The following is a 56,559-nucleotide window of genomic DNA, read 5'->3' as shown; positions in this document are numbered from 1 at the left end:
CGGCTGTTCTGGCGGCAGGGCTTCGAGGCCACGTCCTTGAACGATCTGACCGCGGCGATGGGCATCGCCCCGCCCAGCCTGTACGCCGCCTTCGGCAGCAAGGAGCAGTTGTTCCGCGAGGCGATCGGGCGCTATCTGCAGCAGTTCCGCTGCAATCACGCCGCCACGCTGCAGGCGCAGGGAGTAACCGCGCGCGAGGCGTTCGAGCGCTTGTTCGCCGCCATCGCGAACGGATTCAGCGGCTGCGGACAACCCGCGGGTTGCATGCTGATCGCCGCCGATGTGGGCGGCGGCGGCGCGGCCGCGCATCTGCGCGAGGAACTGAGCGCGCACCGTCTGTCGATCGAAGCCGGCTTTCGCGCCCGCATCGAACGCGGCCAGCGCGAAGGCGATGTCGACGCCGGCGCCGACGCGGCCGCGCTGGCGAAATTCCTCGCCACGGTGGTGCAAGGCCTGTCGATCCAGGCGCGCGACGGCGCCAGCGCGGCGCAACTGCACGAGGTGTTGCGCACGGCCTTGCAGGTCTGGCGCTGACACTGGCGCGTGCGGCGCAGCGCCAGCGCCATGATGGCGAGGTCAGCGCTGCAGATAACGCGGCGCCGCCGCTCCCGCGCCGCGCGCGACGGCCTTGTCGCGCGGCGCCACCGCCACGCAGACGATGTCGGGACGGGTCGCTACGGTTCGCGCGCGCGCGGGCGGCTCGTTGCGCGACGCGGCTATCGCCATCAGATGCGGCAGCGCCAGCAGGGCCGCGGCTACCGGCAGAGTTCTCGACATGGCATTGCTCCTGATCGATGTCGGGCGGCGCAAATTCCGCTTGCGCATCGCGCGGATTCGGCCGCCCTTGTCTGAGACGACGAATCGGGCCGGCGCGAATCGACAAGACGGCGACGGCCGCGGCGAAGATCGCCGCTGAGCGTCGCGAAGACCGGCGGCGGGCCGGCTTGAGATCAGGCTACGAGGTGTTGCGGACAGAATCGGTCCTAATTGGGCCGCGGCTCGGAGTCGATGGATGCGTTGAGGGAAGAGGCGGTCGCCCGCCCCTTCCCCACTGCCGGCTCAGCAGTCCGGCGAGCAGATGGCCCAGCAACGCGAATCCGGATCGTTCGGATCGCAATTGCTGCAGCACGGCCGCGCGAACGCGGTAAGACTGACGCCCAGGCCGATCGCGAACGCGCAGCACGCCATCAGCAGCTTGATACGGGGCTTCCTATTCATCGTCCTCTCCATTGATGAGGGACAACCGGGAGCGTCCTTTCCCGGCCGTCTCGGGCGCCGGCGGCGGACGCCGTCCAGCGCGGTTCGCCGCGACTCCGTCCGCGGCCATTGCTGTTTGCGCGATGCCGCCGATGCGGCGCGACCGGCGATTGCCGGCGTTCGCATGGAGGCGAACCTCGCCGCAGGGGTTCGTGGTTGCGAGGGGCACGATGCGCGCGGTTGGCGCCGGGCTGGAAACGATCGCGGCACGGGCGCGGCGCAACGGCCGGCGGGCCGACGACAGGAACAGGCTGACGATGACGAACTCGTCCATCCCTTTCGAACATCCTTGTACCGGTGGCGGCGGTTTTCGGTGCGCGGGGGTAAACGAACCCTAGTCGCCGGATGCGGGCGAAAACGCGTTAGCTATCACATATCCGGCGTCCGTCGCGCCGGTGCGAATCCGATTGCCTGCTCGACGCTGCGGCAGCGCGGGCCATCGCGGCGGCGATCGGATTGCGATGCGCTCGCCCGCCAGCGGCCACGTGTCTTCGGGCCGCGATACGCGGACAGATTTCGTTTCACGCCTCCACAAACGCAAACCGCCTGCGCACGGAATGCGCAGGCGGTCGATATCGCTTCGCTCAGCGCGCCGCGCGCGCTTGCCTCATTCCCACTCGATCGTAGCCGGCGGCTTGCCGCTGATGTCGTAGACCACGCGCGAAACCCCGCGCAACTCGTTGATGATGCGGTTGGACACCGTGCCGAGGAATTCGTACGGCAGATGCGCCCAATGCGCGGTCATGAAGTCGATGGTTTCCACCGCGCGCAACGCGATCACCCACTCGTAGGCGCGCGCGTCGCCGACCACGCCGACCGACTTGACCGGCAGGAACACCGCGAAGGCCTGGCTGGTCTTGTCGTACAGACCGGCCTTGCGCAGTTCGTCGATGTAGATGTGATCGGCCTGGGCCAGCAGCTGCGCGTATTCGCGCTTGACCTCGCCGAGGATGCGCACGCCCAGGCCCGGGCCCGGGAACGGATGGCGGTAGACCATCTCGCGCGGCAGGCCGAGCTCGACGCCCAGGCGCCGCACTTCATCCTTGAACAACTCGCGCAAAGGTTCGACCAGGCCGAGCTTCATGTGCTCGGGCAGGCCGCCGACGTTGTGGTGGCTCTTGATGACGTGCGCCTTGCCGGTCTTGCTGCCGGCCGACTCGATCACGTCCGGGTAGATCGTGCCCTGCGCCAGCCACCTGGCGTTGGCGAGCTTCTGCGATTCCTCGTCGAAGATCTCGACGAACAGGTTGCCGATGATCTTGCGCTTGGCTTCCGGATCGCTGACGCCAGCGAGCTTTTCGAAGTAGCGGTCGGCGGCGTTGACGCGCACGACCTTGACGCCCATGTGCTCGGCGAACATCGCCATCACCTGGTCGCCTTCGTTGTAGCGCAGCAGGCCGGTGTCGACGAACACGCAGGTCAGCTGGTCGCCGATCGCCTTGTGCAGGAGCGCGGCGACCACCGAGGAATCGACGCCGCCGGACAGGCCGAGGATCACTTCGTCGCTGCCGACCTGCTCGCGCACGCGCGCGATCTGGTCGTCGATGATATGCGCGGCGGTCCACAGCGTCTGGCAGCCGCAGATATCGACCACGAAGCGGCGCAGCAGGGTCTGGCCCTGCTTGGTATGGGTGACTTCCGGATGGAACTGCACGCCGTACCAGCCGCGCGCGTCGTTGGCGAAGGCGGCGACCGGGATGCGGTCGGTCTTGGCGGTGACGACGAAACCCTCCGGCGCCTTCGACACGTGGTCGCCGTGGCTCATCCACACGTCCAGGCGCGGCGGCGAGCCGGGATGATCCTTCAAGCCGTCGAACAGGCGATCGTGCGCGACCAGCGACACTTCGGCGTGGCCGAACTCGCGCTGATCCGCCGCTTCGGTTTCGCCGCCGAGCTGCTTGGCCATGGTCTGCATGCCGTAGCAGATGCCCAGGATCGGCAGGCCGGCGTCGAACACCTGCTGCGGCGCGCGCGGCGAGCCGTGTTCGGTGGTCGATTCCGGACCGCCCGACAGGATGATGCCCTTGGCACCGTAGGCGGCGATTTCCGCCGGATCGTGGTCCCAGGCCCAGATTTCGCAATACACGCCGAGTTCGCGGATACGCCGCGCGATCAACTGCGTGTACTGCGCACCGAAGTCGAGGATCAGGATCTTGTCGCTATGGATGTCGGTCATGGGGGCCGGGATTGGGGATTCGTGATTCGGGATTCGGTGAAGGCGGAACGCCGGGATTCGGAAACGGGTCGGCTTTACCGAATCCCTGATCCCGAATCACGAATCCCGCGCGCCGGCGTCAGCCGGCGCGATAGTTCGGCGGTTCCTTGGTGATCTGCACATCGTGCACGTGGCTTTCGCGCGAGCCGGCGTTGGTGATGCGCACGAAGCTGGGCTTCTTGCGCATGTCCTCGATGGTCGCGCAGCCCACGTAGCCCATGGTGGCGCGCAGGCCGCCGGCGAGCTGATGGACCACGCCGCTGAGCGAGCCGCGATAAGGCACGCGGCCTTCGATGCCTTCCGGCACCAGCTTGTCGGCGTCGGAAGCGTCCTGGAAATAGCGGTCCTTGGAGCCCTGCTCCATCGCGCCGATGCTGCCCATGCCGCGATAACTCTTGTAGCTGCGGCCCTGGAACAGTTCGATTTCGCCCGGCGCTTCCTCGGTGCCGGCGAACAGGCCGCCGACCATGACCGTGGACGCGCCGGCGACCAGCGCCTTGCCGATATCGCCGGAATAGCGGATACCGCCGTCGGCGATCAGCGGGATGCGATCCTGCAGCGCCTCGGCCACCATCGCCACCGCCGTCACCTGCGGTACGCCGACGCCGGCGACCACGCGGGTGGTGCAGATCGAACCGGGGCCGACGCCGACCTTGACCGCATCGGCGCCGTGATCCATCAGCGCCAGCGCCGCTTCGCCGGTGACGATGTTGCCGCCGATCACCTGCAATTGCGGGAAGCGCGTCTTGACCCACTTCACCCGGTCGAGCACACCCTGCGAATGGCCGTGCGCGGTATCGACCACGATCACGTCCACGCCGGCCGCGGCCAGCGCTTCCACACGCGCCTCGGTGTCGCCGCCGACGCCGACCGCCGCGCCGACCAGCAAGCGCTCGGCGCTGTCCTTGGCGGCGTTGGGGTTGTCGGATTTCTTCTGGATGTCCTTGACCGTGATCAGGCCGCGCAGCTCGAAGCCGTCGTTGACCACGAGGATCTTTTCGATGCGGTGCTTGTGCAGCAGCTGCACGACTTCATCGTCGCTGGCGCCTTCGCCAACGGTGACCAGGCGATCGCGCTTGGTCATGATGTGGCGGACGGGATCGTCGAGCTTGGTCTCGAAGCGCATGTCGCGGCTGGTGACGATGCCGACCAGCTGGCCGCCATCGACCACCGGCACGCCGGAGATGTTGCGCGCGCGGGTCAGCTTGAGCACTTCGCCGATGGTCGTTTCCGGCCCCACCGTGAACGGTTCGCGGATCACCCCGGCCTCGAACTTCTTGACCTTGGCGACCTGCGCGGCCTGGGCTTCCAGGCTCATGTTCTTGTGGAGGATGCTGATGCCGCCGAGCTGGGCCAGCGCGATGGCGAGGCGGGCTTCGCTGACGGTGTCCATCGCGGCCGACAGGATCGGCAGGCGGATCGACAGGTCGCGGGTCAGGCGGGTGGAGAGGTTTACGTCCTTAGGCAGGACGATCGAATGCGCGGGGACGAGAGAGACATCGTCGTAAGTAAGCGCTTCAGCCTGGATGCGCAGCATGGGCGGGCCCGGGAGGATGAAGCGCGCCATTCTAACCCGAACCGGGGGTCCGGCGCTGGGGTTGCGGGCGGAAAGCGGCGTTCTGTTTGCGGCTTTTCGCCGGGGATTAAGCGGGGCTTTGGGTGTTGGGAGCCGAGCGGCGCTTGGGCCGCGGCTTTTTTGCCCGTCATTTCCGCGAACGCGGGAATCCAGGGCCTTTCGTGCGAGAACGCCTGAAGTCCGGCCGAACGCAGGCCGGAAAGTATCTGCTCGTCATTCCCGCGAACGCGGGAATCCAGGGCTTTTCGTGCGAGAACGCGTGAAGTCCGGTCGAACGCAGGCCGGGAAAGTATTTGCTCGTCATTCCCGCGAACGCGGGAATCCAGGGCCTTTCGTGCGAGAACGCTTGAAGTCCGGCCGGACACAGGCCGGGAAAGTATTTGCCCGTCATTCCCGCGAACGCGGGAATCCAGGGCCTTTCGTGCGAGAACGCGTGAAGTCCGGCCGAACGCAGGCCGGAAAGTATTTGCCCGTCATTCCCGCGAACGCGGGAATCCAGGGCCTTTCGTGCGAGAACGCTTGAAGTCCGACCGAGCGCAGGCCGGGAAAGTACCGGCTGAAGTCACTGGATTCCCGCGTCCGCGGGAATGACGAGCAAAAAAAGCGGCGCGCGACCGTGACCACCTGCCCCAGCCGCCTATGCGTCCCGCTCAGCCCCGATCCGCCGCCTCGGCCGCTTCCAGCGTGTTCTGCATCAAGGTCGCGACAGTCATCGGCCCGACCCCGCCTGGCACCGGGGTGATCCAGCTGGCGCGCTGGGCCGCGGCCTCGAAACCGATGTCGCCGACCAGGCGGCCGTCGTCCAGGCGGTTGATGCCGACGTCGATCACCACCGCCCCCGGCTTGACCCATTCGCCCGGGATCAGGCCCGGCCGGCCGGCCGCCACCACCAGGATGTCGGCGCCGCGCACCGAGGCTTCCAGCACCGCCGGCGGGGTGAATTTGTGGCAGCTGGTGACCGTGCAGCCGGCGATCATCAGCTCCAGCGCCATCGGCCGGCCGACGTGGTTGCTGACGCCGACGATGGTCGCGCTCTGCCCGCGCACCGGCCGGTCGGTGTAGCCCAGCAGCATGGTGATGCCGCGCGGCGTGCACGGACGCAGGCCGAACTGGCGCAGCACCAGATGGCCGACGTTTTCCGGATGGAAGCCGTCCACGTCCTTGTTCGGGTCGATGCGGTGGATCAGCGCGGTCGCGTCGCGCCGGTCCGGCAGCGGCAACTGCACCAGGATGCCGTGGACATCGGGATCGGCGTTGAGCCGGTCGATCAGGGCGAGGAGTTCATCGTTGCCGGTGTCGGCCGGCAGGTCGTAGTCGATCGCGCGGATGCCGATCTTCTGCGCGGCGCGGCGCTTGTTGCGCACATACACGGCCGAGGCCGGATCGGCGCCGACCAGCACCACCGCCAGCCCGGGCCGCGACAGGCCGGCGGCGACGCGCGCGTCGATCTGGGCCTTGAGGTTGTCGAGCAGGTCCTCGGCGATGCGCTTGCCGTCGAGGATGCGGGCCGGGTGCGATGCGGGCGTCATGCGGGGTCGAAGGCTCTGCGGTAAAGTCGTGGCCGCGCATTATCCCCCATTCGTTCGCGCGATTTTCGCCGATCCCTCCCCCTAATCGCATCGCGAGCCCCGTCATGAGCCTCCCCGACCCGACTTCGGACCACGCCCCGGCCGATCACGAAACCATCGCCGTGCAGGCCGCCGCGTTCCGCCGCCTGCTCGCGCACATGATGCACGAGCGCAGCGACGTGCAGAACATCGACCTGATGATCCTGGCCGGCTTCTGCCGCAACTGCCTGGCCGACTGGTACCGCGAAGCGGCGCAGGCGCGCGGCATCGGCATGAGCAAGGACGAGGCGCGCGAAGCTGTTTACGGCATGCCGTTCGGGGAATGGAAGGCCAAGTTTCAGAAGGAGGCTACGCCGGAGCAGTTGGCGGCGTTCGAGGCGGCGCAGAGGGAGCATGGTTGAGGGTGGGTTGGCTGTCCTAACCGTCGCGACCCACGAAAGCGCTACAGCCCAAGCCAGGGGGTTCTGAGCGACCGGTGCAAAACCATCCTGAAGAACTTCGCTTCGGTTGGTTCAGTGGTATTAGTCCCCTTCGGTTGGCCTGATCCCCGGCGCATTCGGATTCGGACAACGCGGCACGTTCGACCCCAGCACGCACTGCACGCAGCAGCCCGACGGCTGCGCCGAGGCCGGCGCCTGCTGCGGCGCGAACAACGGCGTCGGCGGCGCCAGCTGGGAAAGCGTGGCCTCGGGCTTGAGCTTGAGCAGCACCGCCCAGTCGAGCTTGTTCATGTCGCAGGCGGCGACGGTGTCGGGCGAGCACTCGACCTGGGTCTCGCTGCGCAGCGGCAGCGGCCAGAACTGGTTGTTGCGGTTGACCGCCATCAGCCGCATCGTCGCGCCCTGCTGGACGTTGCCGCCGATCAGATACGCCTTGCCGTCGTTGTTGGGATTGACCCCGACGACGACATCGCAATGCATGTTGAGCCCGCCGTTGCCGCCATCGAGCGCGGCGATCAGGCCCTGATAGCCGTAGACGCGGTTGCTGGAACGCACCGCGCACAGCAGATCGCCGGGCGCGGCGGTCGAGCTGGCCGGGTCCAGGTACAGGAACGGGCTCTGGTCCTGCGCCCGGTAGGCGTCGCGCACGTAGTCGTAATGGCTGGCCGAAGGGCGGAAGCCGCGCACGCCGGCCTTCATCATCACGTAGGACACGAACGCGGCCGACCACGGGTTGTCGATCAGGAACGCGCGGCAGGCCACGGTCGAATAACCGCTGCCGTAGGGATCGAAGCACTGCTCGGCGCCGGCGAAGCCGCCCATGCGCTGCAGCAGGCCGGTGTCGCGCCAGTAGCTGGCGGTGCGGCGCCAGGTTTCGGTGGCGCCGTCTTCCAGGCGCGAGGTTTCCGCCTCGCTCACGCTGGCGCTGGCCAGCCGGCCCTGAGTGTCGATGAAGGGCCGGAACCACTGCAGGTTTTCCAGGCACGCCGCGGCGGCGATACGGGTCGCGGTATCGGCCGCCCCGCCCTGCGCCCGCAGCGCCGGACACGGGTCGGCGGCGCGGGCGGCGCCGATGGGGGCGCACAGCGCGGCCAGGATCAGCAAAGCGAGGGCGAACTTATGCGACATCGGCGATCTCCGCAGGGCGATGCGTCCGCGACATCGGCGAACGCAGGGTTGCTGGCACGACTGGATGAGCCCGCCTGCGGCCAGCCTAGCCATTGTCCGTGCAAGTCGCGTGATCGTGTCGCGCTGTCATGCAAACGATGCGCTGGCGGGCATCGTCGCGGCGGGTTATCGTCGCGGTAATCGCACACCGCGCCGGCGGCCGTCTGCGGCCGCAGACCGCGCGTCCTCCGCATCGCTAGGAAGGCTTCCGCATCGATGGCACGTAATCCCCGAATGCTTCAATCGTTGGCTGCATTGGCCGGCGTCGCCGCCGCCGGATATCTGAGCATCTGCGGCTGGATGTACGTCAAGCAACGCGAGCTCATGTATTTCCCCCAGGGCACGCGCCTGGGCGTGGACATGACCGACTACACCATCGCGCGCGGCGACATCGTCCTGCGCGGCTGGCGCCTCAACGCCGGGCGCGACAAGGCCCTGATCTATTTCGGCGGCAACGCCGAGCGCGTCGAGAACATGCGCGAGACCCTGGCGCAGTGGTTTCCCGATCGCACCATCTACCTGCTGTCGTACCGCGGCTTCGGCGCCAGCGACGGCGCGCCGGAGGAAGCGGCGCTGGTCGCCGACGGGCTGGCGATTTTCGACCAGGTCGCGCGCGAGCATCCCGGCCAGCCGATCGCGGTGATCGGCCGCAGCCTGGGCAGCGGCGTGGCCAGCGCCGTGGCCGGCAAGCGGCCGGTGCAGCGGCTGGCGCTGGTGACTCCGTTCGACAGCCTCAGCGAAACCGCGCAGGCGCATTATCGTTGGCTGCCCACGCGCTGGCTGGTGCGCGACCGCTACGACTCCGTCGCCAATCTGCGCGGCTATTTCGGCCCGATCCTGGTCGTGCGCGCGACCGCCGACGACGTGGTTCCGCCGGCCAACACCACCCGGCTGATCCATTCGCTGCAGACCCGTCCGCAAGGCGTGGACGTGGTCCAGCTGAAAGGCGCGGACCATCACAACATCGCTCTGTATCCGGAGTACGGTCAGGCATTGAAGGAGTTCATCGACTGAGCGAAACGGCGAGCGCGCGCCCTCGACAGCCATGGCCGGGACAGTGCCCGGCCGCGCTTTCGCCCTCGCCGCTCACTTTCCAACGCGGTACAACCACGAAGGCGCCATCATGGAACGCAACGCGATCCAGCCCAACGAAGTTTCGTATGCCCAAGCGCACGAGATCAGTGGTTTCCAGCGCTTGTTGTTCATCAGCGGCCAGTTGCCGCAATGCGAGAAATGCGTCCTGCCGAAGGACTTCGACGGCCAATGCCGCCGCGCCTGGGCCAACGTCGAGCAGCAGCTCAAGCAGGCCGGCATGGACTTCAGCAATCTGGTCAAGGTCACGACCTACCTCACCGAGCGCCGCCTGCGCCAGCGCAATTACGAAATCCGCCATGAAATCCTCGGCAAGCACACGCCGGCGCTGACGGTGATCATCGCTGAGTTGTATGAGGAAGGCTGGATGGTGGAGATCGAGGCGGTGGCGGCGGCTTGATTCGGGATTCGGGAATCGGGAATCGGGAATCGGGAATCGGGATTCGATGATGATCCGCAAGCTCAGGTCGTGTCACCGGGCGCGACCTGGCAACCTTGAGCGCGGACTTGCGAAGTCTGTTGTGGGAGGGGCTTCAGCCCCGATGCTTTTCGATCAGCTGTCTTGGATCAGCGCAACCTGAGCGAAAAGCATCGGGGCTGAAGCCCCTCCTACAACAGACCTCGCGATTCGATCGCGCTTGTATTGAATCGGCTAAGGCATCGCGCACAAATCGCCGAACGCACGCGTCAACGCGATGCGATGCAGATCATCCAATCGATGCTGCCGCGCCGCGCGCCGCTGCGCTTCATGAGCGCGCACGACGCAACCTTCTTCCTTCGCTTCCGCCAAGGCCGACGCCAGCGCGTCCAGCAATTCCGCGTTGATCCCATCCAGCCGCTGCCGCACCGGCCCCAGATCGATCGCCGCGGCCGCCTTGCGCAACGGCTGCGCCAGCAAACGGTACTGCACCAGCTTGTTCGCCTCGATCTGCGCCTTGAAGAACGCCGTGGCCTGCTCGCGCGCCAAACCTCGCGCGGCGGCCTGCGCACCGAGTTGTTCCAACTGCGACTGTTCGCGCGCCGCGTCCTCGACCGGCTTGCCCGACTGGCGCTTGCTCGCCGCGACCGTGTCGGCCAGCAACACCCGCTGCGCGCTGAGTTCGGCCAGACGCGTCATCGCCGTCGGCGCTTCGGCGGCCTCGCCGCGGATCGCGCACAGACTCAGCGCGAACAACGCGGCGATGGCGAGTGCGGACGACGCTCGCTTCGCCGATCGGCGAAGCGATTCCGGTCAATCGCGCTCGCACCGCTACGGCCCGCGCCGGCAGATCCAATCGAAGGTTTCATCATCGTCCGATCTCTCCCGTAATACGCGACCGCGCAGCCGTCACTGCGCCGCGCAGAACGCTTGATAGTCGATATACCCCGGAAACTCGCGCCCGGCCGCGCACAGCGGGCATTCGGGGTCCGGCCGCAGCCGGGTCTCGCGGAATCGCATGCCCAGCGCGTCGAAATGCAGCAAGCGCCCGGCCAGCGATTCGCCCAGGCCCAGGATCAGCTTGATCACCTCGGTCGCCTGGATCAGCCCGACCACGCCCGGCAGCACCCCGAGCACGCCGGCCTCGGCGCAATTGGGCGCGGCTTCCGGCGGCGGCGGTTCCGGAAACAGGCACCGGTAACACGGACACACGCCGCGATGGCGCCCGGCGTCGAACACGCTGACCTGGCCTTCGAAACGATGGATCGCGCCGTACACCAGCGGCTTGCCGAGCTTCACGCAGGCATCGTTGAGCAGATAGCGCACCGGGAAATTGTCCGCGCCGTCGAAGACCACGTCGGCCGCGCCGATCAGGCGCTCGACATTGTCCGAGCCGATGCGCTCGGCGAAGGTCTCGACCTTCACCCGCGGATTGAGCGCCGCCAGCGCGATCCGCGCCGATTCGACCTTGGACACGCCGATGCGGTCTTCGGTATGCAGGATCTGTCGCTGCAGGTTGCTGCGATCGACCACGTCGTCGTCGGCCAGCACCAGCGTGCCGATGCCGGCCGCGGCCAGATAGAACGCGGCCGGCGAGCCCAGGCCGCCGGCGCCGACCATTGCCACGCGCGCTGCCTGCAGCTTGCGCTGGCCGGCTTCGCCGACCTCGGGCAGGCGCAGATGGCGTGAATAGCGATCATGGAAGTCGCGCTCGTCGTCGGACTGTTGCGGCACCGTCATCGGCAGGCCCTCGGCGAGCCAGCGCGTGGTGCCGCCTTCGACCGAGGCCACGCGGCGGTAGCCGGCGTCGAGCAGGGTCCGCGCGGCGCGCAGCGAACGCGCGCCGGATTGGCAGATCAGGAGAATGTCGGCGTCGCGGTCGGGCAGATTCGCGTGCGGATCGGCTTCCAGGGCGTCCTTGGCGATGCCCCGCGCGTGTTCGGCGTGACCGGCGGCGCGTTCGTGCGCTTCGCGCACATCGATCAGGATCGCGCCGGCCTGTTGCCGCCGGTGCGCCTGCGCCGGGGAAATGGATTCGATGCTCATGCGGGGATTATCGCCTGTGGCGGGAGCGGCGGCGGGCATGGGGCGCGATGCTGTGTTGCGTCGGGGCGCGCGCCCCTCCCCCCCGGCCCGAACGAATAGCGTTCGGGCGTTCGGTGCCGCGCGAGCCAATGGCTCGCAAACGCGGCACCTCACCCAAGCGCATAAGGCAACACATCCATCACCGCCCCCTCGCCCAGCCGCTGCGGCCCTTCCGGCACCACCATCAACGCATCGGAATCGGCCGCCGCGCGCAGCCGGTGCGAGCCGGTCGCGGGATTGGGGTCCACCCGCAGCACGCCGTCGTCGTCGCTGAGCAGGCGCGCGCGGATGAATTCGCGGCGCGGGTGGGTCTTCTCGATCGACCCGACCAGCCGCGCGCGCAATACCGCGCGCGGCTCGGCGCGGCCCTGCAGAGCGTCGATCAACGCGCGGCCGAAACTCAGGTAAGTCGCCATCACCGACACCGGATTGCCCGGCAAGCCGAGCATTCGCGCCTGATCCATGCTGGCGAACACCAGCGGCATGCCCGGACGCATCTTCACCTTCCAGAAATGGATGCGGCCGAACTCGCGCAGCACCGCCGGGATATGGTCTTTTTCGCCGGCCGAGACCGCGCCGCAGGTGAACACCAGATCGAAGGCGCAGGCCGCGTCGCGCAACGCGATCTCGACCTGCTTGGCGTCGTCGGGCAGACGCGGCCACGCGGTCGGCTCCAGGCCGTCGGCGCGCAGCAGGCCCATCAGCAGGTCGCGGTTGCTGTCGTAGATCTGCCCCGGCGCCAGCGGCATGCCCGGCTCGACGAGTTCATCGCCGCTGGTGAACACCGCCACCGTTGGCCGCCGCCGCACGCTCAGCGAGGCCAGCCCCATCGACGCGGCCAGCGACACTCGCGCCGGCGTCAGCACCTGGCCGGCGCGCAGCACGCGCTCGCCCTCGCCCACGTCCTCGCCGGCGTAACGCACGTTCTGGCCGCGCGCCAGCGCCGGCACGATTACCCGGTCGCCGTCGATGCGCACGTTTTCCTTGATCGCGACCGTATCGGCGCCGGCCGGCATCGGCGCGCCGGTGGTGATGCGCACGCATTGGCCGGCGCCCAGGCTCAGGCCCGCGGCAAGGCCGGCGAACTGTTCGCCGATCAGGCTCAACGCGGTGTGCTCGCCGTCCAGGTCGGCCTGACGCAGGGCGAAGCCGTCCATCGCGCTGTTGTCGAACGGCGGCAGCGACAGCGGCGCGTCCACGTCCTGGGCCAGCACGCGGCCGTGACAGCGCGGCAGGGCCAGGGTTTCGGCGTTCAGCCGGTACTCGGCGCCGACTTGCGCGAGGATCGTCATCGCCTCGTCGAACAACAGGCCGGTCGGGAAATCGGTCATGGGCGTATCGCTCTGCGGTCGCGCGGCGCGCAACGGGTGAATGAGGGCGTCACGGATCCGGATCGGCGATGAAGCCGGCCGCGGCCAGATCCTCGGGCGTGTTGAGATTGCCGAAGCGTAGGCCATCCAGGCGCAGCGCGGTCATGCCGAGTGCGGCCTGCAGCGCGCGCACCGCCAGCGCGCGGCGTTGCAGGGCATCCATGAGCGCCGCGCGCAGCGGTTCGACCGGCCACAGCGCGAACAGCGGCTGCACGCCGTCGTCGTCGATCGCGTAGGCGCCCTGCCCGGTCTGCGCGGCGATCAGCGCCGGCAGCAGGTTTTCGTCCAGGTTCACCGCGTCCACCGGCAGAGTGAACAACCAGGGCGTGGCGCAGGCCGAAGCCAGGGCATCGAGCCCGCCGAGCGGGCCGAGATCGGGAATGACGTCGCCGACGGCGCGCAGACCGTTGGCGGCATAACGTTGCTGGTCGCGATTGGCGCTGACCAGCACCTGCGCGACCCGCGGCGCATAGGCGCGCGCCAGGCGCAGCACCTGCGCTTCGCCATCGCGGCGCAGCCAAGCCTTGTCGATGCCGCCCAGCCGCGATGCGCGGCCGCCGGCCAACAGGCCCAGGGTCAGCTCGGAGGCGGCGATGGTCATGGGGAATGCGTTCGGGGCTTGGGGCTTGAACCGTATTGTGCCCGTTGCCCATCGCCGGCGCGTCGCGATGGAAATGCGGCGGCTGAAGGTCGGCGTTGCTTTGGACTTACTTCGCCCGTGAGGCTTCGAGTCGGGGCTGAAGCCCCTCCCACAAAAGACTTCGTTGCTTCGCGATGCCCTGGTGCTGTCTGGGCTTACTTCGCCCCTGAAGTTTCGCGTCGGGGTTGAAGCCTCTCCCACAAAAGACTTCGTTGCTTCGCGATGCCCTGGTGTTGTCTGGACTTACTTCGCCCTGAAGCTTCGCATCGGGGCTGAAGCCCCTCCCACAAAAGACCTCGTTGCTTCGCGATGCCCTGGTGTTGTCTGCGCTTACTTCGCCTGTGAAGCTTCGAGTCGGGGCTGAAGCCCCTCCCACAAAAGACTTCGTTGCTTCGCAATCCTTCGTTCTCCAGCGTGCTGGCCGATTGTCCACGGCGCAGGGCAACGCACTGCAAGCCCCGCCGAAAAACAAAAAAACCTCGCAGGCCGCGAGGTTTTTTGTGGGAGGGGCTTCAGCCCCGACACCAGATGCGATGCGACTGGCCGCAACGAGGAAGCCGCCGAAGCCGAAACGCTTACTTGCCGCGCTTCACATGCCGGATCAAGCGCTTCTTCTTGGCCACCTGACGCTCGGTCAGCACGTTCTTCTTGCCCTCGTACGGATTGGCGCTGTCCTTGAACACGAACCGCACCGGCGTTCCGACCAGCTTGAAGCGCTTGCGGAAGAAGTTCTCCAGATAGCGCTTGTAGCTGTCGGCGAGCGTGCGCAGACGGGTGCCGTGGACGACGAAGGTCGGCGGATTCAAACCGGCCGGATGGGCGAAGCGCAGCTTGGCCACGTGTCCGCGCACCACCGGCGGCGGATTGGTCTCGTACGCGACTTCCATCGCCTTGGTCACTTCGCTGGTGCCGATTTCGGTGGTCGCCGAGGCGTGCGCGCGATGGATCGCGGCGAACAACTCGCGCAAGCCCGAACCATGCTTGGCGCTGATGCGAATCTTCTCGGCCCATTCGACGAAGGCGAGTTTGCGCGTCAGCAGGTTTTCGGTCTGCTGGCGCTGGTACTCGGTCTGCCCGTCCCATTTGTTGACCGCGACCACCAGCGCGCGACCGGAGTCGAGCGCATAGCCGAGCACGCTGGCGTCCTGGTCGGTCACGCCTTCGCCGGCGTCGAGCATCACCACCGCGACCTGGCAGTTCTCGATCGCCTGCAGGGTCTTGATGATCGAGAACTTCTCGACCGCTTCCTCGACCTTGGACTTGCGCCGCACGCCGGCGGTATCGACCAGCCGGTACAGGCGGCCGTCGCGCTCCATATCCACCGCGACCGAATCGCGGGTGGTGCCCGGCACTTCGGAGGCGATCATGCGTTCTTCGCCGAGCAGGCGATTGACCAGGGTCGATTTGCCCACGTTCGGGCGGCCGATGAAGGCCACGCGGATGCGGTTGGGATCGTTGTCGAGCTCGGCGGTGACGCCGGCCTCGGGCAGGCGCGCGAACACTTCCGCGAACAGTTCGTCGATGCCCTGGCGGTGCGCCGAGGACACGCCGATCGCATCGCGGATGCCGTAGCGGGCGAAGTCGTTGATCGCCGCGCGCACGTCGAGGCCGTCGGTCTTGTTGACCACCAGCAAGGTCGGCCGCGCGGTCTTGCGCAGCCAGGCCAGGATTTCGTCGTCCAGGGCCGAGGCGCCTTCGCGGCCATCGACCACGAACAGGACCAGATCGGCTTCCTCCGCCGCGGCGCGGGCTTGGCGCGCGGTGGCGCCGGCGAGGCCTTCATCGACGCCGGCGATACCGCCGGTATCGACGACCGCGAACGGGCGCTGGCCTTCGGGCCGGCACACGCCGTAGTGGCGATCGCGGGTGACCCCGGGCTCGTCGTGGACGAGCGCGTCGCGGGTACGCGTGAGGGCATTGAACAGGGTGGATTTTCCGACGTTGGGACGACCAACGAGGGCGACTAGGGGCAGCATGTGTTTGAAGCCGGGAATGGAGAATGGGGAATCGGGAATGGAAGGTGCGCGGCTGCGGGCAGCGGCGTCGGCCTTCGGCTCCCGACGGAACTAATTCATGTAGAGCGGGTTTGCGGAGCAGACCATCGTCGAATCGCGGTCATGCCGCCGAATCGACGGGCGTCCGGCGGCCATGAAACCGGTTCTGCGAGGCCGGCCGTCATGAAACAGGCCGCCATAGTGCCAGAGCGGGCGCGAAGACGCTTTCGCGCGCCCGGTTGACCGGGCTTCGGGCCCAGGTCGCCGTGAGCGCGGACGGGCCCGCGGCGGGCGGATACCGATAAAACGAACGGCCCGGAACGGCTGTTCGCCGCCCGGGCCGCGCATGCCGGGACGTGCTATCGGGAACCGGAAGGAAGGCCGCGCAGCGGTAAAACCGCGCCGAACCGTCCCTTCCCTATGCCCGACGACCCGCTGCCTGCCTCACTTCACTGCAGCTTGAACGCAGTCAGCTCGCCCTTGATGTTCTGCACGATCAGCACGCCGTCGGCGACCACCGGAGCGGCCTTGAGCGGCTTGCCGCCGGCGCGGGCGCGCGCGGCGAACTCGCCGGTGTCCAGCTTCATCCAGTGCACGTAGCCGTCGAAATCGCCGACCACGGCGTAATCGCCCTGCACCGCCGCGCCGGTCAGGTTGCGGCGCGCCAGCGACGGCTGCGACCACAAGGCGCTGCCGCCGTTCTTGTCCAGGCCGTACACCGTGCCGGACGGATCGCTGACGATCAGCTTGTCGCCGCTCAGGCCCAGACGGCCGACGCCGCCGTGCTCGCTGGACCACATCGGACGGCCGCTCGGCGCGTCGATCGCCACGGTCTGCTTCTTGAAGCTGGTCGCGTACAAGGTGGTGCCTTCCAGCACCGGAGTGCCGTCCACGTCGGCCATGCGGTCGAGCTCGCTGCGGCCTTCGGGCTGGGACACCGACTGGTCCCAGGTGGTGTGGCCGTCGCTGGAGGCCAGCGCACTGACCGTGCCGTCGTCGTTGCCGACGAACACGAAGCCCGGGCCCACCGCCGGCGAGCCGTTGCCGCGCACCGACAGCATCGGCACTTCATGGTTCCAGAACCAGCGGCGCTCGCCGCTGGCGGCGTCGAACGCGGTGACGCGACCGTCGTTGGAGCGCACGAACACCAGACCCAGGCCGATGCTCGGCGCGGCGATGACTTCGTTGGTGACCTTGGCGGTCCACTTCTCGGCGCCGGTGGCCGCGTCGAGCGCGATCACTTCGCCGTCCAGGCCGCCGATCACGACCAGGCCTTCGCCCGCGCCGGGACCGCCGGACAGGCGGATGTCCTTGTCCTTCTTGTCCTTGTCCTTGCGCTTGGGCACGTAGTGCCAGACTTCCTTGCCGGTCTGCAGATCGTAGGCGTGCACGCCGCCCTTGAGCGCGGCGGCATAGACGCGGCCGTCGGCGACGGTCGGGCCCTGGCCCACGCCGATGCGCTCCTCGCCCTTGCCGGCGTTGACCGACCAGATCTTGTCGACCTTGACGCTGGCGGTGAAGTCGGTGAGTTCGGTCGGCTCGTTCGGCTTGCCGTCGTCCTTCTTCTTGCCGCCGAACCAGCCCTTGACGGTGGAGCAGCCGCTCAGTGCGAACGCGCACAACACGACAGCGGCGGTGGCGCGCACGACGGCGCCGCCGGAGGACATCTTCTGGGCTTGGATCATTAAGACTTGGCCTCGGGCTTGACCGGCGTGCCGCCGGCTTCGGTGAGCTTGAGTTCGAGCAGGCGGCGGCGCGGCGAGGCTTCATCGAGCTTGCCGAGCGCGGCGGTGTAGTCGTTGCGGGCCAGATCGGCCTTGCCGAGCGCGAGCTGGGCGTCGCCGCGGACTTCCATCGCCATCGGCGAGGTCGATTTGTCGAGCAGCTTGACCGCATCGGCCGGCTTCTTGGCGTCGATCAGCAAGCGCGCCACACGCTGATTGACGATCTCGGCGATCGCCGCGTCGTCGGTCTTGATGCCCTGCAAAGTGGCGATGGCGGCGTCGCGCTGGTCGGTCTCGACCTGCGACTTGGCCAGGTCCAGCGAGGCCAGCGTGCGGTACATGCCGTCCGGCAGCGCCTTGACCTTGGCCGCGGCGGCCTTGTCCTTGGCATCGACCGCATCGGTCGCGGCCTGGAACTGCGCGGCGGCCTTGCCGTGTTCTTCGAGCTGGTGGTTGCCCCACCACTTCCAGCCGCCGATCGCGGCCAGGCCCAGGGCGATGCCGCCGATCAGGCCGGCGCCGTTGGCGCGCAACCAGGACAGTACGCGTTCGCTTTGTTCGTGTTCGTCGAGCAGGTCGTCAATCGCCATGATGCGCCGTCGGTAAGCTGGCTGAACGGCCCGCCGCCGCGCGGGCGCGGCGGAATGGGCCGTAATGGACCGGCCCGAAGCCGCACTTGATGCAGCGTCGGGCCGATGAAGGTGTTCGCGGACCCGCGGCGCGGGTCAGTCGGAGACCGGCGCGAGGGAACCGTCAGAGGATAGCGTAAAGCGCGCGACGTTCGCGCGGCTGAACGGTGCCAGATCGACCGGTTGGCCGGCGTTGCGGACTTCGACCGCGGAGGTGTTGCCCAGACGCACGCTGGCGACGTCGCCCGGGTTGTAGCTGCGCTCCTGGCCTGCGCCGAGGATGCCTTCTTCCAGCTTGCTGCCGTCGGTGCCGACGATCTGCACCCAGCTGTCGCCGCTGAACTTCAAATTGAGGGTCTTCGCGGCCTGGGCTTGCGCCTGCGGCAGCGGCGGCGTCATCGATGCGATCAGCGGCGTGCGCTGCGGCGGCGCCGAATCCGCCTGCGCGGCGCCGCCCGCTTGCGACGGCGCGGCGCCCGCCGGACCGGCCGGCAGCGCCGCCATGTCCAGTGATTGCACGGTGGAATTGCTGTTGGGATGACGCGTGGCGATCCAGATCGGCACCGCGATGGCCGCGGTCATGACGATATAGACAGCGCGGCGCGTGGTCTGCTCGAACACGCGGCGGTAGCGCGGCGTGTGGGTGTGGCTGACCAGTTCGGACGGGGCGGTCGAAGCCACCGGCGTGCCGCTCAGCTGGCTTTCCAGGTCGATGCCGACCAGGCGCGCGTAGCTGCGCAGCTGGCCGCGCACGAAAACCGGCGCGCCAATGCTGGCGATGTCGTCGCTTTCCAGCGACTTGACGACACGCGACGGCATTTTCAGCCGTGCGGCCACGTCTTCGATGGACAGCCCCGCTGTCTCGCGAGCCTGTTTGAGACGCGCGCCACAGCTTCCGCCGACCTCAGTCGCGAATTCGTTCGACTGCATCATCACTTACCGCCATCCCCCGATTCGGAGCCCTGCGCGTCAGGGAACTCCGCCCTCATTCGCTGAACGTATCTCGCGGCGGCTGCCGTGTCGCCGAGTTTTTGTTCGATTTGTGACGCAGTCATCAGCGCTTCAGCTGAAATAGGCCCAGCGGCTAATCGCCGTTCAGAAAAGGCCCTCGCCTCGAAGGCCTTGCCCAGGCGCAGCTGGCGCTTGGCCATCGCGCCCAGCGCCATCGAGTTGTTCGGATCGATGGACAGCGCCAGACGCAAATCGGCGTCGGCGCGTTCACCCTGCCCCAGCTTGTCGGCGCAGGCGCCGCTGTTGGCCAGTACCACCGCCGGCGTGGAGTACTGCGGATCGGCCAGGGCGCGGTCGAAATACGTCATCGCCTCGCCGGTGCGCTGGTTGGCGCACAGCCACACGCCGTAGTTGTTGAGCGCCGCGCCGCGGGTCGGCGCGTACTCGGCCGCCTTGCGGTAATAACCGCCGGCCTCGGCGTTTTGGTTGTCGCGCTCGGCCAGCACCGCCATCAGGCTGTAGGCCTCGGCCGAGCGGGGATCGTACTTGAGCGCCTGCTTGAGCTCGTCGCGGGCCTTGGCCACGTCGCCGGCCTCCAGGTAGCGCTGCGCCGACAACGCCCGGCCCATCGCCGCGCTCTTGCCGTCGGCGCCCTTGCGCTTGTCCTTGAAATCGTAGGTCGGGCCGGTGTGCTCGAAGTCGTGACGCTGCAAGTTCGGCTTGATGAAGCTCAAGCGGTTGCAGGCGCCCGCGCCCAGCACGACCAAGGCCGACAGCAGCACCCAGCGGGCGGCGCGAACGCCGCGGCCTTGCGAGGCTTGGAGCGGTGAATCAAGCCGCGGCATCGCCCATATCCCTGCTCTGTCCATCCAAGCCCTGGGCTTGCAGTTGTTTGCGGAACTCGGCCTGGCGCCGGGTGCGGTCCATGACCTGGCCCTTGAGCTGGCCGCAGGCCGCGTCGATATCGTCGCCGCGGGTGCGCCGCACCGGCGCGATCATGCCGGCGTCGTTGAGCAGTTTCTGGAAGGCGCGGATCGCCGCTTCGTCCGGGCGCTCGAAGCGCGTACCGGGGAACGGATTGAACGGGATCAGGTTGACCTTGGCCGCGTCCTTCATCTGCACCGCGTTGTCGAACTGGCGCAGCAGGCGCACCAGCTGGCGCGCATGGGTCGGCTGATCGTTGACGCCCTTCATCAGGGTGTATTCGAAGGTGACCGAGGTGCCGCGCTTGCGCAGCGCGTAGCGCACGCAGGCGTCCATCAGTTGTTCGATCGGGTATTTCTTGTTGAGCGGCACCAGCTGGCTGCGCAGCTCGTCGTTGGCCGCGTGCAGCGACACCGCCAGCGACACGTCGCTGACCTCGCCGAGCTTGTCGATCATCGGCACCATGCCGGCGGTGGACAGGGTGACACGCTTGTTGGCCAGGCCGTAGCCCAGGTCGTCGCGCATGATGCTCATGGCGCGCACGACGTTGTCGAAATTCGCCAGCGGCTCGCCCATGCCCATCATCACCACGTTGGTGAGCTTGCGCTGCTGATGCGGGACGTTGCCGAGGTGACGCGCCGCGACCCAGACCTGGCCGATGATCTCGGCGGTCGAAAGATTGCGGTTGAAACCCTGGGTCGCGGTCGAGCAGAACTGGCAGTTCAGCGCGCAACCGACCTGCGAGGACACGCACAGCGTGCCGCGGCCCTTGTCGGGGATGAAGACCGCCTCGATGGCGTTCTTCGGGTCCATGCCGAGCAGCCACTTGTGCGTGCCGTCGGTGGAAGGCTTGTCGAACACGACCATCGGCGCGCGCACTTGCGCATGCGCTTCGAGCTTGGCGCGCAGCACCTTGCCCAGGTCGGTCATGTCGTGGAAATCGGTGACGTAACGGTGATGGATCCACTTCATCACCTGATGCGCGCGATAGCGCTTCTCGCCGAGGGTCTGCTCGAAGAAGTCTTCGAGCTGGATGCGGTCGAGATCGAACAGATTGGTCTTGCCGTTGTCGGGGACCATGGCGCCGAGGGACATCGGCGCCGTGGTCTTGCCGGTAACGTTTACGATCTCGATGTCCGCGCGCACCGCGGATTCCGTCGTGGGCGTGTCGCCGGCGAGCGGAAGATCGTTTGCGGTGTCGCGGATATCGTTCACGTCGTACTCGTTGCGTGGCTTAGCGCGGATACACGTCGGTGGCCGGGAAGAAGTACGCGATTTCGATCGCGGCATTCTCCAGGCTGTCCGAACCGTGCACGGCGTTGGCGTCGATGCTGTCGGCGAAGTCGGCGCGGATCGTGCCCGGCGCGGCGTCCTTCGGATTGGTGGCGCCCATCAGATCGCGGTGCTTGAGCACGGCGTTGTCGCCCTGCAGCGCCTGGATCACCACCGGACCGCTGATCATGAACTCGACCAGGGCGGCGAAGAACGGACGCTCGCGATGCACGGCGTAGAAGCCTTCGGCTTCCTGCTTCGACAGGTGCTTCATCTTGGAAGCCACGACCTTCAGGCCGGCCTTTTCGAAACGGGAATAGATCTCGCCGATGACGTTCTTGGCGACGGCGTCGGGCTTGATGATGGACAGGGTGCGCTCCAGCGCCATGGAAAGTCTCCGGGTAGGCGGGCCGCTTACGGTCGGCCCTGAGAATAACAGAAAACCCGCGACGAAACGCGGGTTTAGCCGATATGGCTCCCGTAATTCTACATGTAACCGCGAGCCCGTCGCCACACCCTGGATGCGATGGCACACCGGTTTCGGGCGACACCGAAGTCGGTTTCGCGATGAGACCGGGATCGCTCCGGCGCGGCCGGCACGCGATTGTGCAAACCACGACACATTGCCGCCGCCCGGCCGCCCCGCAAACCGACCGATCCGGTCAGGCGGGCGGATTGACGCGCCCTCGCCCCGCGGACTAGCATCAAACAAGCGTTTGATTCATGCCGCCGCTTCAAGACCGCCGCCAGCCGTCCCCCACTGTTTCCGGAGTCCGCCCGACCGCATGTCCACCACCGCGCATTTTTCGACCAAGGACCGCATCCTCGGCGCCGCCGAAGAGCTGTTCGCCCAGTTCGGCTTCAGCGGAACCTCGCTGCGCCAGGTCACCAGCCGCGCCGACGTCAATATCGCCGCGGTCAATTACCACTTCGGCAGCAAGGAAAACCTCGTCAACGAGGTGTTCCGCCGTCGCATGGACGAGATGACCGAGCAACGCATGAGCGCGCTCAAGGCCGCCATCGCCCAGCATCCGGGCGAACTGGAGCCGATCCTGGCCGCGTTCGTCCAACCCGCCCTGGCCCTGGCCCAGGACCGCAACGGCGGCGGCGCCTTCGTGCGGGTCATCGCCCGCGCCTACGCCGAGAAGAACGACAGCCTGCGCAAGTTCCTGTCCGACCACTACGGCCACGTGCTGCGCGAATTCGCCAAGGCCATCGCCGTGGCGGTGCCCGGGCTGAGCAAGGAAGAGCTGTACTGGCGCCTGGACTTCCTGGCCGGCTCGCTGACCTACGCCATGGCCGATTTCGGCCTGATCAAGCGTCCCGCCGGTGTCACCGAGTCGGCGCATCGTGAACGCGCTGCCCGCGAACTGATCCGTTTCGCCGCCGCCGGCTTCAAGAGCTGAGCGGCGCAGGCCCGGTCCCGGCGGGGACCGGCGCCGCCGGCGTGCCCAGTGCACCGGTGACTCCCACCCGCCCGCGCTCAGCGAGCCCGCGCTGGATGCAGCCAGTGCCCGCGTGAGTACCTCCCCTCGCCACGTCCCAGATTCTCGAATTCCTTCAAGGAGTTGTAGACGATGTCCAACCAATTGCTAGTCCGTCGCGCCGCGGTCCTCGGGGCCGGCGTCATGGGCGCCCAGATCGCCGCGCACCTCACCAATGCCGGCGTCGATACGGTCCTGTTCGACCTGGCCGCGAAAGAAGGCGATCCCAACGGTGTCGTCAACAAGGCCATCGCCAATCTGGCCAAGCTCAGCCCGGCGCCGCTGGCCAGCAAGGCCCTGGCCGAGCGCCTGACCGCCGCCAACTACGACACCGGCCTGGAACAGCTGCGCGGCTGCGACCTCATCATCGAGGCGATCGCCGAACGCATGGACTGGAAGCAGGACCTGTACAAGAAGATCGCCCCGTTCGTGGCCGATCACACCGTGCTGGCCTCCAACACCTCCGGCCTGGGCATCAACAAGCTTTCCGAAGTGCTGCCCGAGCAGCTGCGCCACCGCTTCCTCGGCGTGCATTTCTTCAACCCGCCGCGCTACATGCACCTGGCCGAGCTGATCCCGGCCAAGAGCACCGACGCCTCGGTGCTGGAAGGCCTGGAAACCTTCCTGACCACGACCCTGGGCAAGGGCGTGGTGATCGCCAAGGACACCCCGAACTTCATCGGCAACCGCGTCGGCGTGTTCTCGATGCTGGCCGCCATGCACCACACGGAACAATTCGGCCTGGGCTTCGACACCGTCGATGCGCTGACCGGCCCGGCCATCGGCCGTCCGAAGTCGGCCACCTACCGCACCGCCGACGTGGTCGGCCTGGACACGATGGCCCACGTCATCAAGACCATGGCCGACACCCTGCCCGACGATCCGTGGCATCCGTACTTCAAGTCGCCGAAGTGGTTGACCGCGCTGGTCGAGAAAGGCGCGCTGGGCCAGAAGGCCGGCGCCGGCTTCTACACCAAGAAGGGCAAGGACATCCTGGTGCTGGACCTGAAAGCGCAGGATTACCGCGTCAGCGCCGGCGAGCTCGATGCCGACGTCGCCGCGCTGCTGAAGGAAAAGGACCCGGCGAAGAAGTTCGCCGCGCTGCGCGCCAGCACCAATGCGCAGGCGCAGTTCCTGTGGGCGACCTTCCGCGACACCTTCCACTACAGCGCCTTCCATCTGGAATCGATCGCCGACACCGCGCGCGATGTCGATTTCGCCATGCGCTGGGGCTACGGCTGGTCGCTGGGCCCGTTCGAAACCTGGCAGGCCGCGGGCTGGAAGCAGGTCGCCGACTGGATCGCGGAAGACATCGTCGCCGGCAAGACCATGGCCAGCGCGGCGCTGCCGAACTGGGTGTTCGACGGCCGCGAAGGCGTGCACGGCAAGGACGGCAGCTACAGCCCGGGCCGCAACGCCCAGGTGCCGCGTTCGTCCAACCCGGTATATGCGCGCCAGCGTTTCCCCGATGCGCTGCTCGGCGAGAAGTTCTCGCAGGGCCAGACCGTGTTCGAGAACGACGGCATCCGCCTGTGGGCCGACGACGGCGACGACATCGCGGTGATCAGCTTCAAGACCAAGATGCACACGGTCAACGACCACGTGCTCAACGGCATCCAGGAAGCCATCGCCATCGCCGAGAAGAAGTTCAAGGGCGTGGTGATCTGGCAGCCGAAGGAGCCGTTCTCGGCCGGCGCCGATCTGTCCGGCGCGCTGGGCCTGCTGCAGGCCGGCGATCTGAAGGGCTTCGAGGCGATGGTGGCCAACTTCCAGGCCACCAGCCAGCGCATCAAGTATTCGCTGGTGCCGGTGGTCGCGGCGGTGCGCGGCCTCGCCCTCGGCGGCGGCTGCGAATTCCAGATGCATTCGGCGCGCAGCGTGTTCGCGCTGGAAAGCTACATCGGCCTGGTCGAGGCCGGCGTCGGCCTGCTGCCGGCCGGCGGCGGCCTGAAGGAATTCGCGGTGCGCGCTTCGGAAGCGGCCGGTCCGGGCGGCGACGTGTTCGCCGAACTCAAGACCGCGTTCGAGAGCGTGGCGATGGGCAAGGTCTCGACCTCGGCCGTCGAAGCGCGCGAACTCAAGCTGGCCCGCGACAGCGACCGCGTCGTGTTCAACGCCTTCGAACTGCTGCACGTGGCCAAGGCGCAGGCGCGCGCGCTGGCCGAAAGCGGCTACCGCCCGCCCCTGCCCGGCCGCCGCATCCAGGTCGCCGGCGACGTCGGCATCGCCACCTTCAAGATGATGCTGGTGAACATGCTGGAAGGCCGTTTCATATCAAAGCACGACTACGAGATCGCCACCCGCATCGCCACCGTGATCTGCGGCGGCGAAGTCGATCGCGGCGCGCTGGTCGATGAGGAATGGCTGCTCAAGCTCGAGCGCGAACACTTCGTGGCCTTGGCGCAGATGCCCAAGACCCAGGAGCGCATCGCGCACATGCTCAAGACCGGCAAGCCGCTTAGGAACTGAGAATCGGGAATGGGGAATCGGGAATCGCAGAAGCACGGCTTCTTCTCCCGTTTCCCCTCTCCTGCCCCCATATAGAAAAAAACCGGGAGCAAGAATCGAATCGGAACATCGCCGGGCCTGTGCTTCGACGATTCCCGATTCCCGATTCCCGATTCCCGGCTTTCGGAGAAAGCCATGAGCAAGCAAGTTCAAGACGCCTACATCGTCGCCGCCACCCGCACCCCGGTCGGCAAGGCCCCGCGCGGCGTGTTCCGCAATACCCGTCCCGACGACATGCTCGCGCATGTGCTCAAGTCGGTCATCGCGCAGGCGCCGGGCATCGACGTCAACCGCATCGACGACGCGATCATCGGCTGCGCCATGCCCGAGGGCGAGCAAGGCATGAACGTGGCGCGCATCGGCGTGCTGCTGGCCGGTCTGCCCAACACCATCGCCGCGCAAACCATCAACCGCTTCTGCTCGTCGGGCCTGCAGGCCGTGGCGCTGGCGGCCAACGAAATCCGCCTGGGCAATTCCGACCTGATGCTGGCCGGCGGCACCGAGTCGATGTCGATGGTGCCGATGATGGGCAACAAGGTCGCGCTGTCGCCGTCGGTGTTCAACGACGACCACGTCGCCATCGCCTACGGCATGGGCATTACCGCCGAGAAGGTCGCCGAGGAATGGAAGATCTCGCGCGAGGATCAGGACGCGTTCGCCCTGGCCTCTCACCAGAAGGCCATCGCCGCGCAGCAGGCCGGCGAGTTCAAGAGCGAAATCAGCCCGTATGAAGTGATCTCGCACCAGCCCGACCTGTCCGGCAATTTGATCAAGCTGCGCAAGAGCTTGGTCGAGCTCGACGAAGGTCCGCGTCCGGACGCGTCGCTGGAAGCGCTGGCCAAACTCAAGCCGGTGTTCCGCAACGGCCAGTTCGGCGGCAGCGTCACCGCCGGCACCAGTTCGCAGATGAGCGACGGCGCCGCGGCGGTGTTGCTGGCCTCGGGCCAGGCGGTGAAGGACTACGGCCTGACTCCGCTCGCGCGTTTCGTCAGCTTCTCGGTCGCCGGCGTGCGTCCGGAAGTGATGGGCATCGGCCCGATCGCGGCGATCCCCAAGGCGCTGAAGCAGGCCGGCCTGAGCAAGGACCAGATCGACTGGATCGAGCTCAACGAAGCCTTCGCCGCGCAGGCGCTGGCGGTGATCCGCGACAGCGGCCTGGACCCGTCCAAGGTCAATCCGCTCGGCGGCGCGATCGCGCTCGGCCATCCGCTCGGCGCGACCGGCGCCATCCGCACCGCCACCATCGTGCACGGCCTGCAGCGCCGTAAGCAGAAGTACGGCCTGGTGACGATGTGCATCGGCACCGGTATGGGCGCGGCGGGCGTGTTCGAGTCGCTGTAAGCCGAACGCGGCATCGCGCTTTGCGCTGAAGAGCTCCGGGCATAACCCGGGGTTCTTTTTTTGCCTGCGCATTTGGCCGCATCCGCCCCTGTATCCGGCGCGGGCGGCATGATGGGATGCAGCGTTGATACGCACGTCCTTCGGAACCGGTCACCCATGAACGAATCAGTCTCGCCGCCCGGCTGGGCCGTCGCGATGCGCCGCCTCACCACTTACCTGTCGCAGGATTTCCTCGGCGGCCCGCGGCCGTGGAAACTTGCCTGGGTGGTGAATTTCCAGAAGGCCGGCACGTTCTTCTTTCTCGGCGCCTTGATCGCCTGTTACCACAACACCTCCACCGCGGCGTGGATCTACCTGGCGATGCACGGCAGTTACGGCCTGGTCTGGATCATCAAGGACCTGACGTTTCCGGACCCGAGCTGGCAGGTCAAGGTGACGATCGGCGGCGGCATCAACTCGTTCCTGAGCGTGCTGGGTTGGTACTGGGTGTTCGGTTGGTTGCTGATCTCCGGCACGGCGCGGCCCGACTATCCGCTGCCGGACGCGGCCTGGTTCTGCCTGTGCATCAGCCTTTGCATCCTGGGCTGCGCGATCATGATAGCCGCCGATGCGCAAAAGTATTTCACCTTGCGCCTGCGCCGCGGCTTGATCGACGACGGCATGTTCCGCTATGTCCGCCACCCGAATTATCTCGGCGAAATCATGATCTACGGCAGCTTCGCGCTGATGGTCTGGCACTGGCTGCCGGCGCTGGTACTGGCCTGGGTATGGCTGGGTCTGTTCGCGGTGAACATGGCGATGAAGGAAGCCAGCATGTCGCGCTACCCGCAATGGGCCGCGTACAAGACGCGCAGCTGGTGGCTGGTGCCGGGCGTGTTCTGAGTCGCGTTGGTCGCGCTTGGATTCGCATCCACTGCTTCGCGGTCGCGATGGTGTTCGCTGGGCGCCAGTGGCATCGGCTTGCATAGCCGATCCGTCAGGCGATTCAGCCGCCTCGGCGACGGCCCCGATCTGAGGAAAAAACTCCGGCGGACGCTGATCGTCCGCCGGAGCGGGTCGTCAGTGCGGCCGCGCTCGCGCGCGACCGGCGATCTGGCGAATAAAACGCGAGCCGATGCGGCGCGGCTTACTTCGGGCAGGCGGTGAACTTGCCCTTGGCGTCGCGGCAGTGCTTGGTTTCGGCTTTCTTGGCGCAGGCGATGAACTTGCCCTTGTCGTCGCGGCAACGTTCGGTCGCGGCCTTGGCCGGTGCCGACTTGGCCGGTGCCGACTTGGCGGGGGCCGCGGCGGCGGGCTTGGCGGCGGTGGCGGCGGCCGGCGCCGACTTGGTCGCGGATGCGGGCTGGGTGGCGGGCGCGGGCTGCGGCGCGGCGACGGCGCCGAGGCTCAAGGACAGAAGGAGGGAAGCGAGCGAAACGGCGAGCGTACGGCGCATGGCGAATCTCCCTGAAACGCGATCGGAATGTGGATCGCAGCCGGATGCTAGCAACCGATCCGCCGCTATTGCGTGTTGGCGGCATTAAATTTACTTAATGAAGCCGGTTAATCTGCGGCCGGCTTTGTATTGGTGTGGTCTGGGAGTCGCTGCCGGGCCTGCAAGTTGTGCCGCCGCCGTGGCCAATCCGCCGCAACGGCGCAAGTTGGAGCGCTTGCGGCGCTCAAGCCCCGCACCGCGCAGCGGCCTCAGGCCAGCCGCGTCCCGTTCGGCACCGGCCGCTCGATGGTGGTGATCACCACGCCCTCCTCGGTCGGAAAACCGGTCAGCAGGAACTCGGACACGAACGGCCCGATCTGCTTGGGCGGGAAATTGACCACCCCGACGATCTGCCGTCCGAGCAGTTCGTCCGCCGAATACAGATGGCGGATCTGCGCGCTGGTCTTGCGCAGCCCGTACGGGCCGAAATCCACCCACAGCTTCCACGCCGGCTTGCGCGCCTGCGGGAATTCCTCGACCTGGGTGACCGTGCCGGCGCAGATCAGCACCTTCTCGAAATCGCTCCACGCGATCAGGCCGTGCGCTTGTTCGCCGCCGCCCTCGCCCGCATTGCCGTGACTCATCGCTTGCTTCCTTCTGTCATGTCCTTCCATCGGTCCTTGAACTGCGCCCAGCTGTAGCTCAGCTGCGCGGCCAGCAGACCGGCGGGTTTCATCGCCGAGACCAGACCGTAGTCGGACAGCTCGCGCCAGCGCTCGTCGCCGTGCGCGATCGCCGCGGCCAGCACTTCGCCGGCAAACGTGGTCGGGGCGACGCCATGGCCGCCGAAGGCCTGCGCCAGCCACAGGCCGTCATCGACCCGGCCGATCTGCGGCATCTGGTGGCGCGCGTAACTCATCAGCCCGGACCAGGCGTAATCGACCCGGGTCCCGGCCAGTTGCGGAAACACCTTGAGCAGATCGCGATAAAGCAGGCGCTGCACCTGCCGCGGCGAGCGTTCGCGTACCGAGATGCGCCCGCCCCACAGCAGCCGCGTGTCCGCCAGCGGCCGGTAATAGTCGAAGGCGAAGCGGCTGTCGTAGACCGCCGCGCGCGTGCGCAACGCGCTGTCGAGGCGATCGCCGAGCGGCTCAGTCACCATCACATAGGTCGCGATCGGCATCACCGCCGCATCGACTTCGCGCCGCAGCCCGGCCAGATAGCCGCCGCAGGCCAGCACCACCTGCTCGGCCTGGATCTCGCCGCGTTCGGTGCGCACGCGCCAGCCCGAGGGGCCGCGTTCGAGCGCGAGCGCCGCGGTGCCCTCGTGCACGCGCACGCCGCGTTCGGTCGCGAGCGCGGCGATGCCCTGCGCGTACTTGAGCGGATGAAAGTGAAAAGCCTGCGGTTCGAACAAGGCGTCGTGATAGCGCTGGCTGCGCACGCGTTCGCGCAGGCGCTCGCGCGGCCACCATTGCCAGTGCGTGTCGTAGTGTTCGGCCAGCAGTCGCTGGCGCGAGCGCAGCACGTGAGGATCGCGGAACCAGTTGGCCCAGACGATGCCGGCCTCGGTCGCGTCGCAGTCGATACCGTGGCGATGGATGCGCGAGCGGATCAGCTCGACCGCGTCCAGGCTGCCGGCGTAGAGGGCGCGCGCGCGTTGCGGCCCCAGCTCGCGCAGCAGCGCGTCCTCGCCGCGCGAGAAGCCGCCGAACACGAAGCCGCCGTTGCGTCCGGAGGCGCCGTGGCCGATCCGTTGCGCCTCGATCAGCAGCACGTCGTCGAGGCCGCGTTCGGCCAGTCCCAACGCGGTGTTGAGCCCGGCGAACCCGCCGCCGATCACGCACACTCTCGCCTGCGCCGGGCCTTCCAGCGGCGACCATCGACGGTCGTGGCCGACACTGGCGCGGTAATAGTTTTCGGCGGGTATGGACATGGTCGGATCGGAACGGTTTGATGGCGGCCTGCGACCGCAGCGCCGTCCATCGCGGACCGTGCCGTCGCTTGCCGGGAGCGAGACGATGGAAATCCACCGCGCCGACTTAGCCTACCGCAGACGCAGCCTGTGGCTGTTGTCGACGATAGTCGGCCTGTGCGCGATCGGGCTGTGGCAATTGCACGAGTGGCTGCAGATCGTGCACAGCCACGTCCAGGCCGGCGACGCCGAACAGGCGCGGCGCTGGCTGCGCCGGGCGATCGCCGGCGTGGTGTTCGCGCCGTCGCTGCCGCTGGCCTTGTGGGGCCACAGCCTGCGTCGCCTGGGCCTGACCGCGCAGGCGGAAAACCGCTTTCCGCCGCGCCAATGGAAAACCTATCGCGACGTGCGCGTGCTGCGCGATCGCGCCGCCCAGGACTGGTCGCGGCGCACTCGATGGCTGGGGCGCATAGCGCAAAACGCCGCCGGGCTGTGCGCCGCGGCGGCGTTGGGGGTGTGGTTCTGGCTGAGCTGAGCGGCCGCGCCGCGTGGGCTTATTCCAGGTCTTCCACGCCCAGTTCGGCCAGCGCGTTCTGCATCAGCTGCCGCGCCGAGTCGCTGAGCTTTTCGTGATCCAGCGCGTAGCGGATGGTCGCCTCGATCAAACCGATATGCGTGCCGCAGTCGAAGCGCGTGCCCTGGAAACGGTAGGCATTGACGGTCTCGCGCTGGAGCAAGGTCGCGATCGCGTCGGTGAGCTGGATCTCGCCGCCGGCGCCCGGGGTGGTGTTTTCCAGCAGTTCGAAGATGCCCGGATTGAGCACGTAGCGGCCGACCACGGCCAAGTTGCTGGGCGCGACTTCGGGCTTGGGCTTCTCGACGATGGCGGTGATGCGGCCCTGGCGCGCGTCGAAGTTCTGCGTCGCCACGATGCCGTAGCTGCCGGTCTGTTCCTTGGGCACGTCCTGCACCGCGATCACGCTGGCGCCGGTGGCCTGGGCCGCGTCGGCCATCTGCTTGAGCGCGCCGGGGCCGCGATTCCAGATCACGTCGTCGGGCAGCAGCACCGCGAAGGGCTCGTTGCCGATCACTTCCTTGGCGCACAACACCGCATGGCCCAGGCCCAGCGCTTCAGCCTGGGTCACGAACACCGCGCGCACGCCCGGCGGCAGCACGTTGCGGACCAGTTCGAGTTGTTCGAGCTTGCCCGAGCGCTCGAGCTTGTGTTCGAGCTCGTAGGCCTTGTCGAAGTAATCCGCGACCGCGTGCTTGTAGCGATTGGTGATGAACACCAGCGTGTCGCAACCGGCTTCGATAGCTTCATCGACAGCGTATTGGATCAGCGGCCGATCGATGATCGGCAGCATTTCCTTGGGAACGGTCTTGGTGGCGGGAAGGAATCGGGTGCCGAGGCCGGCGACGGGAAATACGGCTTTGCGGATGCGTGCAGCCATCAAATCTTCCTGGCGTTACGGGCGGGGAATGCGACCACGGTAGCCGATTCCTTGTAATCCGGGTGTTCACCCACCGGCTGGAACTCCGGAACGGCGATGCGCAGCAAGATGCCGAGCGCTTCGCGGTCGTAACGGATCGAGGCCTCGCGCAGTTGCTGCAGCGAATGCTCCAGCGCGCCGCTTGACACGTCGCGCGGCTCGGCCTGCAGGATCTTGGGATGCACGGTCGGGCGGTAACGCTCGTCGGCGTGGAACAAGGTCTCGTGCAGCTTCTCGCCCGGACGCAGGCCGGTATAGACGATGGCCACGTCGCGGCCCGGCTGCTTGCCGGCCAGGCGGATCATCTGCTCGGCCAACAGGCGGATCGGCACCGGCTCGCCCATGTCGAGGGTGTAGATGGCTTCGTGGGTGCCGATCGCCGAGGCCTGCAGGATCAGCTGGCAGGCTTCCGGGATGGTCATGAAGAAGCGCGTGACTTCCGGATCGGTGACGGTGACCGGGCCGCCGCTGCGGATCTGTTCGCGGAACAGCGGCACCACGCTGCCGGCCGAGTCGAGCACGTTGCCGAAGCGCACGGTGACGAAGCGGGTCTTGCGCTGGTCGGCCAGCGACTGGCAGGTCATCTCGGCCAGGCGCTTGGTCGCGCCGAGCACGTTGACCGGATCGACCGCCTTGTCGGTGGAGATCAGCACGAAGGTGCCCACGCCGGCGGCGCGGCAGGCGCGCGCGACGGTTTCGGTGGCCAGCACGTTGTTGCGCACCGCTTCGCGCAGTTGCGCTTCCAGCAGCGGCACCTGCTTGTAGGCGGCGGCGTGGAAAGCGGCGTCGGGCTCGGCCAGCTTGAGCGCGTACTCGATCACGGCCTTGTCGCCGCAGTCGCCCAGGATCGGAATGAATTCGACGTCGGGGAAATCGCGGCGCAGCGCGGTCTCGGTGGTGACCAGGGCCAGTTCATCGATCTCGATCAGGGCGATGCGGCCGGCGCCGTGGCGCGCGCACTGGCGGCACAGTTCCGAACCGATGGAACCGCCGGCGCCGGTGACCAACACCGAACGCGAGCCCAGCCAGCCCCGGATCGCCTTCCAGTCGGGCAACACCGGCTTGCGCCCGAGCAAATCCTCGATCGCGACTTCCTTGAGCTCGCCCGGCAACGAACGCCCTTCCAGCACGTCCTGCAGGCGCGGCACCATCCGGAACGGCACCGCCGTGCGTTCGCAGGCCATGACGATGCGCTGCATCGCGTCGGCGTCGGCCGACGGCATCGCGATGACCAGCAGCTTGGCCGCGGTCTCGCGGGCGATTTCGGCGACGTCATCGACCTTGCCCAACACCGGCACGCCCTGCACCTTGCTGCCGCGCAGGCGCGCGGCGTCGTCGAGGAAGCCGACCGGGTGATAGGTGCCGAAGCGGCGCAGATCGCGCACCAGCGCTTCGCCGGCGCGGCCGGCGCCGAGGATCAGGATGCGCACCGATACCGAGTTGGCATTGTCGATGCGGCTGTCCTTCCAGGCGCGGTACAGCAGGCGCGGCGCGCCGAGCATGCCCATCAGCACCAGCGGATACAGCACCAGCACCGTGCGCGGCACCTGGTCGACGCGGTTGTACAGGAACAGGCCCAGCACGATCGCGAACAGGCCCAGCATGCAGGCCTTGAAGATGTTCCAAAGATCGGGGACGCCGGCGAAGCGCCACAGGCCGCGGTACAGACCGACCTGCCAGAACACCAGGCCTTGCGCGGCCAGGACCAGAGCGATCTCGGTGGACCACAACGGCAGGGGCGGCGGCGTGGCGACGATGCCGAAGCGCAGCTTGTGCAGGGCTTGCCAGACCAGCCAGACCATCGCGAGATCGTGCGCGACCACCGCCAATCGGGGCAGTCCGCTCTTGAGTCGATCACGCAATGAGCTCATTCCCTGCCTCGCCTGCAATACATATCGGTCGGTTCGCTCAGCTGTCCGCGCCGCCGGAACCGGTTTCGGTCCGTTGGATCAGCCACCAAAAAAAAGCGCCGGATATATACCACCCGGCTCCCATACACAGCATGAAACCGAATCGGACTTCGGTCACAAGGCTTAGGGAGGCTACGGCCAGCCCCGTGAAAACCGCATAGGCAAAGGTGACTCGGGCGTGACCGCTGCGCCTCGCCCATACCTGATAGGCGTGCTGAGTGTGCGGGGTCCACCAGCGTTCGCCGCGCCACACCCGCCGCAGCAAGGTCAGGCTGGAATCGACCATGAACGCGGCCAGCGGGATCAGCAGCAACGCCAGGGTCATCCCTCGCCAGGGTCGGCCGGCGTCGGCCGCCAGCACCATCAACCCCGCCACGGCGTAGCCGATCGCGCCGCTGCCGACATCGCCCATGAAGATCCGCGCGCACGGGAAATTGAACGGCAAGAAGCCCAGGCTGGCCGCCAGCAGGGCCAGCGCCAGCCAGCGCCAGACCTCCCCGCCGCCCATCCAGGCCACCGCCAGCGCGACCAGGACGGTCTGCGTGGCGGCCAGGCCGTTGATCCCGTCCATGAAGTTCCACACGTTGGTCAGGCCCAGCGCCAACACGAACGCGGCCAGCACCAGCCAGTTCGGGCTGCCGCTGTGCCAGAGCGCGAAGGCGAGCAAGGCCGCCGCCAGCGCATGCACGCCCAGGCGCAGCCAGGGCGACAGCGGCCGGTGGTCATCGACCCAGCCGATCGCCGCGACCAGGCTCAGGCCGAGCCCGAACACCAGCGCCTTCGGCGCGTAGGAAGGAAAGCGCAACCCCAGCGCGATCGCCCCGACCAGCAGCGCCGCGACGATGGCGATGCCGCCGCCGCGCGGCGTGGCCACGGCATGGCTGCGGCGCTCGCCGGGTTCGTCGATCATGTTGCGGCGCAGTGCGTAGGCACGCGCCAGCCAAGTGCCCGCCGCGCCCAGCGCCGCGAAGATCGCGATCCATGCCCCCATGACTCAGACCACCGCGTAATTCAGCAGCGGCTTGACCGAACCCCATTCCTTGCAACTGGGACATTGCCAGTGATGGCTGCGCGCGCCGAAGCCGCAGCGGTTGCAGCGATAACTGGGGTTGCGCACCAGCAACTGGTCGGTGATGTGCTTGAGATCGTGCAGGGTCGCCAGCGGGTCGGCGTTTTCGGCCAGGGTCAGGTCGATCAGCGCGGCCTCGCCGCGCACCGACGGGCGGTCCTTGAGCTGGCGCGCCAGGTACGCGCGCGCGGCCGGCACGCCGTCCTCGGCCTCGACCATGCGCGTGAGCGCCAGCACCGGCGCGATGCCGCGGTAGTGCTCGCACATCTCGGCCAGGAACGCGCGCGCGCCGGTCGGATCGCCGTTGCGCTCGTAGCAGCTCAGCAACGCCGGCAGCACTTCGGGCAGATAGTCCGGATCGGCGCGGGCCACGCGTTCGAAGGCGCGGATCGCCGCGGCGTCGTTGCCGGCTTCGACTTCGATCCGGCCTTCCAGCATGCCGGCGCGCACCGAATTGGCGTCGGCCTCGTAGGCGCGCTTGACCGCGGCGCGCGCCGCGTCGCTGTCGCCGGCAGCGCGATGGCGGTCGGCCAGTTCGCATTCGAACTGGGCGATCAGCTTGCCCATCGGCTCGCCGGTCGCGGCTTCGAAACGCTGCGCGTTCTCGATCGCCTTGTCCCAGTCGCGTTCGGACTGGTAGATGCCAATCAGATGGCGCAAGGCCAGCGGCGCCATGTCCAGCGCGACCAGATCGCTGAAGACGGTTTCGGCGCGATCGAGCAGGCCCGAGCGCATGTAGTCCTCGCCCAACGCCAGCAGCGCCTGCACCTTCTGCTGATCGCTCAGCCCGGGCCGTTGCACCAGCGCCTGGTGCAGGCGGATGGCGCGATCGACCTCGCCGCGACGGCGGAACAGATGGCCGAGCGCGACCTGGGTTTCGAAGGTGTCCTTGTCGAGTTCGGCGATGTGCAGGAACAACTCGATCGCTTTGTCGGGCTGCTCGTTGAGCAGGTAGTTCAGGCCGCGGAAATAGGTGGTGGACAGGCGGCTGACCTGGTTGTCGCTATGGCGTTCGCCGCCGCGGCGGCCGATCACCCAGCCGCTGACGGCGGCGATCGGCAACAACAGGAAGAACCAGAACCACTGGCTGATGAATTCCATGCTCAGACCTCGGGGCCGGTGAGCGTCGGCGCGCTGGTCGCCGGGCCGCCGCGCGCGTCGCGTTCGGCGCGGGCCAGACGGCGGCGCAGCGGCAGCACCACGCTGGCGCTGATGGCCAGGCCGCCGATCAAGGCGCCGATCAGCAGCGCCACGATCAGGGCGATGCCGAGCGAGGTCGCCGGAATGAAGCCGATGCCCAGGTCGATGCTGACCAGTTGCCGGTTGAGGGCGCCCAGGATCGCGCCGGTGGCCAGAAAGACCAGGGCGATGAGGAGACGGATCACGCGCATGTGGGGTTCCGATCAGTCGTGCACGATCTCGTGCGTGTCGCGCCTAGCTTAACGGACACGGATGGACGCCGCGTATAGGCGGGGAGCAGTAGAGAGTTCACAGGAGTGAGGAACGAGTAAGAGCAGAAGGCATCGGAACCGAGCCCCCGGGTCGCGGGCGAGCTGCTGTCGAGCATGGGAGGGACAACGAGAGAGCGGCTTTCGCTCACTCCTCACTCCTCTCAACTCATTGCTCGAAACCCCTCAGGCTTCCTCGTCCAACGGCGTGACGCCGCTGACGCGCTCGCGCAATTCCTTGCCGGGCTTGAAGTGCGGCACGTGCTTGCCGGGCAGCGCGACCGATTCGCCGGTCTTGGGGTTGCGCCCCAGGCGCGGCGGACGGTAGTGCAGCGAGAAGCTGCCGAATCCGCGGATCTCGATCCGCTCGCCGGCCGACAGGGCACCGCCCATCATTTCCAGCAAGGCCTTCACCGCCAGATCCACATCGTCGCCCTTGAGGTGGGCCTGACGCTGCGAAAGGATCTCGATGAGCTCGGATTTGGTCATGCGGTGTGGTGCCTGGCCTTATAGAAGGTCGTTGAAGAAGATGCGGCACCGCGCTCATGCGCGATCCCCTGCCGCAGGCCGGAGCGGACCGGCTTGGCCGGGCCGCCCTGGCGGAGGTAGCGCCGTCCGGCGACCGCCGGACCGCACTACCCTACCTCTGACTGCAAAAACCGGCGCCGGCCAGCGGCGCCGTTGTTACAAATTGCCGCCGCCCCGGTACGACCGGGACGGCAGGCGATACCGCGATTACTCGGACTTGCCGCCCAGACGCTCGCGCAGCAGCGCGCCGAGGCTGGTGGTGCCGGTGGCGGCTTCGGAGTGACGGTTGTAGTCCGCCAGCGCCTCTTGCTGCTCGGCTTCGTCCTTGGCCTTGATCGACAGCTGCATGCTGCGGCCCTTGCGGTCGGTGCCGATGATCTTGGCTTCGACTTCCTGGCCGACCTTCAGGTACTGCGAGGCATCCTCGACGCGTTCCTTGGCGATGTCGCGCGCGGCGACGTAGCCTTCGATGCCGTCGGCGAGTTCGATCGTGGCGCCCTTGGCGTCCACTTCCTTCACCACGCCCTTGACGATCGTGCCCTTGGCGTTGGAAGCCACATACTGGCCCATCGGGTCCTGCTCGAGCTGCTTCACGCCGAGCGAGATGCGCTCGCGCTCCGGATCGACGGCCAGAACCACGGCTTCCAGCGTGTCGCCCTTCTTGAAGTTGCGCACGATGTCTTCGCCGGTGGTGTTCCAGCTGATGTCCGACAGGTGCACCAGGCCGTCGATGCCGCCGTCCAGGCCGATGAAGATGCCGAAGTCGGTGATCGACTTGATCTGGCCTTCGACCTTGTCGCCCTTCTTGTGGATGGCCGCGAAGGTCTCCCACGGGTTCGAGGTGACCTGCTTCATGCCCAGCGAGATACGACGACGCTCTTCATCGACGTCCAGCACCATGACCTGAACTTCGTCGCCGACCTGCACGATCTTGGACGGATTGACGTTCTTGTTGGTCCAATCCATTTCGGACACGTGGACCAGGCCTTCGACGCCCGGCTCGATCTCGACGAACGCGCCGTAATCGGTGACGTTGCTGACCTTGCCGAACACGCGGGTGTTGGCCGGGTAGCGACGGGCGATGTTGTCCCACGGATCCTCGCCCAGCTGCTTGAGGCCGAGGCTGACGCGGTTGCGCTCGCGGTCGTACTTGAGCACGCGCACGTCGAGCTCCTGACCGACTTCCACGACTTCCGACGGGTGACGCACGCGCTTCCACGCCATGTCGGTGATGTGCAGCAGGCCGTCGATGCCGCCCAGGTCCACGAACGCGCCGTAATCGGTGAGGTTCTTGACCACGCCCTTGAGGATCGCGCCTTCCTGCAGCTTCTCCATCAGCTGTTCGCGCTCGACGCTGTACTCGCTCTCGACCACCGCGCGGCGGGAGACGACGATGTTATTGCGCTTGCGGTCCAGCTTGATCAGCTTGAACTCGAGTTCCTTGCCTTCCAGGTAGGCGGAGTCGCGCACCGGGCGCACGTCCACCAGCGAACCGGGCAGGAAGCCGCGGACATCCTTGATGTCGACGGTGAAACCACCCTTGACCTTGCCGCTGATGCGGCCGGTGATGGTCTCGTTCTTTTCGAGCGCCTCTTCGAGCTCGTCCCACACCATGGCGCGCTTGGCTTTCTCGCGCGACAGTACGGTTTCGCCGAAGCCGTTCTCGATCGAGTCGAGCGCGACCTTGACTTCGTCGCCCACGGCGACGTCGATCTCGCCGGCGTCGTTACGGAACTGTTCGATCGGCACGATGCCTTCAGACTTCAGGCCCGCGTTGATCACCACCACGTCGCTGCGGACTTCCACAACGGTACCGGTGACGATCGCGCCCGGCTTCAGCTTGGCCAGGTATTGCTGGCTGGCTTCGAACAGTTCGGCAAATGATTCGGTCATTGGATTGAATATCTCAGTTGAACACACGGATCGCACCGTTTGACATCGTTGCCGTCGTGGCAACGCAAGCAGAACGTGGTCGACCCACCCGTTATGTGATGCGATGGAACTGCATCATGTGTTGTGGTTGATCCATCGCGGAATTGCGATGGGATGGTTGAGGTAACGCCTTCCGCTGCGACAGCGCCCCGCTCGCGCCGCGTCGTTCAGCGCGCGGGCAACAACGCCAGCACCTGTTCGACTACCGTGTCGATTCCAAGCCCGGTGGTATCGATGCGGACGGCCTCGATGGCCGGACGTAAAGGAGCCACCGCGCGCTGGGCGTCACGGGCGTCACGGGCAAGAATCTCCCGCAGCAGACCATCTAAAGTAACTGAAACCCCTTTGTCTTTCAACTGCTTATAGCGCCTTTCCGCGCGCTCGTCGGCGCTGGCGGTCAGAAAGACCTTGAACGGGGCGTCCGGGAAGATGACCGTGCCCATGTCGCGGCCATCGGCGACCAGCCCCGGCGGCTGGCGGAAGGCGCGCTGGCGGTCCTTCAGGGCGGCCCGGACCTCCGGGATCGCGGCGATCGCCGAGGCGGCCGCGCCGGCGGTTTCGGTGCGCAACTCGTCGGTGGCGTCCTGGTCGTTGACCAGCACCCGCAGCTCGCCGCTGGGGTCGTCGCGAAAGCCGATGTGGGTGTCGAAGGCGCAGCGGACCAGGGCGGCCGGGTCGGCCAGGTCCAGGTCGGCCCAGCCGGCGGCGACGCCCACGGCCCGGTACAAGGCGCCCGAATCCAGGTAATGCCAGCCCAGGCGCTGCGCGACCAGACGGCTGATGGTGCCCTTGCCCGAGCCCGAGGGCCCGTCGATGGTGAGGACGGGGATGCTGCTGTTGTCGGAAGATGCGCTGTTCATGCGGCCTATTATGCGGCGGCCGGGCGCGGTTTCGATTCGGCGGCGGATGGATCGGCTATCGCGCGCCGCGCTTGCGCCGCCCGGACCGGGCCGCGATCGGCGCCGCGACCGGCCGATCCAGGCGATGCGCCAGCCCGTTTTATCCGGGCAATTCCCGCTTCCGGATGCCCCTTCCCGGCGCCGGCTGGATTTTTTCTACGCAAGCACTTGATCCGGCGAAGATTTGTCCTCTATAATCGCGGGCTAACTTTTCCACCCCGCTTCTTCCACCTATTTTTTGCCGAGGTCTGTCATGAAGGTCCTGTCCTCCCTGAAGTCGGCGAAGGCCCGTCACCGCGACTGCAAAGTCGTCCGCCGCCGCGGCAAGGTCTTCGTGATTTGCAAGTCGAACCCGCGTTTCAAGGCGCGTCAGCGCTAAGACCCGCCGGCGGCCTCCCGCCGCCGCCCGAGGTTCAAGTCGAAAGCCGCCGCAAGGCGGCTTTCTTCGTTATTCCACCCCTTTCGTCCCCAGCTTCGCAAAACCGTGACGGCCGCACGCTGCCGCTAAGCGTCACCTTGTGCCTAGAATCCCGCGTCCTTTGACGAGGTGGATTTGCCATGAAACTGCGCATTGCCGTTGCACCGCTGCTCGCCCTGCTCGCCCTCTCCGGCGCCGCCTCGGCCGAGACTTTGTTGATCCAGCGCGTGCAGCAGGAGGGCAAGTCCGCATTGCCCTCGCGCGGCCAGAGCATGGACCAGGTCAAGGCCCGCTACGGCGAGCCCACTCAGCGCCTGGATGCGCGCGGCGGCCAGAAGAAGCAGTGGCCGCAGATCAACCGCTGGGTCTATCCGGCCTTCACCGTGTATTTCGAGAAGAGCCGGGTGATCGACGTGGTCGCGAACAAGGCCGACACCAACGAAGTCGGGCCGAAACCGCCTATCCTTTGAGGTTATGACTAACAACGCATTGCGCTTCCCTGCGGAGTGGGAACCCCAGTCCGCGGTCCTTATCGCGTGGCCGAACGCCGACACCGACTGGGCGCAACGCCTGGGCGAGGTCGAAGAGACCTACATCGCCCTGGTCGCGGCCATCACCCGCTTCCAACCCGTGCTGATCTGCGTGGCCGACGACGACGTCCAGGCCTACGCGCGCGCGCGCCTGTCCTCGGCGCGCATCGACATGGAGCGGGTGCGCTTCATCGACGCGCCCTACGACGACACCTGGCTGCGCGACTCCGGCCCGATCACGCTCAAGGCCGGCGACGGCTTCCGCCTGCTCGATTTCCGCTTCACCGGCTGGGGCGGCAAGTTCGACGCCAGCCAGGACGATCTGCTGGTCGAGCGCCTGCACGATCAGGGAATCTTCTCGAAGAGTGATCGCCAAAGCATTGATTTCGCTTTGGAAGGCGGCGGTATCGAGACCGATGGCGCGGGCACCTTGCTGAGCACCTGGCAGTGCTTGCACGAGCGCCATCCGGACGCCAGCCGCGAAGAGATCACCGCCAAGCTGTCCGAATGGCTACAGCAGGACCGGGTGCTGTGGCTGGATCACGGCTACCTGGAAGGCGACGACACCGACGCCCATATCGACACCCTCGCCCGCTTCGCCGCTGAGGATGCGATCGTCTATCAGGGCTGCGACGATCCGGCCGACTCGCACTACCCAGAGCTGCAGGCCATGGCCGCCGAGCTGGCCGCCCTGCGCACTCGCGACGGCCGGCCCTACCGCCTGTTCGCGCTGCCGTGGGCGCAGCCGATCATCGACGAAAACCGAAGACTGGCGGCCAGTTACGCCAACTTCCTCATTATCAATGGAGCCGTGTTGATGCCCGCCTACGGCGACCCCCGCGACGGCGAAGCCCAGGCGGTATTGGCGCAAGCCTTCCCGGATCGCGAGATCGTCGCCGTGCCCTGCCGGCCCTTGATCTGGCAGAACGGCAGCCTGCATTGCGTGACCATGCAGTTGCCGCAGGGCGTGGTCTCCGGCTGAGCCCATTGAGCGGGGCCGCTTCGGCGCCCCGCCCGTCGAGCGGCGCGAATCGACCCGAACCCGCCGTGATCCAGAACTGAAGCGGCAGGAGCTTGCCGGCCGGCGTCACCACGTCGATTGACATGCGCGCATCGCCGGTCGCGTGGGCGCGAGTGGGTGGGTCCGCTCATGGCCGCCGAGCTACCATAGCGTCCAGTGAAAACGGACCCGATTCGATGAAGCACACCACCCTCCCCGTCGCCCTGATCCAGGATCGCGACCACGGCTCGCGCGAGGCCAACCTCGCCAACATCGAAAGCCGCGTCGGCGAAGCCGCCAGGCAGGGCGCCAAGCTGGTCCTGCTGCAGGAACTGCACAACGGGCCGTACTTCTGCCAGCACGAGTCGGTGGCCGAGTTCGATCTGGCCGAGCCGATCCCGGGCCCGAGCACCGAACGCCTGGGCGCGCTGGCCAGGCAGCACGGCGTGGTGCTGGTCAGCTCGCTGTTCGAGCGCCGCGCGGCCGGGCTGTATCACAACACCGCGGTGGTCTATGAGGCCGACGGCTCCATCGCCGGCAAGTACCGCAAGATGCATATCCCGGACGATCCGGGCTTCTACGAGAAGTTCTATTTCACCCCGGGGGATATCGGCTTCGAGCCGATCCAGACCTCGGTCGGCCGCCTCGGCGTGCTGGTGTGCTGGGACCAGTGGTATCCGGAAGGCGCGCGGCTGATGGCGCTGGCCGGCGCCGAGTTGCTGCTGTACCCGACCGCGATCGGCTGGGACCCGGACGATCAGCAGGACGAAAAAGACCGCCAGCGCATGGCCTGGATCCTGAGCCACCGCGGCCACGCGGTCGCCAACGGCTTGCCGGTGCTCAGCGTCAACCGGGTCGGGCACGAGCCCTCGCCGATCGGCGCCTCGGGCATCCAGTTCTGGGGCTCCAGCCATGTGCTCGGGCCGCAGGGCGAGTTCCTCGCCGAAGCCAGGACCGCCGAGCCGGAAATCGTGATGGCGCAAGTCGATCTGGGCCGCAGCGAGCACGTGCGGCGGATCTGGCCGTTCCTGCGCGACCGCCGTATCGATGCCTACGCCGACCTGCTCAAGCGGTATCGCGATTGAGCGCCGCCGCCGGCCCCGCGTTGCGGCTGCGCCCGGGCGTCGAGGCCGACCTGGCCGCGATCGCCGCGTTGTACGCCCGTGAAGTGCGCGAGGGCGTGGCGACCTATGAGTACGACGTGCCCGACGACGCCGAAATGCGCCGCCGCTGGCGCGCGATCGTCGAAGCCGGTTATCCCTATCTGATCGCGGAATTCGTCGAGGCCGGCGTCGGCACCTTCGCCGGTTATGCCTATGCGACCTCGTACCGGACCCGCATCGGCTACCGCTGGACGGTCGAGAACTCGGTCTATGTCGAACCGGCCTGCCACGGCCGCGGCGTCGGCCGCGCGCTGATGCGGCAGCTGATCCAGGACTGCACCGCGCTGGGCTTCCGGCAGATGGTCGCGGTGATCGGCGACGGCAGCAACGCGGCCTCGGTGAACTTGCACGAGCGGCTCGGGTTCCAGCTGGCCGGGGTGTTTCCCGGCATCGGCCGCAAGCACGGGCGCTGGCTCGATACCGTGCAGATGGTGCTCGCGCTCGGCGACGGCAAGGTCGGCGAGCCGGATGAAAACGTACCTGGCCTGCCACTGCGCTAGGCGTTTCGCACGAGTCGCGCGACTGAGCGCGCTGTCGCGGCTCGCGCCGTTCGTACCCCGCGACAGCGCCCGACGCGGCGCTGGTCTCGGGCAAACACAATTGAACACATCCTGCGTGCCGCCCGGGCCAGCCGCGGCGGCGCGAACTCGCTATGCTGACTTTGCCCGTTCGGCCGACGAACGGTCGCAATAAAACGAACGGACGTGCTATTTTCGCCCCATGTCAGCTCTGACCGCCACCAATAAAGGCGCCGCCACCCGCGAGGCCATCCTCGATCAGGCCTACGGCATCGCCTGCTCGGCCGGGCTGGAAGGCTTGTCGATCGGCCCGCTCGCGGCCGCGGTGGGTATGTCCAAGAGCGGCGTGTTCGCCCACTTCGGCTCGCGCGAAGATCTGCAGCTGGCGGTGCTGGACATGGCCAGCCAGCGCTTCGTCGATTACGTGATGATGCCGGCGCTGAAGCAGCCGCGCGGTCTGCCGCGGCTGCGCGCCATCGCCGACAACTGGTTCGACTGGGCCCGCCACACCGAGGGCGGCTGCGTGCTGCTCGGCGCGGTCAGCGAGTACGACGACCGCCCCGGCGCCCTGCGCACCGCCGTGGTCGATCAGCAAAAACGCTGGTATCAGGTCCTGGGCAAGGCCGTGCAACTGGCCATCGACAGCGGCGAACTCGGCGCCGACACCGATACCGCGCAGCTGGCGTTCGAAATCTACGGACTGGCCCTGGTCGTGCATCACGACTCCGGTCTGTTCGGCTACGACTCGGCCACCGAACGCGGCCGTCGCGCCTTCGAGCGCCTGATCCGCTCCTACGCTTCCTCCCCCACCGCCTGAGCGACCGACGAGGTTCCGTCATGTATCCGCTTATCGCCAAAATTAGCACGACCGTTCGTAACGTAATCAAGCTGTACCGGCTGCGTTTCGGCTTCCTGCTCGGCGCCTGGCTCGCGCCCAACGCGACCATGCGCCGCGCCGCGACGCTGTTCTGCACGCCGTTCGCGTCCTCGCGCCGGCGCGCCCTGGCCGCGCCGACCTTCGGCGCGCGCGAGGAGACCTTGCAGATCGACGGCCATGCCATCGCCACCTATGTCTGGGGCGATCCGCAGCAGCAGCCGTATGTGCTGTTTGCGCACGGCTGGTCGAGCCACGGCACCCGCGTCGCCAAGTGGCTGCCGCAATTGCGCGCGGAAGGCTACGCCGTGGTCGCCTTCGATCAGCTCGGCCACGGCCGCAGCGGCGGGCGCCTCGCGACCCTGCCCGATTTCACCCGCCATCTGTTCGCGGTCGGCGAGCATTACGGCCCGGCGGCGCTGGTGATCGGCCATTCGCTGGGCGGCGCGGCGGCGCTGTTGGCGATGGCGCGCGGCATGCGCGCCGAACGCGTGGTGCTGATCGCGCCAGCCGCCGATCCGGTCGCCGCGGTGAAGCGTTTCGCGCGTTTTTTGTGGGTCGGCGAGGATATCTGCCGGCGCATGTTCGCTTACTACGAGTCGCGCATCGGCATCAGCTTCGATTCGCAGCAGGCGCATCGCAATGCGCCGACCATCGCCAGCCCGGCCTTGATCGTGCACGACCTGGACGATCGCGAAGTGCCGTGGTCGGAAGGCGAACGCTACGCGCGCTACTGGCCGGACTCGCGCCTGTTGAGCACGCAGGGACTGGGCCACAACCGCATCGCCGACGACGGCAACGTGATCGGCGCGGCGCTGCGGTTCCTGCACGGCGAGCAGGTCGGCGAGAAAGTGGTTTCCAGCGAAAACCTGCCTTACGGGTTCGCCTGACGTAGCGACGTTGTTCGAGCCGCGCTGTTCCAGCAGCGCGGCTTACCAGACAACCAACACCGACGAGCAAACGCGACCGGTCTGGCCGGGGCCCCACCCCTCCCGCTTCGGCCAGACCGTTCGCTCATGCGGGCAGCCGCTGACGGCGTTGCCCGCAACCTTACGCCGCCGCGTCGGCCGCATCGCGCGGCGGATACGGGTCGCGCGGCAGTTGCGCGAGCGCCGATGCCGGATTCGGCAAACCGATTCGCTCGGCCGCGCTTGAGCCGGCGCCGGCGCTGGCCGGCCCCATCCGAACGGCCACCGCGGGCCCTGCCGAGACCGTCGTCGCGAGTTTGCCGGCACCTCGTGCAGCCTCTATGCTGCGGGCCTTTCTGTGCTCCGGCACAGCACTTCGCCGCGCGAGCCCAGAAGCCCGATCCCGAATGAATGAACCGCTGAACGACGGCCTGCAAGGCCAACCGCATGCCATCGTCGAGCGAGACGGCGTCCGCTACACCCTGTTGGGCACCGCGCACGTCTCCCAGGCCAGCGTCGATGCGGTCCGCGACGCGATCGGCAGCGGCCGGTACGACGCGGTCGCGGTAGAGCTCGACGCCCAGCGCCTGCAGGCACTGACCGATCCGGACGCGCTGGCCAAGCTCGACCTGATCCAGGTGATCCGCTCGGGCAAGACCGCGCTGTTCGCGGCCAATCTGGCCCTGGCCGCGTATCAGCGCCGGCTGGCCGAGCAACTCGGCATCGAGCCGGGCGCCGAACTCAAGCGTGCGGTGCTGGAAGCGCGCCAGCGCGAGCTGCCGGTGCATCTGATCGACCGCGAAGTCGGCCTGACCTTTCGCCGCGCTTCGCAGCGGTTGGGTTTCTGGGGCCGGGCCAAGCTCGGCGTCGGGCTGGTCAGCAGCCTGTTCGCCGCCGATGAGGTCGGCGAGGAAGAAATCGAGAAGCTCAAGCAGGGCGACATGCTCGAATCGAGCTTCGGCGAGTTCGCCGCCGAGAGCCCGCAGTTGTACGAAACCGTGATCGCCGAGCGCGACAGCTACATGGCCGCGCGCCTGCGCGAGACCGTCGGCGAGTCGCGCGACGTGCTGGCGGTGATCGGCGCCGGTCATCTGCAGGGTCTGGCCAAGCATCTGCGCGAAGACAAGGACGACCCGCTCGCGCAGCGCACCGCGCTGGAGCAGGTGCACACCAAGAGCAAGGTGCCGTGGGTGATGATCGTGATCACCTCGCTGATCCTGGCCGGCATCGGCTGGGGCTTTTGGAAGGGCGGCGCGGCGATGGGCGCGGACCTGCTGCTGCAGTGGGTGCTGTTCACCGGCGGCCTGGCCGCGCTGGGTTGCCTGATCGCCGGCGGCCATCCCTTGAGCATCATCACCGCCGCGGTGGTCGCGCCGCTCAAGCCGTTCCGTCCGGGCGTGCCCACCGGCGCGTTGAGCGCGTTGGTGGAAGTGCATCGACGCAAACCGGCTTACGGCGATTTCATGGCCTTGCGCGACGATGCGCAGACAGTGAAGGGCTGGTATCGCAATCGGGTGGCGCGCGTGGTGCTGAATTTCATGCTGACCAATATCGGTACGGGTATCGGGGTCTGGTTGGCTGGGTTTCGGATTGCCAGCAAGTTGGTGGGGTAGAGCGAATCCCCCCTGCCCCCCTTTTTCAAAGGGGGGAACTGCCTCTCATCGAGGCGACACCGCTGCTGGGATTCGGTGCCCACTTTGAAAAAGGGGGCGAGCGCTCGATGGTGCTCCGCTTCGGGCTAAACCTCCGCGCGGGGGATTTGCTTTGCGCTTCCGATGCGGGTCGATGAGCTTGCGCGGGTAAAAGCGAATCCCCCCTGCCCCCCCTTTTTCAAAGGGGGGGATTCAATCTGGGGAAACGGCCAGCTCAACTCCAGACAACGACCGCGTTCGATTACGCCAATGCCGGCGCCTCGCCACCGCCCGCGGGCTTGCCGCGCGCGCGACGCACCAGCACCGAGGTGCCTTCGCGCATGTCGTCAAGGATCGCGTAGATCGTCGGCAGGAACAGCAAGCTGACCACGGTCGAGAACGCCAGGCCGCCGGCGACGGCGCGCGCCATCGGCGAATACGCCAGACCGCCGAGCACTACGGTGTCGCTGAGCGAGATCGGAATCATCGCCAGGATCGCCGTGCCCATCGTCATCATGATCGGACGCAGGCGCTCGCGGCTGCCTTCCACCAGGGCCTCGTTGCGCGACAAGCCGCGCCGGCGCAGGTTGTTGATGTGCTCGACCATGACGATGCCGTTGTTCACCACCACGCCCATCAGCACCAGGATGCCGATGAAGGCCATGATCGTGAACGAGCTGCCGGTCAGCCAGAACAGCCAGAACACGCCGAAGATCGAGAACACCACGCAACTCATGATCGCCGCCGGAAACAGCAGCGACTCGAACACCGCCGCCATCACCACGTAGATCATCACCAGCGCCAGCACCAGATTGATCATCATCTGCTTGCCGGCGTCGTCGTCGCGCTCGAACGAGCTGCCGTCGAAGCTGTAGCTGTAACCGGCCGGGAACGCGACCTTCTTCAGCGTCTCTTCCATCGCCTTGCGCGCTTCGGGCGTGGTGGTCTTGGCGTTGAGGTTGGCCTGGATGGTCAGCGTGGTCTGGCGGTTGTTGCGGTTGATCTGGCTCGCGGTCGGGCGCACGTTGACATCGACCATCGCCAACAGCGGCACGCTGCGGCCGTCGGGCGAGCGCACGGTGAACTCGGACAGGTTCTCGATCCCGAATTTCTCCGCGCCGGCGAAACGCGCCCACACCGGAACCTCGGTCTCGCCGCGCTGGAAATCGCGCAACTGGGCGCCGCGCAAGGCCAGACCGACGAAGCGCGAGACTTCCTCGACGCTGAAACCGAACGAAGCCGCGCGCTCGCGGTCCACCCGCACGTTGAGCTCGGAATTGCGATCGCCCACGTCCACGCGCACATCGCGCAGTTCCGAACGCCGCGACAGGATCGGCACGATGTCGCCGGCCAGTTCCGACAGCGTCTCGGTCGAATCGCCGACCAACTGCACCTGCACGCTCTTGCCGTCCTGCCCGCCGCCGCCACCGCCGTCGCCGCCGTCCAGGCTGACGACGATTTCGGCCTTGGCCGACTTGGGCAGCACCTTGCTGATGCGCTCGGTCATCGCCTTGGTGTTTTCCACCTCGCCATCGACGAACTGCAGGCGCGTGCCGGCGTTGCCGCCGTTGTTCTCGCTGAAGAACGAGTAGATCTGCTTGATGTGGAATTCCTTGCGCCGAGGCTCCAGGAACTGCTCGGTCTTGAGGATTTCCGCCGACATCTGATCTCGGGTGTAGTTGCCCTTCCAGTGATAGGCGATGAAGGCTTCCTTGCCGCCGTCGTTACCGAACATGTCGAACTTGGTCATCATCATCGGCACGATGCTGAGCGCAACCACCAGGATGATGCCGATCACGCTCAGGCCGCGATGCTCCAGGGTCCAGCGCAGGAAATGCGCGTAGTTGATCTGCAGGCGCGGGATCAGGCCGGTGGTCTTGTTGACCGCCGGCGGTGTCTTCATGCGCGCCGAGATCATCGGGATCAGGCTGACCGCGACCAGCCACGACGCCAGCAGCGACACCGAGATGGTGATCGCGATCTGCGACATGAAGATGCTGATGTTGTTGGTCTCGCCGATCAGGTTCGGCAGGAACACGATGCAGTGGCACAAGGTGCCGGCCGACAGCGCGATGGCGACGTGGCGGGTGCCGATGATCGAGGCCAGCTGCGGCTGCTCGGGCATCTTCTCGCGTTCCTGGTAGATGCTCTCGACCACCACCACCGCGTTGTCCACCAGCATGCCCACCGCCAGCAGCAGGCCCATCAGCGACAACACGTTGAGGGTCACGCCGACGAAGTGCATGAAGCCCAGGGTCATCACGAAGCAGATCGGAATCGCCAGGGTCACCATCAGCGTCGACGGCCAATGGCGCAGGAAGAAGAACAGCACCGCGATCGACAGCAGCAGGCCGATCGCGCCGGCCTCGCCGAGTTCGAGCAGCGAGTCGGTGACTTCCTCGCCCTGGTTCTGCACCACCTTGATTTCGATGTTGCTCAGCGCCGGTTGCGCGCGGATCGCCTCGACCTCGGCCAACGCGAGCTTGGAGACTTCCACCAGGTTGGCGCTGCGCTCCTTGAAGATGTCCAGGCCGATCGCCGGACGCCCGTCCAGGCGCCGGCCGGTGTCCAGGCGCGCGGGCTTGAGGCGAATGTCGGCGATGTCGCGCAGCTTCAGGCCGGAAGTGTTGATGACCAGGTTGCGGAACTGCTCCAGGTCGATCACCTGGCCGATCGGCTGCACTCGCAGGCGGCGTCCGCCGTCTTCGATTTCGCCGGCGGAAATCGAGAAGTTCAGCGCCTGCAGCTTCTTGGTCAGGGTATTGAGGTCCACGTCGTGCGCGACCATGCGGTCGGGCAGGATCGCGATCTCGACTTCGTTGGGCGCCGCGCCGCCGATCTCGACCTTGGCCACGCCGGGAATGCGTTCGAGCCGGCGCTTGAACTCGCGATCGATCAGGTCGTATTCGCGGCTCAGGTCCATGTCGCCGGCCAGCCGCACCTGCAGCACGGCCTGATCGGAGCTGGACCACTTGAACACGAAGTAGCGCTGAAAGCCGTCGGGCAGATCGTCGATGATGGCGTCGATGCGCTCGCGCGCGTCCGAGGCCGCGATCGAGATATCGCGGTCCCAGTCCTTGAACTGCAGGAAGATCGAGGCGCCGGTGGCGGTCGCGTTGCCCTGCATGCTCTTGATGCCGGTCATCGTCGCCAGCGCTTCCTCGGCCGGACGCATGATCGTGCGCTCGACTTCCTCCGGCGTGGAGCCGTCGTACGGCAGTTGGATGAACAAGAACGGCGCGGAGATGTCCGGCAGCGACTCCAGCGGCAGCCGCACCGCCGCGATCAAACCGATCACGAACATCGACACGAACAGCATGATGGTCGTGATCGGCCGCTTGATGCTGATCTCGGCAACGCTGCTCATGTCAGTGCGCCTCCGCCAGCGGGTCGTTGTCGTGGCCGATCCGGTCCTTGGCCGCTTCGGCCTCGCGCTGCGCCTTGCGCACGCGATTGCGGTAGTACTCGTCGCCGCGGCGGTCGAGCAGATCGTAGACCACCGGGATCACCACCAAGGTCAGCAGCGTCGACACCAGCAGACCGCCGATCACCGTGATCGCCATCGGCGAGCGCACTTCGGCGCCCTCGCCGGTCGCGATCGCCAGCGGCAGGAAGCCGAACAAGGTGCACAGCGTGGTCATGATGATCGGGCGCAGTCGCGAACGCGCGCCTTCGATCAGGGCCTCGCGCTTGGGCATGCCGTGCTCGCGCAACTGGTTGACCTTGTCGATCAGGATGATGGCGTTCTTCACCACCAACCCCACCAGCAGGATCAACCCGATGAAGACCACCACCGACACCGCCGAGCGCGTCAGCAACAGCGCCAGCACCGCGCCGACCAGGGCCAGCGGGATGGTGAACAAAATCACGAACGGATGCAGCAACGATTCGAACTGCGACGCCATCACCAGGTAGACGAGGAAGATCGCCAGACCGAAAGCGAACAACAACGAATTGATCGACTGCTGCAGCTCCTCGCCCTGGCCGCCGATGTGCATGCGCACTTCCGGACTCAGCGGCTGCTCGCGCACCAGCTTCTCGACCTCGGCGATGGCGCCGCCCAGGTCGATGTCGCGCAGGTTCGACGACACGATCGCCACGCGCACCTGATCGGCGCGGTGGATTTCGCTGGGGCCGGTGGTGGCGATCACGTCGGCCACCGATTCCAAGGTCACCGGTCGGTTGCTGCCGGGATTGACGATCAAACGGCGGATGCTTTCGATCGAAGCGCGATCGGATTCGCGCGCGCGCACCAGCACGTCGATCTTGCGATCGCGGAAGCTGTAGCGGGTGGCGACGTCGCCGCGCACCTTCTTGACCACCACGTCGGCGATGTCGCGCGTGGCCAGGCCGAGCGCGCCGGCGCGGTCCTGGTCGAAGCGGATCTGGATCTCCGGGAAGCCCTGCTCCACCGTGGACTTGACGTCGGCGAAGTGCTCGCTGCCGCGCAGCATCTTGGCCATCTGCTGGCCGGCGCGCTGGATGGTTTCCAGATCCTGGCCGCGCAGTTCGATTTCCAGGGGCGTTGAGAAGCTGAAGAGCTGCGGACGGGCGAAATCGACCTGCGCGCCCGGATGGCCCTGCATGGTGCGGCGCAGGCGTTCGGTTTCCTCCGCTTCGATCTGCTTGCTGCCGCCGTCGGCCATCACCACGGTGATCTTGCCGATGTTCTCGCCGCTCTCGGTCGGGTTGGCGTCCAGCCGCGTGCCGCTGCCGCTGACGCCGAACCAGGCGTGGATGCCCGGGTCTTTCGCGTGCTTTTCCTGGATCTCGCGCACCAGCTTGTCGGTTTCGCGCAGCGGCGTGCCCGGCGGCAGCTTGACGGTCATGTCGAAGCGGTCCTGGGCGAGCTGCGGAATCAGATCGGCGCCCAGCAGCGGCACCGCCGCCAGCGTCGCCGCGAACGCCAGGGCGGCCAGGCCCAGCACCAGCACGCGATGGCCCATCGCCGCCGGCAGCAGCTTCAGATAGCCGCGTTCGGCGCGCGCATACGGCGCCATCGCGATGTCGCTCGCCTTGCCCATGATCGGGCCGACCACCGCGCCGACGCCGCGCCAGATCCGCACCACCAGCCAAGCGATGCCGAAGAACGCCGAACGCACCGCCACCACGATCGCATGCGGAAACCACGCCAGCACTTTGAGCACGCCGTTCTTCGGCTGCCAGCGCGGATGCGGCGGTTCTTGCTGGAACCCCAGCGCTGGCCGGCCGCGCAAGGCGCTCAGCATCGGAATCAGGGTCATCGACACGATCAGCGAGATCGCGATCGCCAGCGCCACGGTCAGCGCCTGATCGCGGAACAACTGGCCGGCGATGCCTTCCACGAACACCAGCGGCAGGAACACCGCGATGGTGGTCAAGGTGGAGGCGACCACCGCCATGCTGACCTCGCGCGTGCCGACCACCGCCGCTTCCAGTATCCCCAGCCCGCGTTCGCGCGCCTTGGCGATGGACTCCAGCACCACGATCGAATCGTCCACCACCAGGCCGGTGGCCAGCGCCAGTCCGCCCAGCGACATCACGTTCAAGCTCAGGCCGAGCCGGTCCATGAAGAAGAAGGTGGCGATGATCGACACCGGCAGCGACAGGCCGATCACGAACGTGCTCCAGCCGTCGCGCAGGAACAGGAAGATGATCAGCACGGCGAGGAAGCCGCCGATCACCGCGTCTTTCTTGACGTCGCTGATGGCGTGGCGGATGAACTGCGATTGGTCGTCGATCGTGGTCAGTTCCACGTCCGGCGGAATCTGCGTCTTGATCTGCGCAAGCCGCGCCTGGATCGCGTCGGCGGTGGCCACGGTGTTGGCGTCGCCTTCCTTGTAGATCGCCAGTTCCACCGCTTCCACGCCGCCCAGGCGGATGATCGCCTCGCGTTCCTTGTAGCCCTGGCGGACGTCGGCGATGTCCTTGAGCCGCACCGGCTTGCCGCCGGCCGCGGTGGACTGGTCGCCCGAGTTCGCGCTCTGCACCGAAGCCGCCGCCGCCATCGCGTCGGCCGAGCCGGAGGCCGCGGCGACGCGCGCCATTTCCGCCGCCGCGTCGGCCGCGGCGTTGCCGCCGGCCTTCTGCGTGGTCACCAGCATCTCGCGGATTTCCGGCACGCTGGCGAATTCGTTGACCGTGCGCACCAGATAACGCTGCGCGCCCTCTTCCAGGCGGCCGCCGGAGATGTTGATGTTCTCCGCCTTCAGGCGCTGGATGACGGTGTCGATGGGCAGGTTGAGCTGGGAAATCTTCTGCTGGTCGATATCGACCTGGATTTCGTCCTCCAGGCCGCCGCCGACCTTGACCGCGGCGACGCCGTCGACCGGTTCGAGCTTTTTCTTCAGATCGTCGTCGGCGTAGCGGCGCAGCGCGGTGAGCTGGCGGATCGCCTCGTTCTCGCTGACCTTGTCGCCGCCCTTGGTCGACAGCGCGATGCGCAGGATCGGCTCGGTGGACGGATTGAAGCGCAGCAGCACCGGCTTCTTGGCCTCCAGCGGCAGCTGCACGATTTCCATCTTGTCGCGCACCTCCAGGCTGGCCTGGTCCATGTCGGTGCCCCAGGCGAACTCGAGCACGACATCGCTCTGGCCGGTGCGCGAAACCGACTTGAGCTTGCGCAGTCCCTTGACCACGCCGACCGCTTCTTCCAGCGGTTCGGTGATCAGGGTTTCGACTTCGGTCGGCGCCGCGCCCGTGTATTCGGTGCGCACCGTCAGGGTCGGATAACTCAGGTCGGGCAGCAGATTGACCTTGAGGCTGTTGAGCGCGATCACGCCGAACAGCAGGAAGGTGATCGTCACCATCGCCACGGTCACGCGGCGACGGGTGGAAAACTCCACCAGGTTAAAGGACGTCGTGTCCGGAAGCTGAGCCACAGTCAGTCCCCACGTTCAAAAGAGTTTCGAAGGACGCGGCCGCAGGCCGGCCGCGTCGGACCGCAAGCGGCGCGCTTATTGCTTGTCGGAAGCGGGCTTGCCGGCGGCGGGCTTGTCCGCCGCGGCGACCGTGGCCGGCTTGGTGTTGATCAGCAGCACCTCGGTGCCTTCGCGCAAGGCGGTCTTGCCGGCGACCACGACCTGCTCGCCGAGCTTCACCCCGGAGCGGATCTCGGCCCAGGCGCCGTCCATATAGCCCAGCTTGACCGGCACGCGCGAGACCTTCTTGCCGCGCACCACGAACACCGCCGGATCGCCTTCGTCGTCCAGCAGCGCCGCGCGCGGCACCACCAGCGCGTCGGCGCGGTTGTCGTAGTCGATGCGCAGGCGGCCGAACATGCCCGGCTGCAGCACGCCGCCGCCTTCGAAGGAGCAGATCACGCGGAAGGTGCCGCTGCCCGAATCCACCACCGGGGCGACGCGGGCGACGGTGCCGGTGAATGGCTTGCCGGGCATGGCGTCCACCAGCATCTGCACCGGCAGGCCGGCCTTCAGCGTGGCCAGTTCGCGCTCGGGTACGTTGAGCGTGGCTTCCAGTTGCGAGGTATCGACGATGCGGATGATCGGCGAGTTGATCTGCACGAAGTTGCCGGTCTTGATCGAACGCGAGGCGACCACGCCGGAAATCGGCGCTTCGACCTTGGCGTAGGACAGCTCAAGCGTCGCCAGGCGATTGGCCGCGCGGGCGCTGTCCAGGTCGTAGCGCAGCTGATCGGCGTCGTTGGCGCTGAGCAGGCGCTGATCGGCCATCTGCCGGGCGCGGGCGTAGTTGGCTTCCAGCTTGCGCATGGTCGCGGCGGTCTGCGCGGCCTGCTGCTCGGCGCGGGCCGAATCCAGCCGCACCAGCACTTGCCCGGCCTTGACCAGTTGGCCTTCTTCGACCATTACGTCCAGGGCGACGCCGGAAGTCTTGGCCACCACCTGCGATTCGGCCCGCGCCTCCAGCGGCGCGGTGCCGGTGTAGCTGGCGGCGATCGCGCGCCGGGAAGCCTGCGCGACCTCGACCGGCACCGCATCGGATACCTTGTCCTTGGCTTCCTTGGCCTGCGCCTCGGCGGCGCCCGCTCCGCCCTTGCAGGCGGACAGTCCGAGGGTGCAAGCCAGGGCCAGGGCGGCCAAGGCCACCGTGCCGCGCACTGCCGGACCGCTGTTGCGGTTGTTGGTGAGTTGACGCATTCGAGACGACCCCAGTGTTCTAGAAATTTTCGTCGGTTACCGGTCGTATGCCGGTGTTGTATATAGGTATATCACCGACCCGGAAAGCCAACATCCGCCGAAGGTCATGATGACTGGAGCCATGCATTTATTCTGAGGCACGGTTAGCGCGAGCGCCCGTCGATCGCCGCTTGCGCGCCCGATCTGCATGGGTTCCAGTCGGCCTTGGGTCGAGCTTGCGGCGCGTTCCGGGACCGGCGTCAGTATGGATGCGTCGATGGACGACTTCGTTGCAATCGTCTCGCCGGCTATACTTGCGGACTTGTGCGCGGCTTCGGCCCCGCAGAGCCAGCCACACCTTTCGCTAGCCACTCGAGATTGCGGACTACGACATGATGCGACCGCTGACGATCGCCGCCTGCTTTGCCCTGACCCTGTTCGCCGCCACCGCGGCCGCGCAGGACCCCGCCAAGGCCCCGGCTCCCGCCGCAACGGCCGCACCCGCCGCTGCTCCCGCCGCCGCCCCGGCCATCAAGGGCAATCCGGAAACCGGCCACCAGCTCACCTATACCTGCCAGGGCTGCCACGGCGTTACCGGCTATAAAAACGCTTATCCGAACTACCACGTTCCCAAGATCGTCGGTCAGTCGCAGGAGTACCTGGTCAACGCGTTGACCGAATACAAGAAGGGCGCGCGCAAGCACCCGACGATGCAGGCCCAGGCCCAGAGCTTCTCGGACCAGGACATCGCCGACATCGCCGCCTTCCTTTCCAGCGCCAAGTGAGCCGCCCCATGACGAATCCCAGCTTCCTCAAGAGCGGCCTCGCCATCGCCACGCTCGCCCTCGCCCTGTCCGCCTGCTCCGGCGGCGGTGAAGTTCCGGCCGGCCATTCCTCGGCCGATCGCAACGAAGGTCACACCTCCTCGTCCTCGGGCCTGCCGGCCGGCAACATCGAGCACGGCAAGGCCCTGGCCAGCGACGGCGAGCGCAGCCCGACCAAGCAGTCGTGCGTGAGCTGCCACGGCGCCGAAGGCAATGCGCCGATCGACCCGACCTACCCGCGTCTGGCCGGTCAGTACCACGATTACATCGCCCACTCGTTGCAGATGTACCGCGACGGCGACCGCGAGCACGCGCTGATGTCGAGCCAGGCCAAGGATCTGAACGATCAGCAGATCGCCGATCTGGCCGCTTACTTCGGTTCGCGCGACAAGGATCTGCAGTTGCGCGATTTGCACGGTATCCACTGAGCCTGAGGCGCGGCTTGTCCGCGCCTTCGGTTGTGAAAACGGCCCGCTTGCGGGCCGTTTTTGTGTCTGGGGTCTTGGGATTGGAACGGCCCGATTGCATCGGAGTCGCGCGGGCCGTGGACAGGACAGATTAGGAAATGAGACAGATTAGGAAACGACGGCGCTGTTTAGCCTCCCTCTCCCGCTTGCGGGAGAGGGCTGGGGTGAGGGGATGAGCGCCGCAGGCGCGAATGCTCCCGCATGAGTTTCCCCGATTGCCCGCGCCCGCAAGCAACGTAGGAGCTTCACGACGAAAGCAGCCGGACTTAGGGCCGAGCGCTTTCGTACGACGCCGCGGTTACCCGCCCGGCGGCGGCCGAACGCTGCCGTTGTCTTCCTGCAGATGCTTCTTGAACGGAATATCCGGCGGCGGACGCGCCTGCGCCGGCTGGTCGTTGAGGTTGGGATCGTTGATGCCGCAACCGCCACCGGCCATCAACAGCACCACCGAGCACTGGATGCGCTTGGTCGTGCCCGGGATCGGGATCATCACCGTCTGCACGCTGCGCCGCACCCACTCGGCCAGCAGGGTTTCGTTCGGACGCCAGTACTTGTCCAGGCTGGTCGGCTCGTAATCGGTGGGCTTGCGCCGCAGCCAGGTGCCGGCGCGATCGAGGTCCTTGATCTCTTGCGTGATCGTGCCCGGCGGCTTGCCCGGCGAGGCCGAACCCGGCGCATCGGCCAGACGCAGGCTGCCGTCGCTGTTGTACAGGCCCGGCGTATCGCCGCGCTGCGCGCCCGGACGGTTGCGGGCCGAATCGCCCCAGTCGTCGCCGCGCTTGGGCGCCGACCAGGTGCCCGGGGCCGGCGTCGGCTTGGGCCCGGCGCCGGCGGTCGCCGCCGGCGGACGCGAAGACGCGGCCGGCGCAGCGCTGGCGGCGCTGGGAC

51 protein-coding genes and 1 pseudogene (1 of these 52 only partly in view) are annotated in these 56,559 nt (G+C 67.2%); 19 read left to right on the top strand and 33 right to left on the bottom strand.

All coding sequences use genetic code 11. The features are described from left to right. Positions 1 to 534 carry the 3' portion of a TetR/AcrR family transcriptional regulator gene (locus tag J7J50_RS11400; RefSeq protein ID WP_215058102.1) on the top strand. It extends 3 nt beyond the left edge of the window, so the window shows 534 of its 537 coding nt (coding positions 4-537); the start codon falls outside the window, past its left edge; it ends in the stop codon at positions 532 to 534. A 42-nt stretch (positions 535 to 576) separates the two neighbouring features. Here the strand turns inward: J7J50_RS11400 and J7J50_RS11395 are convergent, their stop codons facing one another. From J7J50_RS11395 to folD, 6 genes are all read right to left on the bottom strand, one after another. Then, on the bottom strand, positions 577 to 777 hold the full coding sequence (locus J7J50_RS11395; RefSeq protein ID WP_215058101.1) for a hypothetical protein: 201 nt from the start codon (positions 775 to 777) through the stop codon (positions 577 to 579). Positions 778 to 1,059: 282 nt separating this feature from the next. Next, positions 1,060 to 1,218: a hypothetical protein gene (locus tag J7J50_RS11390; RefSeq protein ID WP_215058100.1), complete on the bottom strand. Its 159-nt coding sequence runs from the start codon at positions 1,216 to 1,218 to the stop codon at positions 1,060 to 1,062. Continuing rightward, positions 1,211 to 1,531 carry a hypothetical protein gene (locus tag J7J50_RS11385; RefSeq protein WP_215058099.1) on the bottom strand — a complete coding sequence of 107 codons (321 nt, stop codon included), beginning with the start codon at positions 1,529 to 1,531 and terminating at the stop codon, positions 1,211 to 1,213. The genes J7J50_RS11390 and J7J50_RS11385 overlap by 8 nt, the downstream gene beginning before the upstream one ends. Positions 1,532 to 1,864: 333 nt before the next feature. Next, the gene (gene guaA / locus J7J50_RS11380; RefSeq protein WP_215058098.1) at positions 1,865 to 3,433 is read right to left on the bottom strand and encodes a glutamine-hydrolyzing GMP synthase; all 1,569 of its coding nucleotides are present in this window, start codon (positions 3,431 to 3,433) and stop codon (positions 1,865 to 1,867) included. Between the two features lie 118 nt (positions 3,434 to 3,551). After that, positions 3,552 to 5,009 (bottom strand): IMP dehydrogenase, encoded by a 1,458-nt coding sequence (guaB, locus tag J7J50_RS11375; RefSeq protein WP_215058097.1) that lies wholly within the window; start codon positions 5,007 to 5,009, stop codon positions 3,552 to 3,554. A 689-nt stretch (positions 5,010 to 5,698) separates the two neighbouring features. Beyond that, the gene (gene folD / locus J7J50_RS11370) at positions 5,699 to 6,577 is read right to left on the bottom strand and encodes a bifunctional methylenetetrahydrofolate dehydrogenase/methenyltetrahydrofolate cyclohydrolase FolD (protein ID WP_215058096.1); all 879 of its coding nucleotides are present in this window, start codon (positions 6,575 to 6,577) and stop codon (positions 5,699 to 5,701) included. A 104-nt stretch (positions 6,578 to 6,681) separates the two neighbouring features. Between folD and J7J50_RS11365 the strand changes: the two genes are divergently transcribed. Next, positions 6,682 to 7,017, top strand: a complete 336-nt coding sequence (locus tag J7J50_RS11365; RefSeq protein ID WP_215058095.1) for a DUF1244 domain-containing protein — start codon at positions 6,682 to 6,684, stop codon at positions 7,015 to 7,017. A gap of 120 nt (positions 7,018 to 7,137) precedes the next feature. On the opposite strand, the gene J7J50_RS11360 is transcribed toward J7J50_RS11365, so the two are convergent. Continuing rightward, complete coding sequence (locus J7J50_RS11360; RefSeq protein WP_215058094.1) at positions 7,138 to 8,184, bottom strand: DUF2272 domain-containing protein; 1,047 nt, start codon at positions 8,182 to 8,184, stop codon at positions 7,138 to 7,140. A gap of 273 nt (positions 8,185 to 8,457) precedes the next feature. Between J7J50_RS11360 and J7J50_RS11355 the strand changes: the two genes are divergently transcribed. Both J7J50_RS11355 and J7J50_RS11350 read left to right on the top strand, forming a co-directional pair. Next, positions 8,458 to 9,237 (top strand): alpha/beta fold hydrolase, encoded by a 780-nt coding sequence (locus J7J50_RS11355; protein ID WP_215058093.1) that lies wholly within the window; start codon positions 8,458 to 8,460, stop codon positions 9,235 to 9,237. A gap of 109 nt (positions 9,238 to 9,346) precedes the next feature. Continuing rightward, the gene (locus J7J50_RS11350) at positions 9,347 to 9,715 is read left to right on the top strand and encodes a RidA family protein (RefSeq protein WP_215058092.1); all 369 of its coding nucleotides are present in this window, start codon (positions 9,347 to 9,349) and stop codon (positions 9,713 to 9,715) included. A gap of 252 nt (positions 9,716 to 9,967) precedes the next feature. Here J7J50_RS11350 and aroQ read toward each other — a convergent pair whose 3' ends face one another. The 11 genes from aroQ to ndk all read right to left on the bottom strand — a co-directional run bounded on the left by aroQ (position 9,968) and on the right by ndk (position 21,710). Then, a complete protein-coding gene (gene aroQ / locus J7J50_RS11345; RefSeq protein ID WP_215058091.1) occupies positions 9,968 to 10,489 on the bottom strand; it encodes a gamma subclass chorismate mutase AroQ in 522 nt (173 codons plus the stop codon). Between the two features lie 153 nt (positions 10,490 to 10,642). Further along, positions 10,643 to 11,779, bottom strand: coding sequence for a molybdopterin-synthase adenylyltransferase MoeB (gene moeB / locus J7J50_RS11340; RefSeq protein WP_215058090.1), 1,137 nt, complete (start codon positions 11,777 to 11,779; stop codon positions 10,643 to 10,645). A 149-nt stretch (positions 11,780 to 11,928) separates the two neighbouring features. Beyond that, a complete protein-coding gene (gene glp, locus J7J50_RS11335) occupies positions 11,929 to 13,149 on the bottom strand; it encodes a gephyrin-like molybdotransferase Glp (RefSeq protein WP_215058089.1) in 1,221 nt (406 codons plus the stop codon). Between the two features lie 49 nt (positions 13,150 to 13,198). Continuing rightward, the gene (locus tag J7J50_RS11330) at positions 13,199 to 13,789 is read right to left on the bottom strand and encodes a molybdenum cofactor guanylyltransferase (protein ID WP_215058088.1); all 591 of its coding nucleotides are present in this window, start codon (positions 13,787 to 13,789) and stop codon (positions 13,199 to 13,201) included. A 614-nt stretch (positions 13,790 to 14,403) separates the two neighbouring features. Further along, a complete protein-coding gene (gene der / locus J7J50_RS11325; protein ID WP_215058087.1) occupies positions 14,404 to 15,804 on the bottom strand; it encodes a ribosome biogenesis GTPase Der in 1,401 nt (466 codons plus the stop codon). Positions 15,805 to 16,271: 467 nt separating this feature from the next. Then, a complete protein-coding gene (gene bamB / locus J7J50_RS11320) occupies positions 16,272 to 17,489 on the bottom strand; it encodes an outer membrane protein assembly factor BamB (protein ID WP_215058177.1) in 1,218 nt (405 codons plus the stop codon). Positions 17,490 to 17,506: 17 nt separating this feature from the next. Then, positions 17,507 to 18,136, bottom strand: a complete 630-nt coding sequence (locus J7J50_RS11315; RefSeq protein WP_215058086.1) for a tetratricopeptide repeat protein — start codon at positions 18,134 to 18,136, stop codon at positions 17,507 to 17,509. Between the two features lie 135 nt (positions 18,137 to 18,271). Then, a complete protein-coding gene (locus J7J50_RS11310) occupies positions 18,272 to 19,108 on the bottom strand; it encodes a RodZ domain-containing protein (protein WP_215058085.1) in 837 nt (278 codons plus the stop codon). Beyond that, positions 19,108 to 19,971, bottom strand: a complete 864-nt coding sequence (pilW, locus tag J7J50_RS11305; RefSeq protein ID WP_215058084.1) for a type IV pilus biogenesis/stability protein PilW — start codon at positions 19,969 to 19,971, stop codon at positions 19,108 to 19,110. Before pilW ends, J7J50_RS11310 begins: the two co-directional genes overlap by 1 nt. Further along, the gene (rlmN, locus tag J7J50_RS11300; RefSeq protein ID WP_215058176.1) at positions 19,958 to 21,145 is read right to left on the bottom strand and encodes a 23S rRNA (adenine(2503)-C(2))-methyltransferase RlmN; all 1,188 of its coding nucleotides are present in this window, start codon (positions 21,143 to 21,145) and stop codon (positions 19,958 to 19,960) included. Before rlmN ends, pilW begins: the two co-directional genes overlap by 14 nt. Before the next feature lie 139 nt (positions 21,146 to 21,284). Then, entirely contained in the window at positions 21,285 to 21,710 is a 426-nt protein-coding gene (gene ndk, locus J7J50_RS11295) for a nucleoside-diphosphate kinase (protein ID WP_215058083.1), read from the bottom strand. A gap of 397 nt (positions 21,711 to 22,107) precedes the next feature. On the opposite strand from ndk, the gene J7J50_RS11290 reads away from it, so the two are divergent. The 4 genes from J7J50_RS11290 (at position 22,108) to J7J50_RS11275 (ending at position 27,537) form a co-directional block, all read left to right on the top strand. Next, positions 22,108 to 22,728, top strand: coding sequence for a TetR family transcriptional regulator (locus J7J50_RS11290; RefSeq protein ID WP_215058082.1), 621 nt, complete (start codon positions 22,108 to 22,110; stop codon positions 22,726 to 22,728). 171 nt (positions 22,729 to 22,899) lie between these two features. Then, a complete protein-coding gene (locus J7J50_RS11285) occupies positions 22,900 to 25,275 on the top strand; it encodes a 3-hydroxyacyl-CoA dehydrogenase/enoyl-CoA hydratase family protein (RefSeq protein WP_215058081.1) in 2,376 nt (791 codons plus the stop codon). 174 nt (positions 25,276 to 25,449) lie between these two features. Continuing rightward, entirely contained in the window at positions 25,450 to 26,655 is a 1,206-nt protein-coding gene (locus J7J50_RS11280; RefSeq protein ID WP_215058080.1) for an acetyl-CoA C-acyltransferase, read from the top strand. A 156-nt stretch (positions 26,656 to 26,811) separates the two neighbouring features. Next, the gene (locus tag J7J50_RS11275; RefSeq protein WP_215058079.1) at positions 26,812 to 27,537 is read left to right on the top strand and encodes a DUF1295 domain-containing protein; all 726 of its coding nucleotides are present in this window, start codon (positions 26,812 to 26,814) and stop codon (positions 27,535 to 27,537) included. A gap of 244 nt (positions 27,538 to 27,781) precedes the next feature. Here the strand turns inward: J7J50_RS11275 and J7J50_RS11270 are convergent, their stop codons facing one another. The 3 genes from J7J50_RS11270 to J7J50_RS11260 form a co-directional block, all read right to left on the bottom strand. Continuing rightward, positions 27,782 to 28,090: a hypothetical protein gene (locus J7J50_RS11270; protein WP_215058078.1), complete on the bottom strand. Its 309-nt coding sequence runs from the start codon at positions 28,088 to 28,090 to the stop codon at positions 27,782 to 27,784. A 248-nt stretch (positions 28,091 to 28,338) separates the two neighbouring features. Then, positions 28,339 to 28,713, bottom strand: coding sequence for a tRNA-binding protein (locus tag J7J50_RS11265; RefSeq protein WP_215058077.1), 375 nt, complete (start codon positions 28,711 to 28,713; stop codon positions 28,339 to 28,341). Beyond that, positions 28,710 to 30,005: an FAD-binding oxidoreductase gene (locus J7J50_RS11260; protein ID WP_215058076.1), complete on the bottom strand. Its 1,296-nt coding sequence runs from the start codon at positions 30,003 to 30,005 to the stop codon at positions 28,710 to 28,712. Before J7J50_RS11260 ends, J7J50_RS11265 begins: the two co-directional genes overlap by 4 nt. An 85-nt stretch (positions 30,006 to 30,090) precedes the next feature. Between J7J50_RS11260 and J7J50_RS11255 the strand changes: the two genes are divergently transcribed. Next, complete coding sequence (locus J7J50_RS11255) at positions 30,091 to 30,519, top strand: hypothetical protein (protein WP_215058075.1); 429 nt, start codon at positions 30,091 to 30,093, stop codon at positions 30,517 to 30,519. Positions 30,520 to 30,538: 19 nt separating this feature from the next. On the opposite strand, the gene galU is transcribed toward J7J50_RS11255, so the two are convergent. From galU to cmk, 8 genes are all read right to left on the bottom strand, one after another. Then, complete coding sequence (gene galU / locus J7J50_RS11250; protein WP_215058074.1) at positions 30,539 to 31,438, bottom strand: UTP--glucose-1-phosphate uridylyltransferase GalU; 900 nt, start codon at positions 31,436 to 31,438, stop codon at positions 30,539 to 30,541. Further along, positions 31,438 to 33,348, bottom strand: a complete 1,911-nt coding sequence (locus J7J50_RS11245) for a nucleoside-diphosphate sugar epimerase/dehydratase (protein ID WP_215058073.1) — start codon at positions 33,346 to 33,348, stop codon at positions 31,438 to 31,440. Before J7J50_RS11245 ends, galU begins: the two co-directional genes overlap by 1 nt. Positions 33,349 to 33,385: 37 nt before the next feature. Further along, entirely contained in the window at positions 33,386 to 34,378 is a 993-nt protein-coding gene (locus J7J50_RS11240) for a glycosyltransferase family 4 protein (RefSeq protein WP_215058072.1), read from the bottom strand. A 3-nt stretch (positions 34,379 to 34,381) separates the two neighbouring features. Continuing rightward, entirely contained in the window at positions 34,382 to 35,557 is a 1,176-nt protein-coding gene (gene lapB / locus J7J50_RS11235; RefSeq protein WP_215058071.1) for a lipopolysaccharide assembly protein LapB, read from the bottom strand. A gap of 2 nt (positions 35,558 to 35,559) precedes the next feature. Further along, positions 35,560 to 35,847 carry a lipopolysaccharide assembly protein LapA domain-containing protein gene (locus J7J50_RS11230; protein ID WP_057943242.1) on the bottom strand — a complete coding sequence of 96 codons (288 nt, stop codon included), beginning with the start codon at positions 35,845 to 35,847 and terminating at the stop codon, positions 35,560 to 35,562. A gap of 243 nt (positions 35,848 to 36,090) precedes the next feature. After that, positions 36,091 to 36,393, bottom strand: coding sequence for an integration host factor subunit beta (locus J7J50_RS11225; protein WP_031371666.1), 303 nt, complete (start codon positions 36,391 to 36,393; stop codon positions 36,091 to 36,093). 246 nt (positions 36,394 to 36,639) lie between these two features. Beyond that, the gene (gene rpsA, locus J7J50_RS11220) at positions 36,640 to 38,325 is read right to left on the bottom strand and encodes a 30S ribosomal protein S1 (protein ID WP_057943243.1); all 1,686 of its coding nucleotides are present in this window, start codon (positions 38,323 to 38,325) and stop codon (positions 36,640 to 36,642) included. A gap of 206 nt (positions 38,326 to 38,531) precedes the next feature. Then, positions 38,532 to 39,224 (bottom strand): (d)CMP kinase, encoded by a 693-nt coding sequence (gene cmk, locus J7J50_RS11215; RefSeq protein ID WP_215058070.1) that lies wholly within the window; start codon positions 39,222 to 39,224, stop codon positions 38,532 to 38,534. 292 nt (positions 39,225 to 39,516) lie between these two features. Between cmk and ykgO the strand changes: the two genes are divergently transcribed. The 8 genes from ykgO to J7J50_RS11175 all read left to right on the top strand — a co-directional run bounded on the left by ykgO (position 39,517) and on the right by J7J50_RS11175 (position 46,287). Next, on the top strand, positions 39,517 to 39,642 hold the full coding sequence (ykgO, locus tag J7J50_RS11210) for a type B 50S ribosomal protein L36 (protein ID WP_010342887.1): 126 nt from the start codon (positions 39,517 to 39,519) through the stop codon (positions 39,640 to 39,642). A 179-nt stretch (positions 39,643 to 39,821) separates the two neighbouring features. Beyond that, entirely contained in the window at positions 39,822 to 40,151 is a 330-nt protein-coding gene (locus J7J50_RS11205) for a hypothetical protein (protein ID WP_215058069.1), read from the top strand. Positions 40,152 to 40,155: 4 nt separating this feature from the next. Further along, positions 40,156 to 41,193: an agmatine deiminase family protein gene (locus J7J50_RS11200; RefSeq protein ID WP_215058068.1), complete on the top strand. Its 1,038-nt coding sequence runs from the start codon at positions 40,156 to 40,158 to the stop codon at positions 41,191 to 41,193. 215 nt (positions 41,194 to 41,408) lie between these two features. Beyond that, positions 41,409 to 42,296 carry a carbon-nitrogen hydrolase gene (locus J7J50_RS11195; protein WP_215058067.1) on the top strand — a complete coding sequence of 296 codons (888 nt, stop codon included), beginning with the start codon at positions 41,409 to 41,411 and terminating at the stop codon, positions 42,294 to 42,296. Further along, entirely contained in the window at positions 42,293 to 42,874 is a 582-nt protein-coding gene (locus tag J7J50_RS11190) for a GNAT family N-acetyltransferase (protein ID WP_251044344.1), read from the top strand. Before J7J50_RS11195 ends, J7J50_RS11190 begins: the two co-directional genes overlap by 4 nt. Positions 42,875 to 43,094: 220 nt before the next feature. Next, positions 43,095 to 43,709, top strand: a complete 615-nt coding sequence (locus J7J50_RS11185; protein ID WP_215058066.1) for a TetR/AcrR family transcriptional regulator — start codon at positions 43,095 to 43,097, stop codon at positions 43,707 to 43,709. A 20-nt stretch (positions 43,710 to 43,729) separates the two neighbouring features. After that, positions 43,730 to 44,656, top strand: coding sequence for an alpha/beta hydrolase (locus J7J50_RS11180; protein WP_251044343.1), 927 nt, complete (start codon positions 43,730 to 43,732; stop codon positions 44,654 to 44,656). 425 nt (positions 44,657 to 45,081) lie between these two features. After that, entirely contained in the window at positions 45,082 to 46,287 is a 1,206-nt protein-coding gene (locus J7J50_RS11175) for a TraB/GumN family protein (RefSeq protein ID WP_215058065.1), read from the top strand. Between the two features lie 280 nt (positions 46,288 to 46,567). Here J7J50_RS11175 and J7J50_RS11170 read toward each other — a convergent pair whose 3' ends face one another. The 3 genes from J7J50_RS11170 to J7J50_RS11160 form a co-directional block, all read right to left on the bottom strand. Then, the gene (locus J7J50_RS11170; RefSeq protein ID WP_215058064.1) at positions 46,568 to 49,672 is read right to left on the bottom strand and encodes an efflux RND transporter permease subunit; all 3,105 of its coding nucleotides are present in this window, start codon (positions 49,670 to 49,672) and stop codon (positions 46,568 to 46,570) included. Position 49,673: 1 nt separating this feature from the next. Beyond that, positions 49,674 to 53,165, bottom strand: coding sequence for an efflux RND transporter permease subunit (locus J7J50_RS11165; protein ID WP_343222485.1), 3,492 nt, complete (start codon positions 53,163 to 53,165; stop codon positions 49,674 to 49,676). A gap of 75 nt (positions 53,166 to 53,240) precedes the next feature. Then, on the bottom strand, positions 53,241 to 54,401 hold the full coding sequence (locus tag J7J50_RS11160; protein WP_215058063.1) for an efflux RND transporter periplasmic adaptor subunit: 1,161 nt from the start codon (positions 54,399 to 54,401) through the stop codon (positions 53,241 to 53,243). A gap of 374 nt (positions 54,402 to 54,775) precedes the next feature. Between J7J50_RS11160 and J7J50_RS11155 the strand changes: the two genes are divergently transcribed. After that, a complete protein-coding gene (locus J7J50_RS11155; protein ID WP_057945472.1) occupies positions 54,776 to 55,165 on the top strand; it encodes a cytochrome c in 390 nt (129 codons plus the stop codon). Positions 55,166 to 55,173: 8 nt separating this feature from the next. Next, on the top strand, positions 55,174 to 55,632 hold the full coding sequence (locus J7J50_RS11150; protein ID WP_215058062.1) for a cytochrome c: 459 nt from the start codon (positions 55,174 to 55,176) through the stop codon (positions 55,630 to 55,632). A gap of 337 nt (positions 55,633 to 55,969) precedes the next feature. On the opposite strand, the pseudogene J7J50_RS11145 reads toward J7J50_RS11150, so the two are convergent. Then, positions 55,970 to 56,559, bottom strand: a pseudogene (locus J7J50_RS11145) (transmembrane repetitive protein); the annotation flags it as partial.

It is taken from the genome of Lysobacter sp. ISL-50, from assembly GCF_018612875.1.
Lineage (GTDB): Bacteria > Pseudomonadota > Gammaproteobacteria > Xanthomonadales > Xanthomonadaceae > Lysobacter.
The sequence above is the reverse complement of the archived record's forward strand: the minus strand, read 5'-3'. Positions and strand labels throughout refer to the sequence as shown.

Coding starts and splice junctions, on each gene's coding strand:
- J7J50_RS11225 (WP_031371666.1), bottom strand. CDS start 36,393: ATGACCAAATCCGAGCTCATCGAGATCCTTTCGCAGCGTCAGGCCCAC.
- galU (WP_215058074.1), bottom strand. CDS start 31,438: ATGGCTGCACGCATCCGCAAAGCCGTATTTCCCGTCGCCGGCCTCGGC.
- J7J50_RS11270 (WP_215058078.1), bottom strand. CDS start 28,090: ATGCGCCGTACGCTCGCCGTTTCGCTCGCTTCCCTCCTTCTGTCCTTG.
- J7J50_RS11290 (WP_215058082.1), top strand. CDS start 22,108: ATGTCCACCACCGCGCATTTTTCGACCAAGGACCGCATCCTCGGCGCC.
- J7J50_RS11260 (WP_215058076.1), bottom strand. CDS start 30,005: ATGTCCATACCCGCCGAAAACTATTACCGCGCCAGTGTCGGCCACGAC.
- J7J50_RS11200 (WP_215058068.1), top strand. CDS start 40,156: ATGACTAACAACGCATTGCGCTTCCCTGCGGAGTGGGAACCCCAGTCC.
- der (WP_215058087.1), bottom strand. CDS start 15,804: ATGCTGCCCCTAGTCGCCCTCGTTGGTCGTCCCAACGTCGGAAAATCC.
- rlmN (WP_215058176.1), bottom strand. CDS start 21,145: ATGTCCCTCGGCGCCATGGTCCCCGACAACGGCAAGACCAATCTGTTC.
- J7J50_RS11385 (WP_215058099.1), bottom strand. CDS start 1,531: ATGGACGAGTTCGTCATCGTCAGCCTGTTCCTGTCGTCGGCCCGCCGG.
- cmk (WP_215058070.1), bottom strand. CDS start 39,224: ATGAACAGCGCATCTTCCGACAACAGCAGCATCCCCGTCCTCACCATC.
- J7J50_RS11205 (WP_215058069.1), top strand. CDS start 39,822: ATGAAACTGCGCATTGCCGTTGCACCGCTGCTCGCCCTGCTCGCCCTC.
- J7J50_RS11230 (WP_057943242.1), bottom strand. CDS start 35,847: ATGCGCGTGATCCGTCTCCTCATCGCCCTGGTCTTTCTGGCCACCGGC.
- J7J50_RS11395 (WP_215058101.1), bottom strand. CDS start 777: ATGTCGAGAACTCTGCCGGTAGCCGCGGCCCTGCTGGCGCTGCCGCAT.
- rpsA (WP_057943243.1), bottom strand. CDS start 38,325: ATGACCGAATCATTTGCCGAACTGTTCGAAGCCAGCCAGCAATACCTG.
- J7J50_RS11350 (WP_215058092.1), top strand. CDS start 9,347: ATGGAACGCAACGCGATCCAGCCCAACGAAGTTTCGTATGCCCAAGCG.
- J7J50_RS11280 (WP_215058080.1), top strand. CDS start 25,450: ATGAGCAAGCAAGTTCAAGACGCCTACATCGTCGCCGCCACCCGCACC.
- J7J50_RS11170 (WP_215058064.1), bottom strand. CDS start 49,672: ATGAGCAGCGTTGCCGAGATCAGCATCAAGCGGCCGATCACGACCATC.
- ndk (WP_215058083.1), bottom strand. CDS start 21,710: ATGGCGCTGGAGCGCACCCTGTCCATCATCAAGCCCGACGCCGTCGCC.
- bamB (WP_215058177.1), bottom strand. CDS start 17,489: ATGTCCTCCGGCGGCGCCGTCGTGCGCGCCACCGCCGCTGTCGTGTTG.
- pilW (WP_215058084.1), bottom strand. CDS start 19,971: ATGCCGCGGCTTGATTCACCGCTCCAAGCCTCGCAAGGCCGCGGCGTT.
- J7J50_RS11150 (WP_215058062.1), top strand. CDS start 55,174: ATGACGAATCCCAGCTTCCTCAAGAGCGGCCTCGCCATCGCCACGCTC.
- J7J50_RS11330 (WP_215058088.1), bottom strand. CDS start 13,789: ATGACCATCGCCGCCTCCGAGCTGACCCTGGGCCTGTTGGCCGGCGGC.
- J7J50_RS11265 (WP_215058077.1), bottom strand. CDS start 28,713: ATGAGTCACGGCAATGCGGGCGAGGGCGGCGGCGAACAAGCGCACGGC.
- J7J50_RS11185 (WP_215058066.1), top strand. CDS start 43,095: ATGTCAGCTCTGACCGCCACCAATAAAGGCGCCGCCACCCGCGAGGCC.
- J7J50_RS11245 (WP_215058073.1), bottom strand. CDS start 33,348: ATGAGCTCATTGCGTGATCGACTCAAGAGCGGACTGCCCCGATTGGCG.
- J7J50_RS11180 (WP_251044343.1), top strand. CDS start 43,730: ATGTATCCGCTTATCGCCAAAATTAGCACGACCGTTCGTAACGTAATC.
- moeB (WP_215058090.1), bottom strand. CDS start 11,779: ATGAGCATCGAATCCATTTCCCCGGCGCAGGCGCACCGGCGGCAACAG.
- J7J50_RS11255 (WP_215058075.1), top strand. CDS start 30,091: ATGGAAATCCACCGCGCCGACTTAGCCTACCGCAGACGCAGCCTGTGG.
- J7J50_RS11390 (WP_215058100.1), bottom strand. CDS start 1,218: ATGAATAGGAAGCCCCGTATCAAGCTGCTGATGGCGTGCTGCGCGTTC.
- J7J50_RS11175 (WP_215058065.1), top strand. CDS start 45,082: ATGAATGAACCGCTGAACGACGGCCTGCAAGGCCAACCGCATGCCATC.
- J7J50_RS11310 (WP_215058085.1), bottom strand. CDS start 19,108: ATGATGCAGTCGAACGAATTCGCGACTGAGGTCGGCGGAAGCTGTGGC.
- J7J50_RS11240 (WP_215058072.1), bottom strand. CDS start 34,378: ATGGGGGCATGGATCGCGATCTTCGCGGCGCTGGGCGCGGCGGGCACT.
- J7J50_RS11315 (WP_215058086.1), bottom strand. CDS start 18,136: ATGGCGATTGACGACCTGCTCGACGAACACGAACAAAGCGAACGCGTA.
- ykgO (WP_010342887.1), top strand. CDS start 39,517: ATGAAGGTCCTGTCCTCCCTGAAGTCGGCGAAGGCCCGTCACCGCGAC.
- guaB (WP_215058097.1), bottom strand. CDS start 5,009: ATGCTGCGCATCCAGGCTGAAGCGCTTACTTACGACGATGTCTCTCTC.
- J7J50_RS11285 (WP_215058081.1), top strand. CDS start 22,900: ATGTCCAACCAATTGCTAGTCCGTCGCGCCGCGGTCCTCGGGGCCGGC.
- J7J50_RS11195 (WP_215058067.1), top strand. CDS start 41,409: ATGAAGCACACCACCCTCCCCGTCGCCCTGATCCAGGATCGCGACCAC.
- J7J50_RS11275 (WP_215058079.1), top strand. CDS start 26,812: ATGAACGAATCAGTCTCGCCGCCCGGCTGGGCCGTCGCGATGCGCCGC.
- folD (WP_215058096.1), bottom strand. CDS start 6,577: ATGACGCCCGCATCGCACCCGGCCCGCATCCTCGACGGCAAGCGCATC.
- J7J50_RS11365 (WP_215058095.1), top strand. CDS start 6,682: ATGAGCCTCCCCGACCCGACTTCGGACCACGCCCCGGCCGATCACGAA.
- glp (WP_215058089.1), bottom strand. CDS start 13,149: ATGACCGATTTCCCGACCGGCCTGTTGTTCGACGAGGCGATGACGATC.
- guaA (WP_215058098.1), bottom strand. CDS start 3,433: ATGACCGACATCCATAGCGACAAGATCCTGATCCTCGACTTCGGTGCG.
- J7J50_RS11355 (WP_215058093.1), top strand. CDS start 8,458: ATGCTTCAATCGTTGGCTGCATTGGCCGGCGTCGCCGCCGCCGGATAT.
- J7J50_RS11360 (WP_215058094.1), bottom strand. CDS start 8,184: ATGTCGCATAAGTTCGCCCTCGCTTTGCTGATCCTGGCCGCGCTGTGC.
- J7J50_RS11160 (WP_215058063.1), bottom strand. CDS start 54,401: ATGCGTCAACTCACCAACAACCGCAACAGCGGTCCGGCAGTGCGCGGC.
- J7J50_RS11155 (WP_057945472.1), top strand. CDS start 54,776: ATGCGACCGCTGACGATCGCCGCCTGCTTTGCCCTGACCCTGTTCGCC.
- lapB (WP_215058071.1), bottom strand. CDS start 35,557: ATGGAATTCATCAGCCAGTGGTTCTGGTTCTTCCTGTTGTTGCCGATC.